We start from the raw sequence: 55,557 nt of genomic DNA, 5'->3' as shown, positions 1-55,557 counted from the left end.
CGCGGCGCACCGAGTCCAAGACCTCCGGCGACGCCGAGGTCCAGCGGACCATGATGCAACTCCTCTCGGAGATGGACGGCTTCGAGGCCCGCGGCGAGATCCGCATCATCGCCGCCACCAACCGCTACGACATGCTCGACCGCGCCATCCTCCGCCCCGGGCGCTTCGACCGCCTCATCGAAGTCCCCGAGCCCGACCGCGACGGCCGCGAGCAGATCCTCGGGATCCACACCCGCAACATGAACATCGCCGCGGACGTCGACTTCGCCGACCTGGCCGACGACACCGACGGCTACTCCGGCGCCGACATCGAGAGTCTCGCCACCGAAGCCGGCATGTTCGCCATCCGCAACGAGCGCGACGAGGTCCGCCACCAGGACTTCGCCGAGGCCCTCGAGAAGATCGAAGACGACGACTCGAGCGACGTGGTCTCGTCGGCGGGCTACTTCTATCAATAACGAACTTTTGCTCTGCGGGCGCGGCTTCGCCGCGCCCTCGGCAAAACTTCGATGAAAAGCACTCCTCACTCCGTTCCGAGCGCTTCGCGCTCTCCACATCGGTCGTCGGCCCGCTCGCTCACCCTACGGGTTCGCTCGCGGTGAAATCGGTGAATCGCCTGCCCTCCCCCGACTCGCGGAGCCCTCAGTTCTTCGGGCTCCGCTCGCGGCCACTGGGCGAGTCGTATCTCATCGGTTCCGGATCGCAACGCCTTACGCCGCTCGTCCCCGAGTACGGACATGAGCACGATTCGAGTCGTCTGGGGGACCGCGTCGGCGCCCACGGCGATGGCCTCCTACGACGCGGCCCTCGCGGAGGCCGGCATCGAGAACTACAACCTCGTCTCGGTTTCTTCTGTGATTCCCGCTGAAACCACCGTCGAGGCCGTCGGTACCGCGCCCGATCTCGGCCCCGCCGGCGAGCGCCTGACGGTCGTCGAGGCTCGAGCCACCACCGCCGGTCCCGGCCGCGTGAGCGCGGCGCTCGCGTGGACGCAGTCGGTCGACGACGGCCCGGGGTTGTTCTACGAGACGGCGGGCGAGATGGACAGCGAGACCGTCGAACGGCGGGTTCGCGAGGGACTGGCTGCGGGACAGGAACTGCGCGACTGGGAGTTCGGAGAGTCACAGGTCGCCGTCGAGAGCCGACAGGCCGAATCGGGGCTGTACACGACGGCGGTTGTTCTGGCCGTCTACGGCGACAGCGAGCCGATCCTCTCAGATTGACTGAAGGCGAACCCTTTTGAACCGCCGGCGCATTGCTACTGGCACACACTTCTCATGAACGGAAATACGCCGTACGCAGGGCTACCGGGCGAGACTGGCGCTGGGCAACGTGCAGCGGCGGACGTTCCTGACCTCTCGAGTGCGCAGAAGCGACTGCTCCACCGCGACGTCTCGCGGATCGCCGCCCGTACCCGCGAGTTCCTCCCGAACGAATACGTCGTCGACGCCGACGTCTCGAGCGGCATGACCGGCCCGGAGGTCACCGTCGCCGTCCGACCGCCCGTCGGCCACGCGGTCAGTGCCGGCTTCACGCCGGACCTCGAGGAGGCGGCGGCCGCCGAGGAGGTCATCACCGCCGACGAACGCGACGAGGTCGCTCGCGGGCTGGCCGCGAGTGCGGCCCTGCAGGTGAAACAGGCGATCAGCAACAACGTGCGGCCGACCGGAAAGTAGCCGAGTACCGCTCTCGGGCTCCTGTATTCGATCGTCTCGCCCCGACCGCTGGGATCGATACAGCTCCGTTTTAACGAGCCGACGATGCCCGTCCCGGAGTGGCGACGTCGGGGCGGAAGACGGTATCGTCAGTACAGTAGCTGCTCGAGCTGGTGTCGCCGCCGCTCGAGGTCGATCGCCGGCTCGACCGACGGATCGTCACCGAGCCGATCGAGTACCAAGAGCGGATCGCGGAGCGGTTCGTCGCGAGCGACGAACACAGCCCGATCGCGAGCGCGAGCGGGATCGCACGCTCGGGATTAGTGGGGAAGGCGTCGCCGACTCGGGAAAAGTCCGGGTCGTGATCCGCCGCCACCCCCTCGTCCGAAATCGTCTCGAGAGTCAGACAGTGCGAGCAGACGGAATAGACCGCGGCTTCCGATGGTGTGTATTCGCGATACTCGTCGGGGACGGAAAACTGAATCACGGGCGAACCGCACTGTGAACAGGCCATCGGGATCGAATCCGCGAGTCACCGTCCGATCGATTGACGAAGCGAGACAGCAGCTCCTCCTTATTGGGTGCTCGTCGGGGATTGCGCGGCGGTGTCCGGCTGAATCTCCTCGAGTTCCTCCTCCTTCGCTTCCGCTTCTTCGGCCTCGGCTTCCGCTTCGGCCTCTCGCTCTGCCTTCTCTTCGGCCTCCTTCTTCTCCTTGATCTTCTTCAGGCGGAACGTCTCCTCGCGTTCCTGCTCCTCGAGTTTCTGCTCGATGTACTCCTGATTGTCGTACAGTTCCGGCAGGAGCTTGAACTCGAGGGCGTTGACGCGTCGCTTGGTCGTCTCGATCTCCCGGAGCATCTTCTTCATCGCCGTTTCGACCTCGGCGGCGAGGATGATGCTCTCCAGCAGGTCCTCGTAGGCCTCGGCGGCTTCGTCGATGCGGGCGGAGGTGCCCATGATCCCGTAGCCGCGCTGATCGAGGCTCTTGGAGACCCGCGAGGACTCGATCTGGGGCACGACGACGCCCATGATGTTCTTGGACTCGGTGGTGATCTCGGGGTGTTCCTGCAGCGCCGCTGCGGCACCGCGAACCGCGACGTCGCCCTCCATCGCGCGGGCCATGTTGATCTTCTTCTGGGCGTCCTCGTAGTCCTGTGCGAGGTCGCCGCGGACGTCCTGGGCCTTGTCCAGGATGTCCATGAATTCCATGATCAGCCCGTCGCGTTTCTTCTCGAGCGTACCGTGCCCCCGCTCGGAGAGCTCGATGCGATCCTCGATCGCCATCAAGTTCTTGCGCGTGGGCTTGACGTCGTTGGCCATCTTGTGGGGGGCTAGCGCCCCCAGTCGGATAACTGTTTACAGTTTCTCCGCACCGCCGGGCCCGTTCCGAGGCGAATTGCCGCCTTCGGTCGAGGCGTCCCCCCTAGCCGAGGAACAGATCGATCATGTCGCCCGACGACTGGCCCTTGTAGAGCTCCGAGTAGCCGCAGTTCGTACAGCTGACGACGTGGAACCGGCGGTTCTGGATATCGAACATCTTCGAGAGCCCGCCCCCGGTCGTCGAAATCTCGTCGATCTCCGTCTCCGTGTGGTCGCACTTCGGACAGCCGCGATCGTCGCCTTTCATATTCCGGTGTTTCTGTTAGGAGACAAAAACTTTTGTGTCCTGCGACTCGAGTGATCGACGAGTCATGGCAGTCGCCGTTCTCGTCGTCGTACTGATCTCGCTCGGGATTCCGCTGGTCCTCTGGCTGGCGATCAGCCAGGAAACGTCCAACCCGACCGTGGTCGATCGCGCGGAGGCGGAACGAATCGCGAAAGAGCGCGGCGGCCGCGAAACGTCGCGCTCACCGACTGACGCTGACTGGACCCCCACCGGTGACGACCGCGCGGCGGACGGCCATCGCGATCACCGCGCGGAAACGGATTCGGAGGAGGGCGACTGGCCGACGAACTTCGATCGGGACGAGCGAGACGACGGGTGGGGAAATCGACGCACCTGACCCTCGAGCGGACTGGTGCCCGCTAATTCAGCCCTCCCCGACCATTCGATCCTCCTCGCCCCACTCCTCCTGGCGGAGCTCGTACTTCTGGACCTTCCCCGTCGCCGTCGTCGGCAGCTCCTCGACGAACTCGACCCGGTGGACGGTCTTGTACCCCGCGAGGTTCTCGCGGGTGAAGGCCTCGAGGTCGCCCTCCGTCACGCCGGGGTCCTCGGGGTCGCCGCTCGCAGGGACGACGAAGGCCTTCGGCGTCTCGCCCCACTCGTCGCTGGGCGACGGGATCACCGCCGCGTCGGAGACGTCGGGGTGGTCGAAGAGGGTGTCCTCGAGTTCGATGCTCGAGATGTTCTCGCCCCCGGAGATGATGATGTCCTTCTTCCGGTCCTGAATCGCGATCATCCCGTTCTCGTCGACGGTCGCCAGGTCGCCGGTGTGGTAGTAGCCCGCGACGCGGTCGTTGAAGGCCTCCTCGGTCGCCTCCGGTTTCCCCCAGTACTTCTCCATGATCTGGTTGCCCCGGACGACGACCTCTCCCAGCGTCTCGTCGTCCCGGGGAACGTCCTCGCCGTCCTCGTCGACGACGCGGATTTCGGTCCCGAGGTAGGCCAGCCCCTGGCGCTTCTTGATCCGGAACCGGTCGTCGCTGCCGTCCTCGAAGTGCCGGCGCGCGTCGGAGGTCGTGATCAGCGGCCCCGTCTCGGTCGCGCCGTAGACGTGTTTCAGGTACCAGCCGAACTGGTCCTCGACGGTTCGGATGGTGGCCTCAGGCGGCGCGCTGCCGGCGGTCGCGAGGCGGATGTCCGCGTCGCCGGTCGTCTCCGGCTCGTTTTCTTCGTAGTACTCGGTGAGCATGTTCAACACCGTCGGCGCGCCGCACATGTACGAGACGTCCTCCGAGCGCACGGTCTCGAAGATGTCCGCGGCGTCGACCCCGCGCGTACAGACGTGTGTCGCCCCGATTCCCGTCACCGCGAAGATGTGACCCCAGCCGTTCGCGTGGAACATCGGCAGCGTCCACAGGTAGACGTCGTCGTCGGTGATCTCCTGATGCCCGACGAGCAGGTACGCGTGGATCGTCTCGCAGCGGTGGGTTCGACAGACCCCCTTCGGATCGCCCGTCGTCCCCGAGGTGTAGTTGATCGTGATGATCTCGTCCTCGCTCATCTCGGGGCGGTCGTAGTCGGTGCCCGTCTCTTCGAGGACGCCGTCAAAATCCTCCCAGTCGCCCTCCACTGCGTCCGCGTCGTTCGTCACGAACGTCTCCGTCGGCACCTCGTCGCGGATTTCCTCGATCCTGTCGGCGAAGTCGTAGTCGGCGTAGATCGCGTCGACGCCCGCGTCCGACAGGATGTACTCGAAATCGTCGGGCGTGAGCCGGTAGTTCAGCGGCGTGTGGACCGCACCCAGCTGCATGATTCCGTAGGCCGCCTCGAGGTGATAGTGCGTGTTCGGATCGAGAACCGCCACGCGATCGCCCTTTTCGATCCCGCGTTCCTGCAGCGCCGCGGAGAACCGGTCGGCTCGCTCGCCGAGTTCGTCGTACGTGAATCGTTCCCCCGTCGTGGCCACGACCGCCTCGTCGTCGCCGTAGTGCGTTCGCGCCCGGTCGAGGAACTCCGGGACGAGCAGTGGTTTGTGCATACGTACCACGGTTCATCGGCGATCCATACGGTAGTTTCGATTGGTCGCACTCGCTGACAGTTCTCGGCGTGAATTCGGTAGTTGGAGACGGCACGCCGACGCGATACGAGAGACGGGCGCTGGCCGTTACTCCATCGAAGAAAAGCGCGGCGAACGAAACTGACCGGTCGGATCAGTCGTCGGCCGTGACTTCGGCGGCTTCGGACTCGTCCTCGCGGTAGTGCTCGGCGATGAGCTCCTCGTCGACGCGATTGAGCGCTTCTTTCGGCAGGTCCGACAGCAGGTCCCAGCCGATCTCGAGCGTCTCGTCGATCGAGCGGTTGGTGTCGTACCCCTGCTGGACGAACTCCTCCTCGAAGCGGTCGGCGAAGTCGAGGAACTTGTTGTCCCGCTCGGAGAGCGCCTCGCGACCGACGATGTTCACGAGGTCGCGCAGGTCCTCACCCTCCGCGTAGGCGGCGTACATCTGGTCGGAGACGTCGCCGTGGTCTTCGCGGGTCAGACCTTCGCCGATCCCGTCGTCCATCAGCCGGGAGAGGCTGGGGAGGACGTTGACCGGCGGCTCGATCCCCTGACTGTTGAGGTCCCGATCCATCATGATCTGGCCCTCGGTGATGTACCCGGTCAGGTCCGGAATCGGGTGCGTGTCGTCGTCGCCGGGCATCGTCAGGATCGGGATCTGCGTGACCGAGCCCTCCTTGCCCTCGATACGACCGGCACGCTCGTAGAGCTGTGCCAGGTCAGTGTACATGTACCCGGGGTAGCCACGCCGGCCCGGGACCTCCTCGCGTGCGGCACCGATCTCGCGCAGTGCCTCACAATAGTTGGTCATGTCCGTCAGGATGACGAGGACGTGGTAGTCCTTCTCGAAGGCCAGGTACTCGGCCGTGGTGAGCGCGAGTCGCGGCGTGACCTGCCGCTCGACTGCGGGGTCGTCCGCGAGGTTCATGAAGACGACCGAGCGCTCGAGCGCGCCCGTGCGTTCGAAGTCGTCCATGAACTCGTTCGCCTCCTCGGCCGTGATTCCCATCGCGCCGAAGATGACGGCGAACTCCGAGCCGTCGCCTTCCTCGTCTTCCTCCGGCACCGTCGCCTGACGGGCGATCTGGAGCGCGAGTTCGTTGTGGGGGAGCCCCGATCCGGAGAAGATCGGCAGCTTCTGGCCCCGGACCAGCGTGTTCATGCCGTCGATGGCGGAGACGCCGGTCTGGATGAACTCCTCGGGGTACTCCCGCGAGTAGGGGTTGATCGCTTTGCCGACGATATCCTGTCGGTCGTCGGGGACGATCTCCGGACCGCCGTCGATCGGGTTCCCGGAGCCGTCGAGCACCCGCCCGAGCAGATCCTCGGTGACGGGCATCTTCATCGTCTCGCCCAGGAAGCGAACGGAGGCGTTGCGGTCGATCCCGCCCGTGCCCTCGAACACCTGGATCGAGACGATCCCCTCGCTCGATTCCAGCACCTGACCGCGCAGCGTTCGCCCGTCCTCGGTCTCGATCTCGACGATCTCGTCGTACCCGACGGGTTCGTCGACCTCGGCGAACACCAGCGGACCGCTGATTTCCGTGATAGTCTGGTACTCTTTCATTGTTAGTACAGTGCGCGCAGTTGTTCCTTGAGGTCGTTCTCGATCTCGTCGATGAACTCCTCCCACTCCTCGGCCGTGCCCATCCGGTTGAGCTGCGGCGCGGCGTCGACGTCCTGGATCTCCTCGACCGGGACGCCGGCGTCGAGTGCGTCGAAGGCCTCGTCGTTGAACGTCTTGATCGCGCCGAGCATCCGGTAGGTCTTCTCGGGTTCGCAGTAGGTGTCGACGTCGTGGAGCGCGTTCTGCTGGAGCCAGGCCTCACGGATGTAGCGTGCGATCTCCATCGTGAGCTGCTGGTCCTCCGGCAGCGCGTCCTTCCCGACGAGCTGGACGATCTCCTGCAGTTCGTCCTCTTCGTCCAGTATGTCGACCGCCCACTGGCGGGTGTCCGCCCAGTCGCCGGCGACGTTGCTCTCCCACCACGGGTCGAGCTGGTCCTTGTACAGCGAGTAGGACTCGTTCCAGTTGATCGAGGGGAAGTGCCGACGCTCCGCGAGGTCGGCGTCCAGCGCCCAGAACGTCTTGACGATACGCAGCGTGTTCTGGGTGACCGGCTCGGAGAAGTCGCCGCCCGGCGGCGAGACCGCCCCGACGACCGAAATCGATCCTTCGCCGCCGTTCATCAGCTGGAACTTGCCGGCGCGCTCGTAGAACTCCGAGAGCGCGGCCGCCAGGTACGCGGGGTACCCCTCCTCGCCGGGCATCTCCTCGAGTCGGCTCGAGATCTCCCGCATGGCCTCGGCCCACCGCGAGGTGGAGTCGGCCATCAGCGCGACGTCGTAGCCCATGTCGCGGTAGTACTCCGCGATCGTGATTCCCGTGTAGATACAGGATTCGCGGGCCGCGACGGGCATATTCGACGTGTTGGCGATGAGGCAGGTCCGGGCCATCAGCGGGTTCCCGGTCTGCGGGTCCGGCAGTTCCGGGAAGTCCTCGATGACCTCGGTCATCTCGTTGCCGCGCTCGCCACAGCCGATGTAGACGACGATGTCCGCGTCGGACCACTTGGCGAGTTGCTGCTGGGTGACGGTCTTCCCGGAGCCGAACGGACCGGGAATCGCCGCCGTCCCGCCCTTCGCGAGCGGGAAGAGGCCGTCCTGCACGCGCTGGCCCGTCACCAGCGGCTCGGTCGGCGTCTCCTTGTCACCGGCGGGCCGGGCTTCGCGGACCGGCCACTCCTGGTGCATCTGGATCTCTTCGCCGTTGTCGAGTTCGACGACCGTCTCCTCGACGTTGAACTCGCCGTGCTCGATAGCGGTGACGTCGCCGCCCTCGTAGTCCGGCGGTACCATGACCTTGTGGTCGATGGTGACGGTCTCCTCGACGACCCCGACGACGTCGCCGGGCTCGACGGCGTCTCCTTCCTCGACTTCGGGGGTGAACTCCCACTCCTTCTCGAGGTCGATCCCCGGGGCGTCGACCCCGCGGTCGAGAAACGCCGTTCCCATCTTCTCCTCGAGGACGTCGAGCGGCCGCTGGACGCCGTCGTAGATGGAGTCCAGCATGCCGGGTCCGAGGTCGACGCTCAGGGGCTCGCCCGTGTTCTGGACGGGTTCGCCCGGGCCGACGCCGGAGGTTTCCTCGTACACCTGAATGGTGGTCAGGTTCCCTTCGATTTCGATGACCTCGCCCATCAGCCCTTCGTCGCCGACGTAGACGACGTCGTTCATCCGGGCGTCGAGGTCCGTGGCGGTCACGACGGGACCGCTCACGCTTTCGATTACACCGTCTTCGTCGACGGATTCGATGTCTTCTGCCTGGCTCATAGTTTAGCTGTCTTCGTCCTCGTCCATCAGGTCGATCCCGATCGCGCGTTTGATCTGGTCGCGCAGCCCGCCGCCACCGGTTCCGCTGCCGATCGTGACAACGACCGGCTCGACGCTCGTCTCGACTTCCTGACGCACGTTGCGCGACAGGTGCTCGAGATCCTCGTCGTGCATGACGACGATCCCGACGCCCTCGTCCTCGAGGGCTGCGGTTGCAGCGTCGTCCAGCCGGTCGTCTTTCTCGTCGTCCGGCACGTTCTCGAACCGGCGGACGCCGGCGAGGCGAAAGCCGGTGGTAAACTCCGGACTGCCGACGACTGCGATTTCCTGGCTCATAGGATCACCAGCTCCTCTTCGATCTCGTTCTCTGCGAGTCCGACCTCGCGACCGCGCGCGATGGCGCGGATGTTCTCGACCTCGCGCTCTTTTGCGAGGATGTACGAGAGGACGGCCGAGACCGAGGCCGGATAGATGCTCGAGAGCGTGTCGGCGTACTCGAGCAACGCAGCGTCTAGTGCGTGCTCGAACTGGATAAGGCTGTCAGCATCGCGCAGCCGACCGAGCGCACTCGAGAGTCGGTCGCCGTACCGCCTGCTGTCGGCGATGTGATCGACGAGCGCGTCGTAGTCGCCGACGAGCCGGTTGAGATCGGCAGCGTCGAACAGGACGCCGCCGTCGATGTAATAGGTCGCCGGATCGAGGTCGGCGCCGCTGCGTGCGAGCCGCAACGCGTTCCGGGCGTTCCGGAAGTCGATTTCGGCCTCGAGGAACTCGACGTACTTCGCCTCGGGGCCCTCCTGAGGCCGGCCGAGGTCCGCGAGCAGGTTCTCGTAGAACTCCCGGTCGAGCGCGTTCTCGAGGGGAACGAGCGCGCCGGTCTCCTCGAACTCCTCGTAGGCGACCGTCAGCGGCTCGTAGTAGCTCGTGTTGTACAGCATCTCGACGACATCCTCGATCGTGTCGGCCTCGAGCAGCCGGTCGATCGTCCGCTCCTCGAGTTCGCCGGCGCGGATGAGGTCGGTCTGGATGGCCTCGGGGTCGGTGTCGGTGTAGATCCCGCGGATGATCGTCTTCAGGTTCCAGACGTCGAACTTCCGCAGGTAGCGAGCGATCAGGTCGTAGAGTCGCCCCTGCGACCAGTCGAGCAGGTCGTCGAAGTGCTTCGCGAGGTTGCGGTTGAGCGCGTACTCGATGAGGTCGACGCCCGAAAACCGCGTGCCGAGCTCGTTGATCTCGCGTTCGTACTCCGTCTCCTCCATGAACCGCGCGATCTCGCTCGGCCCCATCCGGATCAGCTTGCGGTAGTCTTCGTCCGAGAACAGCGAGGCTCGGCGCGACCGCACGCGAGCGTTGACGTATTCCGGATTCGAGGCGCCTGCACTCATTGCTCGAAGAGTCGGTTGCTGATCGCCTGAAGGTTGTCCTCCCATACGTCCTCGAGCACCGAGTCGAACGTGTTGTTGACTCGGACGCGGGACTGGTCGCTCTCGACGACGACGCCGCCGAGACAGTCGACCTCGCCCGCGTACTCGTAGCCGTCATAGTCCTCGAGGATCGACTCGAGCAGCTCCTGATCGTCGCTTCGACCGTAGACGGAGACGTCGTCGCCCTCGTCGAACTCGCCGCTCGCGGCCTCGAGCAGGTCTCGAGTGAGTTCCTCGCGGGTGTCGCCTTCGAGGTCAGCGAGTTCGTCCTCGACGGCCTCGCGGACGTCCCCGAGCACGTCGCGGCGGGCCTCCAGGCGCTGTTGTTTCGCCTCCAGCTTCGCACTGGAGAGGCGCTGTTCGCGGAGCTGGTCGATTTCGCGCTCGACCTCGGCCTCCGCGTCGGCGAGGATCTCTTCGGCGTCGGCCTCGGCTGCCGATTCGATCTCCTCGGCGCGCGTCTCGCCCTCTGAGCGGATGTCCTCCGCACGCGCGTGGGCTTCTTCTCGAATGTCTTCTACGACTGTGTCCAAACTCATTGGTGAGAGAAAGGGGGTGTGGTTATCCGACGATGAAGACGACGACCAGAGCGAGGATCACGAGCGTCTCCGGAAGGACGGTCATGATCAGGCCCGGGACGAACATGTCGTCGTCCTCGGCGATCGCGCCGACGGCGGCTGCGCCGATACCACGTTCGGCGTATCCCGCTGCGAGCGCGGCGAGACCGACTGCGATTGCCGCGGCACCGGCGTCGTTGAGTGTAGGCGCTGCTTCGACTGTTCCGCCGTTCTGAAGTACGAGGTCTGCGAATTCAATCATTGTATTTGGTTAGTCCTCAGTGTGGTTTCGATCGGTTCCGAACGGTTCGTAGTTCTCCCCACCGCCTTCATAAAACTTGTTAAAGAATTCGACGTACTCGAGGCGCACAGCCTGTAAGCCGGCGCTTGTCACGCCAAGCACTAACACGACGATGTGCCCGACGACGAGAATAACAAGTCCTCCGAGCAGGGCCGCGGTACCGGAGTGCATGAGTCCGCCGAAGATGACTTCGGCTTCCCCACCGTACTCCGTGGCGACCCAGCTCGAATCGTGACTCCGAAGGAAGTGGAACGCGCCGTCTGGATCCTGGTACGCCCCGAAGAACAGCAGGTTGACGACGAAGGCCATCCCGGCCTTCGCGAGTAACACTGCGCCCATCCGGGTGTACGAGAAGACGTTGACGACGACGTCGAGCGATTCGACGAGTTCGACGGGATCGCTAATGCCGAGCATGACGAACCCGATCAGGAAGACGAGCAGTGGGGCCGTCAGCAGGAAGTCGATTCCCGGAATCGTGACGAGTCCCCACTCCGGGAACCCGGTGAAGCCGATCGGGAACGGCCCGTCGCTGGCGAACGTGGTGAACAGGAAGTCCGGCTTCGAGCCCTCCGCCTGGGCCGAGAAGATCCAGACCCAGATCCCGTTGATCATCAGGATCCACGACCCGCTGTGGAAGAGGGCGTCCTTGACACCGTGGCTGAGATTCTCGTAGAAGTCCAGGATGTATCCGATGTTGAGGTGGAATATCCCGGCCAGCACGCTGATCACCATCCAGCCCAGCGCGAACGCTTTAGCTCCGGGTTCGAGCCCCTTGTTGAGCGGGAGCAGGCTGGAGTCGAACACGCCGTGCCAGAGGAACTCTCCGAGCACGTGGAGTCCGAATATCTCGCCGTAGATGATCCCGAAGAGGATCGTGAACAGGCCCGCCCAGATCGCGACGCCGCCGAGACTGGTGACGCCCTCGCTGTCGAACTGCGTGGCCATGTACGCACCGATGGCCACGTATATGAGCCCGTATCCGGCGTCGCCGATCATGAACCCGAAGAACAGCGGGAACGTCAGGAACAGGAAGATCGTCGGATCCAGCTCGCTGTACTTCGGTCGGTTGACCGCCTGCACCAGCAACTCGAAGGGCTTGGTGATCGACGGATTGTCCTGAATCACCGGCGGCTCGTCGTCCATCGTCACCGTCGAGCCGCCGTCCGTGACGGCCTTCTGTTTCTGTTCGTCCGCATCCGCGGCCGCTTCGTCGTCCTCGTCGGCCGCCGCGGGCGCACCTTCCTGTACGTCTTCCGTGTGGGAGTGTGCCCCGTGGCGGTCGTAGTCCGCCCGCTCGAGCTCTTCGACCTCGACGCTGTCGCCGACGGCGTCGCGCAGCGTGGCGACGAGCCGGTCGTACTCGGCGGTCGGGATCCAGCCCTCCGCGACGAACGCGTGTTCGGTCGTCGCGAACTGCAGCGGCGCTTCCGCCTGCTGGACGTCGATCGTCAGCTCCTCTTCGACGCGCAGGAGGAAGCTCGCTTCCGCTCGCTTGATCTCCGCGAGTTCCGCGTCGATCTCGTCGATCTCGGACTCGAGTTCCTGCTGTCGGCTCTCGAGTTCGTCGACGTACGCCGCCGGGCTCTGTTCGGTGTCGGGCACCTCGTAGCGGGTGAACTCGACGCCGACCAGGGCGTCGTCGATCGGATCCTCGTCGGCGTCCTCGGCGGGCGCGGCCACGACGGCCACGACGTCGCCGCCGGTGAACGTCTCGAAGGCCCGAATATCGTCGGACGCGCCGACGGCCGCCTCGACCTCGTCGAGGGGCCCCTCACCGACGAGCACGTCGACCGTCTCGTACCCCGACAGCAGGTCGAGGTCGATACCGAGCTCCGCGAAGGGAGCCACGCGGTCGATCTTCTCGTTGACTTGCCGCAGTTCGTCGTTGATCTCCCCGCGGCGGTCGTCGAGGTCGTTGACCCGCGTTCGGATCTCCTCGAGCCGGTCTTCCCAGTCGTCCTCGAGCGTCCCCGGCTCGGCCTCGTCGGCCGACAGCTCGAGGGTGCTCTCGAGGGCGCGAACGGTCACCAGCTTCTCGGAGGCGCGATCGGCACCCGCCATCGGGTTGCCGTTGTCGAACCCCTCCCAGGAGCCGTCGTAGTCCGAGAGATGCACCAGACTGAGCTCGTGAACCGTCTCGATGACCGTGGGCATGACGCCCCTGGATCCGGTCACCGAGACCTTGCTCATTCGCTCAGGTCTGAGCATGGACGTCCTCCTGGAACAGTTCGACGACGTGGTCCGTCACGTCGCCGACCCGTTTCCGGGCGCGCTCGGCGAGTTCCTCGCGCTCCTGTTCGCCTGCTTCGAGGACCTGCTCGCATTCCGCGTCGATCTCCTCGCGAGCTTCCTCCAGGCGGCGCTCTTTCAGCTCCTGCGCCTCCTGTTCCGCTTCCGTGCGAATCTCCTCGGCACGTTCCCGGGCCTCGGCTATTCGCTCGTCGCGGTCGTTCTCTGCCAATGCGACGATCTCGTCGGCCTCGTCCTCCGCCGACTTAATTCGTTCGAGAACCTCTGGCCTCGGCATACTCTAAGCAATCGAACGTTTGCCAGAGCGCGTATATGGTAGTTGCGAAAGTGGCTCAGCGCGATTCGGTCCCGTGGGGCCGATAATAATCGATTACTCTCCGGTTTCTTCCGTCGGGAACAGCAGACATATGCCGATCGGACCGAAACTCCTCACTAATGGGACTTCTCGAGAACAAGGCCCGTGCCCGACTGTTCTACAAGTACCTCTCACGGGTCTACGATCAGGTGAATCCCTTCATCTGGACCGAGGACATGCGAACCGAGGCGCTCTCCCTGCTCGATATCGAGGACGACATGACGGTTCTCGACGTCGGCTGTGGCACCGGCTTCGCCACGGAGGGGCTCCTGGAGCACGTCGACGAAGTCTACGCCCTCGACCAGAGCGAACACCAGCTCGAACAGGCCTACGAGAAGTTCGGTAAACGCGCGCCGCCGGTCAATTTCCATCGCGGCGACGCCGAACGACTCCCGTTCGCGACGGACACGTTCGACGTCGTCTGGTCGTCGGGATCGATCGAATACTGGCCGAATCCGATCCTCGCGCTCCGCGAATTTCGCCGCGTTCTCAAACCCGGCGGGCAAGTACTCGTCGTCGGACCGAACTATCCCGACAACGTCGTCAGCCAGTTGGTAGCCGACTCGATCATGCTCTTCTACGATGAGTACGAGGCCGATCGGATGTTCAAAACCGCCGGCTTCGAGGATGTGAAACACGCGTTCATGGGCCCGTCGTACGACCCCGACGTCGCGATCACGACGATCGGGCGCGCACCGGAATAGGGTTGTTACGTCGCCGTCGTCTCGAGTTCGGCGATCCGTCGGCCGTCGACGACGAGCGTCACGGTAACCGAATCGCCAGCCTCGAGCGTCGGCGTATTCGTCTCGGCGACCGAAACGCCGGCTTCCTCTCCGGGAGTCCATTCCGACTCGGTTCTCGCGTTGAACGGCCCGTCCGGTGTGCCACGAAACCCGCTCGCACCCACGAACGGAACCGGGGGTTGAGCCGATAGCTCCGTCCCGTTTATCGCGATCGTCACGGACAGCGCCTCGACGTCGATCGGATCGCCCGCGACGTGCTCGAGCGCGATCGACGACCCGTCGGCGTCGGCCGACAGCTCGAAGGTCGCGTTCGGACCGGCGGACTCTGGCGACCACCCGCCGAGCCCGACGGCGACGACGGTCGCGAGACAGACGGTGAGCGCCAGCAGCAAGAGGACGCCGAGTATCGGACTGACGCCGCGTCGATCGCTCACCGCCGATATCCGCTGGTACCGGGAGGTTCGCTTTCCGTGCACGCTACACGGTGGCCTCGGCTTCCGGTATAAATCACGGCTCGGGGGCCCGCGGAACTCGCCGTTCGAATCGAACTGCTACCTGCGACGGACTGGTCCGGATCCGACGGTCACTGGTCGCCCGTTATCGTCGCGTTCACGCTCCCCGCTTCGGTCGACACTGTCAGGTCGTACGTTCCGACCGGTTGTGCGATCCACATGGTGCCGTCTTCGCCGGTCTCACCGAGTTCGACGCCGTCGACCGTAACGGTCGATCGGACGGGATCTCCGGTCTCCGGATCAGTGACTGTGATTTTGGCCGGCCCGTTCGCCGGCGTCTCGGTGACCGTCAGGTTGAGTTCGTCGCGGGGCCACGAGGTGGCGTCCATCGCGGGAAGGGACGACGCGGACAGCTGCTGCATTTCGCGGTAGACGTCTCCCGTTCCGCTGTCGAAGTAGAACTCGAGGCGACCGTGATCGTGTCCCATCTCCGCCCAGTAGTAGTCGGGGCTGTTGTCCTGGAAGTGGGGGCCGTATTCGCTCGCCCACGGGTAGAGCTCGGCCGTATGATCGTACGCTTCGCCGTTTTCGAAGCGGTCAGGTGCGGTCTCGTCGCGGTTATCGAACCGACTCGTTTCGACGACGTACTGACTCCCGTCCATGACCGCGACGCTGTATCCGGTCTCGGAGGTCGAGACGACGATATCGCGGTGGGTACTCGTCGGTCGTTCGGACAGTCGCTCGAGGGTCGTCCGAAGGGAGGTCTGGTGGTAGTCCAGGGCCTTGTGATCGGCACGCACCTCGCTCGCCGACAGCGAGTATCCCGGGACGCTGGCCGCCCGATCCTCCAGCGTCTCGAGGTCGCGGGACAGCATCGCCGCCTCGTTGTGATTTCGCACCAGCGTCTGGAGGAGCTCGGTCGACGAGCGGTCGCCGGCCGCGTGTGCGCTGACGGCCTCGCGCTCGCGTCGCTCGAGTTCGTCCGCTCGCTCCGCGAGGCGCTCGTAGGCCGTCTGGATCATCGCCGCTCGTTCCTCGGCGGTTGCACCGTCGAACTCGCTGTCGACGATGGTGTACTGATCGTGGTCGGCTCGAAGGTGATCGTCGGCGCTCGCGAGCGCCGTTCCGAGATTCGGTCCGTACTCGGTGTACTCGCTTCTGACGTCTCCGGTAAGCTGGAGCCTGTTGGTCGTATTGTCGACCGCCGTCGGCTCCGTTCCCGAGGCGGTGTCCTGGAGGAGGGCCGCCTCGGAGCCGTCGATACTCCCGTCGTCGGGACCTGCCCCGACGAGCGGTATCGCGGGCAGGGACAGGACGAGAAGTACCGCGAGGAGAGCGGGGGTCGCGTTAGTCATCGGGGTTCCGTACGGGCTCTTGATACAAAAACCGGTCGTCTGTCGACGGTGACCGGAGACCGATCGTAGCGACTCCCTTACGGCGAATGAGGGCTTTCAACGCCCCCAGTAACGTTTTATTTTCCGATGGAAAGTGTTTTTTCCCCCGGGAAACCACCCGTTGATACGCATGCGGATGTCCACTGCCGCCACACTCGCCCTCGCAGCCCTCCTCGCGACAACCACGATGGGGGCAGTGGCCGCTACGCCGTCGGCATCGGCCCCGGCGACTATCGAGCGGCCAGCCCCAGGACCCTCATCGCTCTCCACAGCCCCCGCGCAGTCTCAGTCCGTTTCGGCCTCGTCGACCGCACCACCGCCGCTCGACCGTCCCGACACCTGGCAGGTGATCAGGATTCGGATCACCGATACCGGGAACGCGGAATGGACGGTCGAGAGTCGGTTCCGCGTGACGGACGACGACGATGCCGAAACGTTCGACGAGTACGCCGATTCGGTCGTCTCGGGGCAACGAGACGCCGGGTACGATCCCCAGCTGTTCGAACGGTACGCGGCTCTCGCGTCCGAGTCGACCGGCCGCAATATGTCGATCGAGAACGCAGCGTGGGACGACCCCCGGATCGAGACCGTCGAGACCGACGCGGACCGATCAGTCGATGAAGAGCCGTATCGAGTCGGGATCATCTCCTACTCGTTTACGTGGACGAACTTCGCCACCGTCGACGGCGAGCGAATTCACGTCGGCGACGCCCTCCAAACGTCCGACGGGACGTTGTTCCGGACGTTGAGTAGCGGGCAGCGCCTGGTTATCGAACCCCCGTCGAACTACGGGTTCGTCGATGCGCCGACGAGCACGGAGAACGGCGCACTCGTCTGGGACGGTCCCCACGAATTCGGCGAGAACGGACTCCAGATCTCGATTCTCGAGGGTGCTGGCGGCCCCTTCTTCCTTCCCGGAGCCGGGTGGCTGATCGCGTCAGTTCTCGCCCTCGTGATCCTCCTCGGTGGGATCGCGTACCTGCTCACGCGTCGTGATATAGACGTCGGCGTTCCGATTCCGTCCGATCGGTTGTCGGTCCTCGAGAACGCGACGTTGCCCGGCCGTTCGAACAGTCCCGGAGACGGGCACGGGACCGCAACGGCCGACGGAAACGGCGGCTCCGACGCAGTCTCGACGGCCGAGTCGCCAGCGTCCGATGATCTCGGGCCGGGGACGAGCCTCGAGTTCGAGGAGTCCGTCGACGACGAGATCGACCCGGAGCTGTTGAGCGACGAGGAGCGCGTCCACCGCCTGCTCAAGCGAAACGGCGGGCGGATGAAACAGGCCTCGATCGTCTCGGAGACCGGCTGGTCGAACGCCAAGGTCTCACAGCTCCTCTCGAAGATGGACGACGACGACGAGATCGAGAAGCTCCGGATCGGCCGCGAGAACCTCATCACGCTGCCGGGCGTCGATCCGACCGAAGTGGAGTGACCGACGGCCGGTGTTCTCCTGCCCCTCTCAGTTCCTGCGGCGTCGGCGTCGGTTCAGAGGATCGTTGCGATCGCAAAACCGCCGCCGACGAGCGCCACGTATAGCTCGAGGACCGTCCGCGAGGAGGGGTAGACTTCGAACCGGCTCTCGAGTCGCCGGCGAACGACCGGAGTCGCCAGGACGCCCGCGAAGAGAAGAGTGAACCCGACGATCCAGCCCCCGACAGACAGGTTCCCGTTGACTATCCCGGACAGTACCAGGTAGCGACGCACCCGCGAGCAGCGTCACCGAACCGACGAGGGTGGCGAACACTCACAGTCCGGTGATCTCTCGATTGCCGTCCCGGACGATCTGCCAGGACCCTCGCTCGTCGATTTCCGCGGGATCGCTGGCCGCTTCGGTCGCTGACGGGTTCATCGAGCCACAGTCGTTACACGGCGGGTTCACTGCGTTCACCCTCCTCGAAAAATCTCGACGAAAAAACCCGCTCACTCACTGACTCGCGGCCGCGGGCCGCTCGTCTTCCCGCGACGCGTAGCGCCGCGCTTCCGTTCGCTCACGGGTCACTTCGTTCCCCGTCTGCTCGCGGGCCGACGGCCCGCTCGCATGGTCCGAGGGACGCTCTGCGTCCCTCGCTATTCGCATTCGCGGTTCTCACTCGCTTCGCTCGTTCCGAACCGCGCAGCGCTCGCGGTCCTTACGCTAGCGGCGTCCGCTCGACGACCTGCCACGTGGACCTTTTTCTCGTCGGGTTCGCGCTACTCACCCTCCTCGAAAAATCTCCACCAAAAAGCCGCTCACTCACTTCGTTCGCTCGCGGTCCTTACGCTAACGGCGTTCGCTCGACGACTTGGCCGTCGTACGTCGGGTACTGCTCGACGATTTCGCCGTCCTCGAGGTCGCCGTCCTCGATCATCTCCTCGAGGAGCCACCAGGCGACCTCGACGTGGTCGGTCTTGACGGTGTAGAACTCCTCGGGGACGCCGAGGGCGTCGAACTCCGCGGGATCGGCGTGGGTCTTGCCGTAGACGAGGGTTCCGTCGTCGGTGACGTCGTCGAACTCGCGGCGGATGTTCCGGGCCATCCGCTTCAGGCGGCGGCGGTGCTGGGCCGCGTCCTTGAACACGGAGGTACAGAAGTAGACCTTCTCGTGGTCGCCCATGACGTCGAGGATCTCCTCGCGGGAGCCGTCGACGGCGCTCATGTGGTCTTCCTTGAGTTCGTACCCCTGTTCCTGCATCCGGCGGTAGTTCCCGTCGCTCATCTCGAACTCGTTGACGTTGCAGAACTCCGCCGCGCCCTCGTCGAGGAACTCGAGGAACTCCTCCTCGGCGCGGATGCCGGGGATTTCGAAGGCGGGAGTTAGTCCTTCCTCGCGGGCGATGTGGAGGATCTCCTCCCACTCGGTGCCGTGGAGGTCGCCCCACTGTTCGTACGGCGGGTGGAAGCGAATCTCGTCGAGACCGGCCTCGGAGAGGCGGCGCATGTTCTCGCGGCCGCCGGTGATGCCGGTGTAGAGGTGCGTGTGGTGGTCCTCGCCGAACTCGTCTTTCAGGAGCTCGAGGTAGTGACAGGTCCGACCCAGCGCTTCCTGGGGCTCGCCGCCGGTGATGGACGTGCCGAGCGCCTCCATCCGGTGGGCCTCGGTGAGGACGTCCTCGTCGCTCTCGACGAGCCGTTCGTTGGCGTAGACGTCGGTGACGTTCTTGCGGTTCTCGCCGAGCGGGCAGTAAAAGCAGTCGCGCTGGTCGCAGTATCCGTAGACGAACAGCACCATCTTGCCACCTTTCGCGCACTGCTCACAGCCCTTCGAGATCATTCGAGGGAACGTACCCACCGGAGCCTCAAAAGCAGTCCGAAACTGACGCGGTCCATGTGTGGCGATCGCTGCCAACCGACTCGTAGCCACATATTATTATACTGTGGAGTTAGAACGTAGCGTATCCGATGGGATCGGGGATTCACGTCCTGTGCGTCGACGACGACCCGAGCGTCTGCGAACTGGAAGCGACAGTTCTCGAGCGAACGGACGAGGGCCTCGACGTGACGACCGCCGGCAGCGGTCGCGAGGGGCTGGCGGTTCTGGACGGCAGCGATATCGACTGCATCGTTAGCGACTACGACATGCCCGAGATGGACGGACTCGAGTTCCTCGATGTCGTTCGAGACCGCGATCCGGCGATCCCGTTTCTCCTGGTCACCGGCACGGACCCCTCGGAGATCGCACGGGAAGCCATCGAGGCCGGCGTCACGGACTACCTACAGAAGCGACGCGGGACGGTTCAGTACGAAATACTGGCACACCGGATCAGACAGGCCGTCGAGAAACGTCGCGCGGAACGCGCTCGAGCGGCGGCCGACCGTCGCCTCGAACGGTACCGGAAACTGGTCGAGAACGTCGCCGATCCGATGTATCTGCTCGACGAGACCGGCTCGATCGCGCTGGTCAACGACGCGCTGGTCGACCGTCTGGGCCGCGATCGCGACCGGCTGGTCGGATCGAACATCGAACGGTTCGTTACCGACGAGACGTTCGAGCGTGCGACCGCTGCGCTCAGGGAGTCGCTCGAGTCGGACCCGACCACCGCATCGAGCTTCGAGTCCGCGTTCGAGGTCGAGGACGGTGGCCGGAAGATCTGCGAGACGAGCGTCACGCCGCTGCTCACCGACGACGGCGAGCTCGACGGTTCGGTCGGCGTCGTTCGGGAGATTACCCGGCGCAAGGAGCGCGAACGCGAGCTCTCACAGTACGAAACGATCCTCGAGACGGCTCCTTTCGGCCTGTTCGTGCTCGACGCTGACGCCACTATCGTCTGGATGAACGAGGAGTACGCGTCCGAGTTCGAGGAAGAGAGAGACGACCTGCTCGGGCTCGAATTTCCGACACTCGTCGAGCGCGGGTACTATCAGGAGGCGGCGATCGACCGGTACATCGACGACGTCCGGGCGCTCCTCTCCTCGAACAACGACCGCGAGCTGGCGACGTACAACATTCAGTTTCGGTCCGCCGAGGGAGACGAGCGGATCTACGACGTTCACACCAAACTCCTTCCGCTCGAGGACGGCGAGTTCGCCGGGACGGTCCACGCGCTTCGCGACATTACGCAGCAACAGCACTACCGAGACGAACTCGAGCGGCAGAACGAGCGCTTGGAGGAGTTCGCCAGCCTCGTCAGTCACGACCTCCGGAACCCGCTGAACGTCGCACAGGGGCACCTCGACATGCTCGACGAGCAGGTCGACAGCCAACACGTCGACGAACTGCGGTGGTCGCTCTCGCGGATGGAGGAACTGGTCGACGGACTCCTCCGGCTGGCTCGTCAGGGGAAGACGATCGGCGATCGGGAGTGGGTCTCGCTCGCCTCGGTGGCCCGGGAAGCGTGGTCGACCGTCGACACCGGCGATGCCCGGCTCGAGGTCGATACCGACGTCAGAATCTACGCCGACGAGGCCCGAATCCGGGAACTGCTCGAGAACCTGTGCCGCAATGCCGTCGAACACGGTTCGACGGGTCCCGAGTCACGGACCGATTCGGACCCGGCCGGGCGAGACCCCGTCGACGCCGAAGGCGGCGAAACCGGTGCGTTGACCGTCACGATCGGCGCGGTCGACCGGGAGCAGGGATCGACCGGCGACCCGACACGCTCGAGGGGGTTTTACGTCGCTGATTCGGGCCTGGGACTGCCCGACGACCGGGAGTCGCTGTTCGAGTTCGGCTACACGACGTCGCCGGAGGGGACCGGCTTCGGGCTGGCGATCGTCGAACAGATCGCCGAGGCCCACGGCTGGGAGGTCAGTGCAGGCGAGAGCCGAGACGGCGGCGCGCGCTTCGAAATCCGCGGCGTGTCCGTCGACGCGGACGAGACTGACCTCGAGTAACCCTGCAATCCTCGGTTTCCGCGGCGATTCCGTCGCGTCGCCGGCCGACTCGATATCCCATCTCGGACTCGGGGCTTCGCCCGCATTCTTTCGACCCCAGAAGATGGAAATACCCCGCGCTCGAACGTCCGATCGATGCTGCTGGTCCTCTGTGTCGACCTCGACGACGATCTCGGTCGGAAGACCGGCTTTTCGACGCCGGTCATCGGTCGCGATCCCGTCGAGGAGGCGGCCGTCGCGCTCGCGACCGCGGACCCGGAGGACTCCGACGTCAACGTCATTTTTCAGGGGTTAAACATCTACGACGATCTCGACGAACGAGACGAAAGCGTCGAGGTCGCCGTCGTGACCGGCAACGACGAGGGCGACGTCAGCGCCAACCGGGAAGTCGGCGACGAGGTCGACACCGTCCTCGCGAGCCTCTCGACGGCGGAGGACGTCACGACGCTCGTCGTCACCGACGGCGCACAGGACGAGTCCGTCATTCCGATCATCCGCTCGCGCGTTCCCATCGACGGCGTCCGGCGGGTCGTCGTCCGACAGGCCCAGAACCTCGAGTCGATGTACTACACCATCAAGCAGGTGCTGGACGACCCCGAGACCCGAGGGACGGTCCTCATTCCGCTCGGCATCCTCCTGTTGATCTATCCGCTCGCGCTGATCGGGTCGGTGCTCAACATGCCCGGATTCGTCCTGGGGACGACGTCGGCGCTGCTCGGCTTCTATCTCATCTCGCGCGGGCTGGGGCTCGGCGATCGACTGGACGAGGCCGTCGAACGGGCCCGCCGGTCGCTGTACGCCGGTCGAACGACGCTACTCGCGTACGTCGTCGCCGCAGCCCTGTTCGTGCTCGGCGGCGTCAGCGGCGTCGAGACGCTCGAGACGGTCCAGCGAACGACCGCCGTCGAACTCGACGTGCCCGTGATGCTCGCTGCGCTCGTCTACGGTTCGATCCACTGGTTCGCCGCCGCGGGCCTCACCACCAGCCTCGGGCAGATCACCGACGAGTACATCGCCGGCTCGCTCGAGTGGCGGTACCTCAACGCGCCGTTCTACGTGCTGTCGATCGCCATCGTCCTCCACGCGGTGAGCGCGTTCTTCCTCGATTACGTCGAGATCGCCTATCTCGCTGCGGCGCTGACGGCGGGGACGCTGCTCGGGATCGTGAGTACGCTCACCTTCGCCGTCGCCGAGTCGCGCTTTTCGGATACGGACCGGGACGATGGATCGCGACAGGCCGGACGGGTCTGACCCGCCGCCTATCGCTCGCGCTCGACGACGAACTCCGCCAGCTCGAGCAGGTAGTCTCTCGCCTCCGGGTCCGCGACGTCGACCCGGTCTAAGGCGTCGATCGCGCGGTCGGCTTCCTGCCGGGCGGAGGCGTTGGCCTCCTCCGGCGTGAGATCGGTCACCTGCACGACCGACGGCCGCTCGAGGGCGGCATCGTTGCCGGTGGGTTTACCGAGCTCCTCGGGGTCGGCGACGGCGTCTAACACGTCGTCCCTGATCTGGAAGGCCACGCCGACCCGTTCGGCGTACTCGCCCAGCGCCTCGACGGTGACGGGGTCCGACTCGGCCGCGATCGCCCCGAGCTCGGCCGCGGCACGGAACAGCGCCCCGGTCTTGCGGCGTGCCAGCGTCATGTACTCCTCCTCGTTCGTGGGCTCGGCCGACAGCTCGGTCGCTTCGCCGATGCCGAGTTCGACCATCGCCTCGGCGACGACGCGGGTCGCGTTCGGATCGGCCGAAAAGAGGGCGAATGCCTCGCCGAGCAATCCGTCGCTGGTGATGATCGCCGGGCCGTGACCGAACTCGGCCCAGGCGCTGGTCGTCCCGCGTCGCAGCTCCGAGCGATCGATGATGTCGTCGACGACCAGCGACGCTGCGTGAACGAGCTCGATACCGACCCCGAACTCGACCGCGTCCTCGGCCCGGCCGCCGACCGTCTCGCAGGCCAACAGCGTTACCATCGGTCGGACGCGCTTCCCGCCCGAGAGCGCGACGTGGCGAACCTCCTCGCTGAGCGTCTCGGGTTCGACCCCATCGACGACCTCGACGAGACGCTCCTCGATCAGCGCCCGCCGGCGCTCCAGCAGTTCCATTGCAGGGGTTTAGGAGAGGGGCGAAAAGTACGTAACGGATCGACCGTCCTCGCACTCGAGTCAGTCACGATCGCTGGGAGAGAACGCGGGCGCCCAGAACGGTCACGATCGGGATGGCAGCGAAGACGGCGGCGAAGGCGAGCTGCCCGTCGAAGAACGCCATCGACGCGCCGATCGCACTGATGGCCACGAACGCGACCGTCACCAGCCCGAAGACGTCGTCTTTCACCATTCGCTTGAGGAGGCTCTCCTCGTCCGTCCGAACCTGCTCCCGGAGGTCGTCGATCTCCAGGTGGAGGGTCTTGAGGTCCGACTCGAGCTTCCCGTTGATTCCGTCGACCCGCGCCTCGATCTCGTCGACGGTCGATTCGACGTCCTCGACGGTCGCCTCGAGCTCGGTGTCCGACTCGACCGTCTCGACGGTCGTCGTGAGCCGTTCCAGCTGTTCTCGATTGGCGTCGACGTCCGTCCGGAGTTTCGCGACGGCGGGTTCCAGCGTCTCGACCGTCTCCTCGACGTCCGCGACCGTCTCTTCGCCGGTGGCTTCGACGTCCTCGACCGTCCCTTCCATAGCCTCGAGCCGCCGGCGAGTCCGAGCCAGCTCCGCCTGCAGCGTCGTCACCGACTCCGCGGTGGCGGCGTCTTCCTCGAGCGTCTCGAGGCTCTGACGGAGGTCGGCGATCATCTCCGCGAGACCCTCGACGCGGTCCGCATCCGCGGCGTCGTCGGGGACTTCGGTGACCCGAGTTTCGACCGCATCGATCCGCTCCCGTACTCCCTCGAACTCCTCGCGGATCGATCCGACCTCTTCCCGAAGCTCCCCTCTGACGGCACGGACGGTCTCGTCCGTCGACTCGACCGACCGTTCCAGTTCGGGGACCGTCTCGCGAACCTCCGCGAGCTCCGCGTCGAGGGTCGACAGCTCGCCGTCGATCTCCTCGAAGCGCGTCCGGACGCGATTCTCGAGGGCGTCGACGGCCTCGTCCGACGCCCCGCCGCCGTATTCGTCGAGCCGTTCGAGGCGGGCCGTAACCGCCGTTTCGAGGTTGTCGACCGTCTGGGTGATCATCGGAACGGCCTCCTCGAGCTCCCGGAGGCGGTCCGCGTCGGCCAGCCCCTCCGTCGCCGCTTGCAGATCCGACTCGTCGACTGCAGTCTCGGCGACCGCCTCGAGTTCCGCCGACAGCGATTCGACATCGCTCGCCAGCGACTCGAGATCGCGCTCGAGGTCGGCGGCCGTCGACGACTCCGACGCCTCGATCGACTCGACGGTCTCGGAGAGCGATCGGAGTTCGGTCTCGAGCTCCTGCACGGAGTCGTCGACCGTGTCGACCACGGCCGTGAGCGCGTTCAGCTGGGTGTCGACCGCCTCCCGTTTCGGCCGTTCGGAGACCTGCTCCTCGAGCCAGTCGAACTCCTCCGACAGCGCCTCGACGTCGGCCTCGAGGGCGTCGACGGCCGCCGCGTCGACGTCGGCCGCGTCGTCGCCCGTCTCCTCGAGCGCCGTTTCGAGGTCCTCGACCGAGCTATCGACGTCCTCGATGACGGCGGTGAGCGCGTCCAGCTGGGCGTCGACGTACTCCCGACTGGCTCGGTCGGCGAGTCGGTCCTCGAGCGATTCGAGCGTCTCCTCGGCGCTGGCGATTTCGGCCTCGAGATCGTCGACCCGGTCTCCGACTCGGTGATCCGCTTTGGCGTCCGAAACGGTTCCGCCGTCGGTCATCACCCGTCGTGAACCGGGTTCGCCTGCCGGGGAGCTATCGTCCGGCCGCGACCGGTCGCGTTCCACGATCCGGTCCGGCGAGACCCCAGCATCGACCGTCGTCGCGCGTGAGGATCGGACGACGACTCGCCGACTGCCGCGCTCCCCCCCGAATCCGATACGCATCGTCAGTTTCACATCGGTTCCAGTTCGCATTCTTCGCATAATTAATTCGAAGCTATTTGGATTTTACTGATCGTTTGTCAAGATATTAGAATGACGGCAGCGATCCGATCGTGTCCAAGCGGCATTCGCGATCCCGGTAGGGACGGCGATTTCTCACGCTGGCGCAAAAATATAGACACAACACGAGCGCCACAGGCGCTCGCGGTACCGCTACTTAGCCTTCGAACTCTTCGATCAGTTCCGGCACGACATCGAAGAGGTCGTCGACGATCGCGTAGTCCGCGATGTCCATGATCGGCGCGTTGGGGTCCGTGTTGATCGCGACGATCGTATCGGAGCCCTTCATGCCGGCGACGTGCTGGACTGCGCCGGAGATACCGATCGCGATGTAGACGTCCGGCGTCACGACCTTCCCGGACTGGCCGACCTGCCGGTTCTTCGGCAGCCAGCCGTTGTCGACGATCGGTCGCGAGGACGACAGCGTCGCGCCCAGCGCGTCCGCCAGATCGCGGATCAGGTCGAGGTTCTCTTCTTCTTCGATCCCGCGGCCGATCGAGACGAGGAGCTCGGCCTCGCTGATGTCGACGTCGCCGCCGCCGACTTCCTCGAAGCCGTTGACCGTCGAGCCGATCGCGTCCTCGTCGATCTCCGCGTCGAAGGCCTCGATCGCGGCGTCGCCGGTCCCTTCGGCAGCCGGCCACTCGGCACCGCGGATCGTAACGACCGCGTCGCCCTCGAGCTGGTTGGTCGTCTCGACCTTGCCGCCGTACATCTCGCGGGTCGCGACGAGCGTCTCGCCGTCGTTGTCGAGATCGATCGTGTCGGTGACGACGGGCAGGTCGAGCTGGTTGGCGATCGCGGGCGCGTAGTCGAGCCCGTTGACGCTGTTGGGCGTCAGCACGTACTGCGGGGCGAGTTCGTCGTAGAGCTGCGTGATCGCCTGCGTGTAGACGTCGTGGTTGAACTCCTCGCCGTGGGAGACGGTGTGGATCGCGTCGACGCCGTCGCGGTTGAGCTTCTCTGCGAAGTCGTCGACGGTGCCGCTGATAACCGCGAGGTGGAGGTCGCCGCCGGTCTCGTCGGCGAGCCGGCGACCGGCGGTGATGATCTCGTAGCTGACGTCGCGGAGTTCGCCGCGTCGGTGGTCCGCGACCGCGAGGACGTCCGTCATTGTGCCACCCCCTTGTCGCGGAGCAGTTCACCCAGCTCGGAGGCCGTCTCCTCGGCGCTGCCCTCCCAGAACGTCGCGTCGGTCTCGCTTTCGGGCTCGTACATGTCCGTCAGCTCGAGTTCGGTCTCGATCGTGCTCTCGTCGACGCCGATGTCGGCGAGCGCTTTGACGTCGAGCTCTTTCCGCTGGGCCTGCCGAATACCGCGCAGGCTGGCGTATCGGGGCTCGTTGATACCCGTCTGGATCGTCAGGACGGCCGGCAGCTCGATGTCCGTCAGCTCCTCGACGCCCCCCTCGAGCTCGCGTCGCACGGACGCGATCCCGTCGTCGAGATCGTGCTCGAGGTGATTGACGACGGCACCCCACTGGAAGCCGAGGTTCTCGGCCACGGAGACGCCGGTCGCGGCGAAGCTGTCGTCGCCGGCCTGGACGCCCGAGAGGACGAGATCTGGGTCCTCTTCCTCGACGACTGCGCTCAGGATCTCCGTCTTGGCGTTGACGTCGAGGAGGTCGACGTCCTCGAGCGCGTCGTCCCAGACGCGGACGGCGCGGTCGGCACCCTTCGCGAGCGCCTGCCGGATGGTCTGTTCGCACTCTTCCGGTCCAATGGTAACCGTCACGACCTCGTCGGCGATGCCGTCCTCTTGGAGCTGGACAGCCTCTTCGATCGCGTAGTCGTCCCACTCGTTGAGATCGGCCCCGAGGTACTGATCGGCTATGTCCGTTCCCTCGATTTCGAACTCGTCTTCGACGGTCGCCACCTCTTTGACCGTAACGAGAATTTTCATCATCTTACACTGCTACGTCCATACCGTAAACCTTTTCGAAACCGCCGGTCCCGCAGGAAGGGTTCAGTTACCACGATTTATAGATTCGCTCAGTCGTCTTATGTTCGGTGTCCCTGACATCGGTGTTTGCTACCAGCGTTTCGTCCGAACTCGGGACCCATCCCGAAGACGGAAACGGTTTAACGCCACCGCTGGTAGTGACGAGCATGGCAGACTGTCCACTCGCCGACGACTGCCCCGAATTCTCCGAACGGATTTCGGGAATGGGATGTCAACACTACGGTGACCGGGGTGGCAAGGAGTGGTGTAACCACTACGGCCAGCCGATCGAGGATCTCAAGACGCAGCCGGTCAAATCCGGCGAGGAACTCGTCATCGACGTCGTCGACATGCACGAAAGCGGGGCCGGCGTCGGCCGAACCGAAGACGGATTCATCGTGATGGTCGACGGCGTCCTTCCCGAGGCCCGTGCCCGAGTCGAGATAACGCGGGTTCACAGCAATCACGCACGCGCGGAGGAACTCGAAGTGCTGCCGATGGATCCGGACGACGAAGCGGAGGATGCCGACGGCGATGTGGACGGGGACGACGCCGCCGAGGGGACGCCCGATGCGCCCGACGACGACGGCGGCCCCAAGCGCGAGCGACTCGGCAGCCGAGATAACTTCTGGGGCTCGTAACGCGACGCTCTCGAGTGGACAGATCGCGCGGTGCGTTTTCGGGTAGCCCCGTCCTCGGGGTCGACGTTCTCCGGACCTTCCCTCTCTCCCGCCGTTTTGGCAACAAAGTGTAAATATCGCTTGCGTCTACTGTACGCTAATCGATGGGGAGTGGACCGAGCGCCGGGAGCCGATTTCTCGCAGTCGCCGCAGTGGCGTGTGCGATCTGTGGACTCGTACTGGCAGCGAGCGCGATGGGCCCGCTCGCCTCGGTCTCTCCGGCGAGCGACCTCTTCGGGGACGGATTCGGAGATCGAACCGGCGGGGAATCGACGGCACGGCCGATGCCAAGCGGCGGGAGCGGCGGCGGAGGGGGCGACGGCGGAGGGCCGGAGAAACCGTCGGGGGGATCGGGCCTCCTCGAGGATATCGACCCTGCGGAGATTCCGATTCCCGCCGGACTTCTCGAGGAACTGATGGCCCTCCTGGGCGGGAGCGGTGCCGGTGGATCCGGCGGAGCGCCGCCGAGCGACGGCGGTGAACCGTCTACTGCGGACGGGTCCAGTAGTCAGGGGGAGACGACCGACGACTCCGCGGAGTCCACCGACGACGGTGGCGAGGACGACTCCTCGACGACCGAGCAGTCCCTCGGCGAGACCGACGAGACGCAGGCCGCTCCCGATCAGAGCGACGGTGGCTCTGACGCCGCGGCCGACGGTAGCCAGCAAGACGGCGGAAGCGATGCGGACGAGCCGTCGCTTCCGGAATCCGTCCCCGGACTCTCCGATCGCGCCCTGATCGCCGGGTTCGCCGCGATCGCGCTGTCGATCGTCGGCTACGTGTTCTACACTCGCGACGATCCGATCGGGACGCTGCGCTCGATTCCCGGACGGATCGTCTCGGTCGCGCTGGCGGGAGTCGTGGCCTGCTCACAGGCCCTCGAGCGGGGGCTCGCCGCGCTTCGCGGCGTGACCTCGATCGCTGATCTGCCGGGGCTCGCGCTCGCGGCGATCGCGAACGCGATTCGATCCGCACGGGCGAGCGCTCGAGCCGCCGGCTCGTCGGTTTCGGCGTCCCTGTTCGGCGGGGCGGCGGACCGGACCGACGGCGACGCGACCGCGGATGAACACGTCCCCGCTCGCGAACGCATCCGGCAGGCCTTCGAGAGCGTGATCGAGGCCTCGCCGATGTATCGAGGTCGCGCCGCGACCGCGACCCCGACCGACGTCGCTCGAAGCGCCACGGACGCCGGCGTTCCCGACGAGCCGGTCGAGACGATCACCGAGTCCTTCCGGGACGTCGAGTACGGCGACCGCGACCCGGCGTCCTACCTCGAGCGAACGACGACGGCCCACGACCGATTGCGCGACGCGCTCGCTGCGGACGCCGACGGAGACCAGGACGAGTCAGGGACGGAACCGACCACGGAGGCGGGAAGCGATGAGTAGAGCCCCGTCGACGGGCGGGCTCGCCGTCGTCACGCTCCTCTCGGTGGCGCTGCTCGCCGTCGGCGGGATCCTATCGGTTCGGCCGGGACTGCTTCTCGAGGCGGCTCCCGCACTCGAGTCGCTGCTGGCGACGCTCGATCCCGGAACGGTCGTGCTGGCGGTGATCGGCCTGCTCGTCGCGGCCGCGGCGTCGCTCGGGGTTATCGGTCGGGTTCGGTTCTCGTCGAGGCCGCTCCCGCTGGTCGATCCGACGGCCGAATCCGAGGCTGCCACGGTCGACGAATCCACTGCCGACTATCCGGTCGCCGGTGCGTCGTTCGATCGCCAGCTCGAACTCGCGACGGCCTACGACGACCAGCCGCGGTCGACGCGCGAGGAGGCACGCCGGCGACTCGTCGACTCGCTCCGGCCGATCGCCGCAACCGCGTACGCGAACCGGGCTGGACTGACGGAAGCGGATGCGCTGGCCGCGGTCGAGGCCGGGACGTGGACCGACGACCCGAGAGCCGCCGCCTTCCTCGGGGGCGACGACGGGCCGTCGACCCCGCTGTGGCTCTGGCTGGTCGACCTCGTGAGCACCGCCGATCCGTTTCGCCGGAGTCTCGAGCGGACGATCGCGGAGATCGACCGGGTGCAGTCGACGCCGGCGGTCGAGACGGGATCGACGGAGACCGATCGAACGAGTCCCGGGACGGATTCGAATCCGGAGGCCACATCGTGACGGAAGTCACCCGTCAGGCCCGCTGGCACGGGGCGCTCGTGATCGCCCTGTTCGCCGCCGTGCTCGCGGTGGCGCTCGGGCGTCCGTCGCTGTTCTTCCTCGGCGTCGTCGCGCTGGGCTTCGTCCTCCTCGGACAGGTCAGCTCGGTACCCGACTGGGGGAGCCCTGACGACGACTCCGACGCAGACGACGGTGCCGAAGGCGATACGGATGTCGACGGCGGTTCCGGGGCGGATCTCCGCCTCGAGCGCAATCTCGAGGAATCGCGCGTGCGACCGGGCCGGTCGGTCACGGTGACGCTGTCGCTGACGAACGACGGGTCCGGGGTCGCCTCGGACGTACGCGTCGTCGACGAACCGCCGGCCGAGGTGCCGGTGACGAGCGGGTCGCCCGCGTTCGCGACCGCCGTTCGACCGGGCGAGACCGTCACGCACGAGTACGAACTCACGCCGCCGCGCGGCGAGTACGCGTTCGGGACGGCGACGGTGCGGCGCCGATCGCTGACGGCGACGGCCGTCACGACCGACGCGGTGACTCCCGGCGGCGATACCGGATTCACCTGCGAGACGCTGCTGGACTCGTTCCCGTTTCAGGACCGGACGATCCAGTTCGTCGGCCAGACGCCGACCGACGACGGCGGCAGCGGCGTCGAGTTCTTCGCGACCCGGGAGTACCGCCGCGGCGACCCGATGAACCGGATCGACTGGCACCGGTTCGCCCGGACGGGCGACCTGGCGACCGTCGAGTACCGCGAGGAGCGGGCGGTGACCATCGTGTTCGTGATCGACGACCGAGCCGACGCGCACCGCGAGTTGCCCGGCGGCGGCCCGAACTCCTCCGACCTCACGCTGTATGCCGCCTCGCGGGGCGTGGTCGCGTCGCTCGAGGACGGCAACCGAACCGGACTGGCGACGCTGTCGGGCGAGACCTGGATCGAACCGGGGGCCGGCGGCGACGTCCGAAGCCGCGTCGAGGAAGCCATCGGCGGCGGCGGATCGGGAGCGACCCCGGCGGGCGATCAGCCCGTCGCGGACGGCGGGTCGACGAGCGGCGGGGCGAGAGACGACGAATCGATGGGCAGCGGATCGCTTGCGGTCGACCTCGAGCGACGGCTGCCCCAGCGGGCGCAGGTCGTCCTCTGCACGCCGCTCTCCGACGCCGAATCGGTCGGCCTCGTCGAGACGCTGCGAACCAGCGGACGGGCGGTGACGGTCGTCTCTCCCGACGTGACGACCGGTATCGCGTCGTCGGCCTCGACCGGTCTTCGAATCGCCGGGCTCCAGCGGGCCAACCGGGTCGACGCCCTACGCGGGCTCGGCGCGACCGTCGTCGACTGGCAGCTCGAGGATCCGATCTCGGTCGATCTGGCGCGTGCGTTCCGCGGCGGTCCCGGCCGGTCCGGAGGTGGCTCCCTGTGACGAACGACGCGCTCACCGGAACCGGACATCGAGACGAGAACGGGGACTTCCACGGAGACGAGTCGGGAACGACGCGAACGAGATCGACGCGAACGGTGGCTCTCGAGACCGCGCGGTACACGCTCGAGTCGGCGGTCGGCGGCGTTCGACGGACGCTCCGTCGGCCGACGGCGAGCGATATCGCGATGCTCTGTTGCACGCTGGCGATCGGCGTCGCCGTCGGCACGACGCTCGTCGGCGGTCGGCTGGCTGCGCTGGCGATGGGCGCTGGGCTCGCGGCGGCGCTGACGACCGTCTTCCTCGCGAGCGAGCGCCCCCTCGTGCGGGGTCTCGGCGGCGTCGTCGCGGTGCCGGTCGCCGTCCTGGTCTCGTCGCCGCTGCTGCTCGCGGGCGTACTCGTGCTCACGTCCTCGAGCGTGGGGATGATCGCCGGCGGTTCCGTCTGGGCCCTCGTCGTCGCGTCCTTCGCCGCGGGGCTGGTCTCCTGGCAGCAATTCGGCCGTGGCGGCGTCCGTCGCGGGTCGACGGGAACGATGCTCGCGACGAGCGGTGTCGTCGCCGTCGTCGTCCTCCCGATCCTCCCGCGGGCGGATCTCCGCGACCGCGCCGTGGCAGCCGCCGCGGACGTTCTCGGCGTGATCCGGGACGTGGTGATCACGCCCGAGGGATCGATCGCGGTCGTCTCGTTTACGGGACTGGTGCTCGTCGCGGCCGTCCTCTCGAGTCGCGCGCTCGCGGCGGTACCTGCCGAACGCTTCGTGCCGCCGGATCGCCGCGACGCGCTGGCCGCGGCCGTCGACGGGCTCCGTCGGGGCTGTTCGCTCGCGATCCGCGCCGCGATCGTCCTGACCGTCGCCGCAGTCGCCGCCCCGCTGGTCGTCGAACAGTTCGGTACGCCGCCGGTGAGGCCCGCCGAACTGCGGGCGGTGGTGCCGGCCCCGGCCGGTGACGGGCTGGCGACGCTCGTTACGACTCCGGGGATTCGATCGGCGATGGTGGCCCTCGCGGCGCTCGCCCTCGGCCTCGCCTCCCTCGAGCGGCTTCGTGGGATTCTCGGCCGGGGACCGGCCGTGGTAGTGGCCCGATTGGTCGCGCCGATGGTCGGCGGCGGGCTGGTCGCGCTCGTCCTCGCGACGGCGCTCGCCGACCCGGCGGCCGAGGCGGACCTTCGGGGCGTCCTCCAGACGGCGCTCGCGGGGCGGGCCCCGCCGTCGGTCCTCGAGTTCCTCACCTCGGTCCCGCCGCTCGTGCTCGTTGCGGGCGTGCTCGTCCTCGCGCTGAGTTCGCTCTCGTCGCTCCTGTGGACCGTGACGACGCTGCGGGCGGTGCGGCTGCTTCCCGGGCGAGCGACCGGTGCCGCGCTCGCTGCGGGTGCGGTGTTCGCGTTAGCGGTCGGCCTCGCCATCGACGGCCGACTCGAGCCGGCGCTCTGGACGACGGCGGGGGCGTTCGTCCTGTGGGATATCGGCGAGTACGCCGACGGGATTCGGACGGAACTCGGCCGCGACGCGGCGACGATGCGGGCGGAACTCGTCCACGTCGGCGGGACGATACTCGCCGGCGGTGTCGTCGCGGGCGGGACCATCGGCCTTTACCGATGGAGCGCGGCCGCTCCGTCGGTCACACAGCCGGCACTCGCGGCCGTCTCCGTCGGAACGGGGCTATTCGCGGTCGTGCTCGTGGCCTGGACGCTTCGCGGGTAGCGGGCGAGACGGCCGATCGAGCGTCGAGCTCCGATTCGCGACGTTCCGCTTTACACAACGTTTTCTCGATTCCCGTGAGACGTGGGTGCATGGAGCGCATTTCGCTCTCGAACTCGGCGTTCGAGGGAGACAACAACGCTTACCTCTTCGCCGACGGGGCGGAGACGGTACTGATCGATACGGGCGACTGGATGGCGACGACCCGCGAGCAACTCGAGGCGGCCTTCGCTGACCGCGGCCTCGCGTTCGGGGACGTCGATCGGATCTTCCTCACTCACTGGCACCACGATCACTGCGGGCTGGCCGGCGAGATCCAGGCCGAAAGCGGGGCCGAGGTGTACGTCCACGCGGACGACGCGGCGCTCGTCGAGGGCGACGAGGACGCCTGGGAGGAGATGCACGACCGGCAGCAGCGGTACTTCGACGAGTGGGGGATGCCCGAGGACCGGCAGGCGGTGCTCCTCGAGCGGATGGCAGACGGCGAGACGACGGTCGAGACGCCGACCGTGACGACCTTCGAGGACGGCGACGTCTTCCCGGTCGCCGACACCGAGCTCGAGGTCGTCCACACGTCCGGCCACGCCGCGGGCCTCAGCATGTTCGAGGCGGATCTCGAGGGCGAACGGCAGGTGTTCTCCGGTGACGCGCTGCTCCCCGTCTACACGCCCAACGTCGGCGGCGCGGACGTCCGCGTCGAGCGCCCGCTCGAGAAGTACCTCCGCGCGCTACGGGGGATCGTCGACGCCGAGTACGACCGTGCGTGGCCGGGCCATCGCGACCCGATCGACGACCCCGCCGACCGCGCGCAGTACATCATCGACCACCACGGGGAGCGTTCGTGGCGCGTCCTCGACGCGCTCGATAGACTCGGTCCCTGCGACACCTGGACGGTCAGCGCCGATCTGTTCGGCGATCTCGAGGGTATCCACATCCTCCACGGCCCCGGCGAATCCTACGCGCATCTGGAACACCTCGAGCGAGCGGGGACCGTCGTCCGAGAGGGGCGCGAATATCGGCTCGCCGACGGCGTGAGCGACGAGCTCGCCGCGACCGACGGGGAGCGGTGGCCCCTCGAGTACTGATCGGTCGGGTCCTCAACAGGAGGGTCTCGGGGACTCGCGAGGGTCGGAGCGGCGATAGCCGGTCTCAGTTCCCCATCGATGGAACGGGGACGCCGTTCAGCGCGCCCTCGACGATCGAGCCCGGATCGACGTCGCGGACGTCGGCTTCCGTCGTCAACACGATTCTGTGATCGAGCACGGGATGGACGATCGCGTGAACGTCTTCCGGGGCGACGTAGTCGCGACCCGCGATCGTCGCCCGGGCGCGACTCGCCTCGAACAGCCGCTGGAGGCCCCGCGGCGAGATCCCGACCTCGACGCGCTCGTCCTCGCGGGTCGCTCGAGCGACGTCGACCAGATACTCCTGCATCGCCGGATCGACGGTGACTGACTCGGGAACGGTCTGGAGGTCCAGCACCGCGTCGCGATCGACGACGCTGCCGACCTCGGGGGTCCGGGCCCGTCGGTTCGCCCGACGACTGACCAATTCGAGTTCGCCGTCCCGATCCGGATACCCCATCGTCGTCTTGATCATGAAGCGGTCGACCTGGGCCTCGGGCAGCGGAAACGTCCCCTCCTGTTCGACCGGGTTCTGCGTCGCGATGACGAAGAAGGGCTCCGGCAGCTCGCGGGTCTCGCCGCCGATCGAGACCTGCTTTTCGCCCATCGCCTCGAGCAGGGCGGCCTGGGTCTTCGGCGGCGCGCGGTTGATCTCGTCGGCCAGCACGACGTTGGTGAAGATCGGCCCTTCCTCGAACTCGAACTCGCCGGCGTGCTCGTCGTAGACGTGCGTGCCGGTGATGTCGGCCGGGAGCAGATCGGGCGTGAACTGGATCCGCTTGAAGTCGAGGTCCAGCGCCGTGGCCAGCGATTGGGCCGTGAGCGTCTTGCCGGTCCCGGGGACGTCCTCGAGGAGGACGTGCCCGTCTCCGACGATCGCGGTGAGAATCGTCTCGAAGCGCTCTCGTTCACCGATGACTGCAGTCTGGATCTCTCTGAGCACGTCCCGAGAGGTCTCGGCGGCCGCAGACACGTTCATACACGGGGAGAGTCACCCGATCACTATATACAGTCCGGCCGATAGGTCGATTCCCGTGGGATCGAGTGCCCGGGGAACGACGGTTCCGGGACCGTGGAAGCTATGATCCCGCCGCCGACTAGGTACTCGTATGCACACGGGAGCCTGCGGTTTCGGAGGGGAAATCGCACCGTGATCGACGACGTCGAGGAGCTCCTCGAGGAGATCGGATTCGATCCCGAGACCAGCGTCCTGACGTACCGACAGGCACAGGTCCTCGCGTTGCGCGAACGCGAGGTGTCACAGGCCGACATCGCCGACGCGCTGGGAACCTCGCGGGCGAACGTCTCCTCGATCGAGTCCAGCGCCCGCGAAAACGTCTCGAAGGCGCGCGAGACGGTCGCGTTCGCGGAGGCGCTCCGGGCGCCGGTTCGGGTTCGCGTCCCGGACGGCACCGATCTCTACGACGTCCCGCAACTGGTGTACGCCGCCTGCGACGAGGCGGGTGTCAAAGTCGATCACACCGCGCCCGACCTGATGAAGGTCGTCAGCGACGCCGCCGGGTCGGCCGTCACCGGTCGGCAGGTGTCGACGCCGCTGATCGTCGGGGTGACGTCGGAGGGAATGGTTCGCGTTCGCCACCAGGACTGAGAGCGACACCGTTGCAGTTTCCGTGTATTCCGCGTAGCGGCGCAGCGGTCGGCGTCGCGCTCAGTGGCCCGCCGAGACGAAATGGAGGCCGACGATTCCGACGACGATGATCCCGATGAACACCAGCCGGGCGGTCGTGACCGCTTCGTCGAACAGCACGATCCCGAGCGCTGCCGTTCCGACCGCCCCGATCCCGGTCCAGACCGCGTAGGCCGTTCCGATGGGAATGTCTTCGACGGCCTGGCCCAACAGGAGCAGACTCACGACCATCGCGATGACCGTTCCCACGGTCGGCAACGGTTTCGAGAACCCCTCCGAGTACGCCAGCCCGATCGCCCACGCGATTTCGAACAGTCCCGCGACGAACAGGAGCGGCCACGACATGGTTGCTACCGCCTCTGCGCTCGCCGACCTATAACACACCGATCTCCGATCGCCGATCACCGCTCACAGTGAGGTCCGTCCGATTCCCCGACTGATTTGTACGCCCCCGCCGTCGACTCCGGTATGGACTTCGACCTCGACGGGAACAGCGCACTGGTAACGGCCTCCTCGAGCGGGCTCGGATTCGCGAGCGCTCGGGCGCTCGCCGAGGCGGGTGCGAACGTCGCGATCTGCGGTCGGGACGAGGACCGACTCGAGGACGCTCGCAGCGAACTCGCTGAAACGGCCACGGGCGACGTCATCGCCGTTCAGACGGACCTCACGGACCCCGCCGACGTCTCCCGCCTCGTGAGCGAGACGGTCGACGCCTTCGGCGGGATCGATCACCTCGTCACCTCCTCGGGCGGCCCGCCGAGCACGACCTTTCTGGAGACCGACGAACAGGACTGGTATCAGGCCTACGACCTGCTGGTGATGAGCGTCGTCTGGACCATCGAGGAGACCCACGAGCACCTCCTCGAGTCCGAGTACGGATCCATCACCTGCATCACGTCGCGAACGGTACGAGAGGTCGCGGACGGCCTGTTGCTCTCGAACTCGGTGCGGCGGGGCGTGATCGGGCTGGTCAAGACGGTCTCCCGCGAGTTCGCGCCGGAAATCCGGGCCAACGCGGTCCTGCCGGGGACGATCGAAACCCCGCGAATCGAGGAGCTGATCGAGGCCGGCGTCGAGCGCGGGACCTACGACGATTACGAGGACGGGCTCGTCGCACTGGCGAGCGAGATCCCGATGGAACGCATCGGCGAACCGCGGGAGCTCGGCGACGTCGTCGCGTTCCTCTCGAGTCCGCGGGCGAGCTTCGTCAACGGAACCGAAGTCCCGATCGACGGCGGACTGTTGCGGAGCTGAGGGACGTTGCCGGCCGTCGATCGGCTCGATCTCTCCCCGATCGGAGCGCCGGCATCCGATTTTCGAACCGTAACCCTCTCGAACGCCCTCCGGAGAGTGAGAGTGTGTACGGTCCGGTCCAGATCGCCGGCTATCTCGCGCTGGTGGTGACACCCGCCACACTGCTGTTCGGAGCCGTTCGAGTCCCGGCCGATCCGCCGACCGGACTCGTGAGCGTCACGTTCGGCGTCGGCATCGCGGGAACCGCCGTCGCCGCGACGGAGCCCCAGCGCCTCCGCGCGTTCGATGCGGGCGGCTTCGACCGGACGGACGCCGTCGACGCGCTCGCGGTCGCGGCTGCGGCGGTCATCACGTACTGGCTGAGCGTCTCGATCGGTCTCGGCCCGGTGCTGGCGTCCGCCCTCGTCGGCCTGTCCGTCGGGGTCGCGCTCCGACGGGTCGACGGCGCAGCCTACTGCGGCTCGTTCGTCGGGATGGCCTCGCCGGCGCTGGCCCCTTCGCTCGAGTGGGTCGCGCTGGCGGGACTGATCGCCGGCCTCGCGCTCGTCGCGACGGCCGAATCGTTCGGCGGCTTCGGCGGGAAATACGGCACGCTCGCGCTCTTCGGCTGTCTCGCGACGGTGGTCCTGACGGACGTCGAGTTCGGCGGCGGGGGCTCCCTCGAATGGCGCTTCGTGCCGGTGATCGTCGCGGTCGCCGTCGTCGCCGCGGTCGCGACCGTTCTGCTCCGCACTCGCGGTGGGGTGAGTTCGGTGGTCGCTTCCGCTGCGGTCGGCGTGGCCACCGGCGTCGCGTTTCCGCCGCTCGTCCCGGAACTGGGGCCGACGCTGGCCGCCGTCGCATTCTGTGCCTCGTTCGTCGGAATGTCGAGCGCGGAGCGGCTGGCGACCACGGGACAGGTCGCCGGTGCCGGCGTCCTCTGTGGCGTCGTCTATCTCGCGGTAGCGCCTGTGCTAGCCGGGGCCGGCGGGAAACTGGGGACGACCGCCTTCGTCTCCTGTCTCGCGCTGGTCGGGACGCGAAAGGTATCCACCGTCGTCCGCTCGAGGGTCCGTCGCGTCGCTTCGAACGGCTGACCGCCGGCATCCGTCGTGCTCGAGATCGCTGGCCGCTCGAGTGGGTGGACGTTTTTCATCTCTGCTGTCGAGTACGGCGAGTGGAAAACGAGCGTTCTGCGCCCCCGATCGCGACGGGGAATCGCCACGCCCTCCCCGGCCGACTCGCTCGGTCCTTCGGTCCCTCTCTCGTCCCTCGTGCGGCTTCGGGTCGCGGTTCGCCGTTTGGCTCACCGCGTCACAGCACGCGCCACCGGACGTCGGTTCGGTAACCGGAAACGGATCGCGGGGCGAGGGGTGCCGTCTCGACTCAGTCCGCCGAAATTTCGCAGGTCCCTTCGTAGGCCACGTCGCCGACGGATTCGATCTCCGGGTCCTCCCCGCAGACCGGACAGGCCGGGTTCGGCTGGACGGGGACCTCCTCGAAGCTCATGTCCATCGCGTCGTACATCAGCAGGCGGCCCTCGAGCAGTTCGCCCTTCCCGAGCAGGTACTTGACGACCTCGGTGGCCTGAATGCAGCCGACGGTACCGGGGAGGACGCCGAGCACGCCCGTGGTGGCACAGTCGGGGACGGTGCCGGGCTCGGGAGCTTCGGGAAAGACACACCGGTAACACGGGGGCGAGTCGTCGCCGCCGCGCTCGTTGGTGAAGGAGGTGATCTGGCCCTCGAAGCGGTAGATCGCGCCGTGGAACAGCGGCGTCTCGGTCAGGACGCAGTGGTCGTTGAGCAGGTATCGGGTCGCGAAGTTGTCGCTGGCGTCGAGGACGACGTCGTACGCCGCGACCAGTTCGTCGACCGTCTCGGGCGTCACGCGGACCTCGTGGGTCTCGACGTCGATGTCGGGGTTCAGCGCAGCGACGTAGTCGGCGGCGCTCTCGACTTTCGGCCGGCCCACGTCGGCGTCGCCGTGGACGATCTGGCGCTGGAGGTTCGACCGCTCGACGACGTCGTCGTCGACGATTCCCAGTCGACCGACTCCGGCGGCGGCGAGGTATTGGATCGCCGGCGAGCCGAGGCCGCCCGCACCGACGATCAGGACTGACCCCTCGAGCAGCCGTTGCTGGCCCTCGGGCCCGATCTCGTCCATGATGACGTGTCTCGAGTAGCGGTCGAGCTGGGTCGCATCGAGGCGCAGGTCGCTCATAGAGACACGTTGGCACGAGAGGGAGAAAAGTCCGCGGGTCGGGTCGCGACGATTCCGTGGTCGATGCGACGACGCGTGGTCTCGGAGAGGTGGCAGGACCTTCATCGACCCGACCATTTAATAGTGTGGTGTGCCTTCACACACCTATGGCAACCTCACCCACTGATGCCGGTGACGACGTCATGGACCAGTTCCTGTCCGATCGCGGTCACTCCGTCGAACGAGTAGGGTGGGAGCAGGAGTATAACAAGAAGCAGTGTCCGGAGTGTGGCGGCCTCCACGACACGTCAGCGACGTCCTGCACCGTCTGTGGGTGGCAACCAGCGCCGTAGTCGGTCGCGGCGGGGCCGAACGCTACCGGTTTTGTGTGGTCGACGATCACCGTTTGTCACGCGATTCAACGCTAGTCCCCGGCTGTAATGGCTATTTTATCAACGACGATCCGACACAATTATAACCTGTTCATCTGTATATTCGATTGACACTACTATGCCGGAATGTCAGAACTGTGGCGGGTTCGTTACGGAGGCGTACGCCCGAGTATTCACTCCCCGCGATGTCGACGATCCGCGCGTCTGTCCGGACTGTCAGGACAAAATTCGCGACGGTGCCGACGTCCGAGACGCCCGCTCTCCCCGGGATCCATAACTGCCGATTTCTGTCGAAGAAAACCCACGTCACTTATGGGTATCGCGCTCCTGTTCAGCTACAATGACTCCAACGGACACGACGGTTACCCGCCTGTTCGGTGGTCCGGGAAGCGGCAAGACGACCGCCCTTCTCGACCACGTCGAGGAAATCCTCGAGCAGGACGGCGTCACCTTTCGAGATATTCTCGTCGTCTCGTACACGCGAGCCGCAGCGCAGGAGGTTCGGGAACGCCTCGCCGACCGGCTCGACGAGAGTCCCCGTGCCCTGCAGGGAAACGTCTGTACGATGCACGCGAAGGCCTACGAGCTGCTCGATCTCTCCCGGAGCGACGTGATCGGCGAGTCCGATAAAGAGGAGTTCTGCGAGGAGTACGGGATCGAATACGAAGACGAGTATTCGGGCGCCGGCCGCCGTACTGCGCGGTCGACCACGATCGGGAACAAGGTCATCGCGACGAGCCAGTGGCTCCAGCGGACCAGCCGCGAGGTCGCCGACTGGTACGACGTCCCCTTCCAGTGGGACGAAGAGGAGGTCCGCCTCCCGCCCGAGATCGACCCCAACGCCCAGGAGGGCAACAAGTACACGCCGACCTGGCCCAGCGACGACGACCGGATCGACGTTCCCGAAGCGATCCGCGCCTGGCGCTCCTACAAGGGCGAACACGGCAAGATCGGCTTCGCAGACATGCTCGAGCGGGTCAAGCAGCGCTCGCTCCTGCCCAGCGTCGACTACCTGGTGATCGACGAGTTTCAGGACATCACCACGCTGCAGTACGACGTCTACGAGGAGTGGAAACCGCACATGGAACAGGTTCTGATCGCCGGCGACGACGACCAGGTCGTCTACTCGTGGCAAGGTGCGGACCCCGCGCTCCTGCTCGAGGAAGAAGTCGACGACGACATCATCCTCCCGAACTCCTACCGACTCCCCTCCAACGTCCTCAACGCGGTCAACAAGGAGATCCGTCACATCGATCAGCGCCAGGACAAGGACCTCAAGCCCCGGACCGAAGGCGGGGCCGTCGAGGCCCGCACGAACGGCTCGATGCTCGACGTGGTTCGGATGGTTCGCCGCACGCTCGTGGAAGGTGACGGCACGATCATGGTGCTGTTCCGGGCCCGCTACCAGATGTTCCAGTTCATCGACGAGTTCATCACCGAGGGCGTCCCCTTCACCTCGCTGACCGACCAGCGGATGTGGACCGACCGGCTCACCCAGTACGTCCGCGCGGTCGAGGCGATCGACGCGGGCGATGACGTCACCGGCCTACAGGCCCGCCGGCTCGCCGACATGCTCCAGGAATCGGCCTTCGGCACCAACGAGCGCGACGCCCTCTTCGACGAGATCGACGACCGGCAGGAGGAAGCCGGTATCGAGGATCTCGAGGACCTCATGATCCCCGCCGACGTCATCGAGGATCACGCCCCGTTCATGCCCGGCCCCGGCTCGGCGGCCGACATGCTCCGGAAGGTCACCAACTTCCAGAAGAAGAGCGTCCGATCGTACTTCGCGATCGGCGAGTATCAGGGCACGGCGACCGACCGCGTCCGCGTCGGCACGATCCACTCCGCGAAGGGTCGCGAGGCCGACCACGTCTTCGTCGGCACCGACCTCACCGAGAAGGTCGTCGAGCAGATGGTCGCCACCGTCGACGATCCCACGGACATCCCCAACTGCGAGGAGTTCACCAAGACCACCTCGCCGGTCCCCGTCCTGACCGACAACGAACGCCGCGTCTTCTACGTCGGCATGTCCCGCGCCCGCGAACGCCTCGTCCTGCTCGAGAACCTCGTCGACGGCGCGCCGACGCTCCCGATCGACGTCCTGCTGCAGAATCGGCTGACCGACTCGACGCTCGAGGAGCTGATCGAGCAGGCACAGGAGCCCATGGCCGACGCTGACACTGACGCAGACGAGGTCGAGGCCGAAGCCGAAGCGCCGTGACCGGTGGGAACGACCGCGGCGTCGCGGATGGGATTCGATCCGCAGACGGTTTCGAGTACGCTCCCGAGCGCCGCGATCACGCGGTCAGCGTCGTTTCAGCAGCACTCGCGGAGCGCGACGCCGCCGCGTTCGTTCACGTCGGGACCGACCGCGACCCGGGGATCCGCTATCTCCGTCCGGCACCGGCTACCGGGCGCACCGCGATCGCGTACCTCGGCGCAGAAGACGAGTGGGTCGTCCAGTCAGCGGCCGACGAGTCCCGCGGCGATCCCGCCGAGCGACTCGCGTCGACGCTCGCCGACCGCGGGCTCGAGGGACCGGTACTGACCCCGCCCCGAGTGCCACACGACGCCGCGCTCTACCTCGAGCACGCGGGGTTCGAGCTGGCGTCGACGGACGCCCTCGAGCGAGCGCGCACGACGAAGACGGCCGGCGAGCGAGCGGAGATCGCGGCCGCCCAGCGGGCGGCGAGTGCCGGGATCCGGCGAGCGGCGTCGGTTCTGGCCGACGCGACGGTCGTCGACGGGCGGCTCGCGGTCGCCGAGAACGACGGCGATCGCTCCGATCCCGAACCGCTGACGGCCGCTCGGTTGCGGACCGCTATCGACGACGCCATCGTCGGAGCGGGTGCGCTTCCGGCCGGGAACACTGCCGTCGATCCCGGTTCGAGCGACGGAACCGACCCGTCGCCGCTCCGACCCGGCGAGCCGATCGTCCTCGAGGCGGCCCCGCGCGGACCGGCCGGCTACCACGGCGGACTGGTTCGGACGCTGGTCGTCGACAGCGACGGCGGCCGAGAACGACGGGTCCACGTCGCCGTCACCCAATCGTTTCGGTCGGCGCGGTCGATGCTGACCGCCGGCACGGAATCGGTGACAGCCGTCGAAGCCGATCTCGAGGCGGAGGTTCGCTCGTTCGGGTTCGCCGAGGGCGACGCGATCGAAACCGACGTCGCCGGCGTCGGGCTCGAGCCCCGCGAGCGACCCGCCGAGGGCGGTGACGACGTTGGACCCGAAACCGTCGTCCGAATCGACGTCGCCGGGCAGGTCGGTGCGGACACCCGCATCCGGATCGCCGACGTGCTGGCGGTCACGGACGAGGGCGAGCGACCCGACTGGCTCGCGGCACCGTCGCAGTCGCTCGAGCCGTCGGCACTGCTCGAGTGATCGACGCCGCCGGACCTGCCGTCGGCTCGTGATCGCTCTTCGGACGGCGGTCACGTCTCGTATCGCCGACCGTCCGACGGCGAGACCGGTACACGGTTCGCGATCGGTGGCGCTACGACGCGTTCTCGAGCACGTCCGTCACCCAGACCCGGTTCGGATCCGCCGTCTCCTCCATCCAGTCGATCAGTCGCTTCCGCATCTCTCGCCGCACGTCCCCGTACGCGGGATGGTCGATCAGGTTTCGCAACTCCGACGGGTCCGCCTCGAGGTCGTACAGTTCGTCGATATCGGGGCCGTTGTAGACGTACTTGTACGCCGCCGTGCGGACCATCCGCTGACTGTAGAGACCGAACTCGTCGCCGTGGTACTGCGCGAACGTCGAGTCCGCCCATTCCGCGTCGGCCGGCGGGTCGCCGCCGTTCTCGAGGAGGGGAACCAGACTCCGAGAATCGAAACTGTCGGGTGGAGAGCCGTCCGCGAGCTCGAGAAACGTGGCCGCGAGATCGTGGAGATGAACGGGCGTCTCACAGGTCGAGCCGCCGTCAGTTACGCCCGGCCAGCGGATCTGCAGCGGAATTCGATAGGTGTCGTCGTACATCAGCGGGCCCTTGTTGAACTGGCGGTGGCCCCCGACGAAGTCGCCGTGGTCCGAGGCGTGGACCACGACCGTCTCGTCGGCGAGCCCCGTCTCTGCGAGCGTCTCGAGGATCCGCTCGAGCTGGTGGTCGATCAGCGTGAGGAACCCCCAGTACTTCGCGACGGCCTCGGCCCACAGCTCCCAGTCGAAGTCGGTGACGCCGCGGTAGGCGAGGTAGTTCTCCTGAACTTGCGGTTTCCCGTCGTAGGTCTCCGCGTAGCTCGCTGGCGGTTCGATCTCGTCTGGGTCGTACAGCGAGGCGTACGGATCCGGAACGACGTAGGGGTGGTGGGGGCCGTAGAAGTCCGTCCGGTGGAAGAAGGGGTCGTCCCGGTCGCCGGCCGCGTGGGCGTCGATCGCGTCGATGGTCCGTTCCGCGAGGAAGTAGGCGCGCGTGTCCGCGACGTCAACGGACGTCTTCGCGGCGACGAACGTTCCGTCGGAGCCGTCTCTGGGATCGTCGCCGGTGTAGATCTCGTCCTCGAGATCGGCCTCGCCGACGGGAGTGCCCCGCTCCTCGCGGTACTCGTGGAACGCCTCGTCGATGTCGTCGTGGTGTGTGTCGCTGCCCCCGAGATAGGAGAAGCCGAAGTCGGCGGGGCCCCGGTCGCGGCCGACGTGCCACTTCCCCGCGTAGGTGAGGTCGTATCCCGCGGCGACGAGTTCCTCCGAGAACGTCGGCAGGTCGTCGGGCAGGTTCGCCAGAATCGCGTCCGGCTCGTGGCAGTTGTTCAGCATCCCGTGGCCGTGGGGGAACCGGCCCGTCAGCAGCGAGGCGCGAGCGCTCGAGCAGATGCTGATCGGCGTGAACGCCCGTTCGAAGCGGACTCCCTCCCCGGAGAGTCGGTCCATCGTCGGAGTCTCGACCGGCGGCCCCTCGGGTGCGCTACAGTCGTATCGCTCCTGATCGGTGAGCACGAACAGGACGTTCGGGCGGGTGTCGGCGTCGGCCATCGGGCGAGGTACACCCCCGCCGCAGTTAAGGGTGGGACCTGCAGTCGGCGACGCTGCCGAACGGCGACAAATAAGCCAGCGGTGTGTGAACCGGATTCTTCATTAGAACCGCGTTCGACGGACCACGCGTGCCGAGCGCGTACTGTGGTGAGTGTGGGTGGCAGTACCGAGCCGAGGACGGCGAGACGGGTGACTGCAGTCGAGCGATGATCGATCACTTCGTCGAGACGGGTCACTCGCCGGTCGAGCGCTGCGACGCGGCGGACCGATTGTCGAACGACGAGGGAGTCGAGACCGCGATCGAACCGACCGAACGCGGGCCAGACCCGTCGAAAAAGCGGTAATCCGACCGTTTCTCCCCCGTCAGCCGAGGAGGTAGCGCAGCCACGGTCGCTGCCGGACGAACTCCGTCCCTTCGAGATAGGCGTCGACGCCGAGGATCCGGCCCGCGGCGAAGACGCCGACGATCACGAACATGAGGAGTCCCAGCAGGTCCCCGTTGACGTACCCGTGCGCCCAGTCGGCGTTGCCCAGGTAGAACAACGTCATCAGGACGCCGCCGAAGAAGGCGGCGAGGCGCACGAGTGCCCCCAGGACGAGCCCCAGTCCGATCAGGAATTCACCGAGTGGGATCATGACGTTGGTGACCTCGAGCAGCCAGGGCGTCCCGGCGACGACCTCGAAGAGGCCGGCGATGGGCGAGGAGGCGTTCTGCAGGTAGCCGGCCGCGTCGAACGGCTCCCCCGCGACGAACGCGAACTTGGTCCACCCCGAGTGGAGGAACCAGTACCCGACGAGCAGCCGCACCGCCACCAGCACGTAGCCGGCGACCGAATCGGCGTACTCGAACTCTTCCCGCCTGCCGAGCCACTGTATCGTGGCCTCGTTAGTGGACATTGGTCGTCACCTCACGTCTGAGGATTGGCACTCTCAGGCGTTAAGACACCCTCTAATTCCTGTATGTCGGGAATCGGATCCAGTCGACCCACGCGATAGAGGGTGTTTAAAAGGTACAGGCGAACGGGTTCGCCTACGCGAGGTCGTCGAACGTCGGCCGCTCGAGATCGCCCGGGAAGTCGTCGACCGGAACCTGCGTCTGGTCGCCCGATTCCATGTCCTTGATGGTCACCTCGTCGTTCGCGAGGTCCTGTTCGCCGACGATGACGACCGTTTCGGCGTTGATCGAGTCCGCGTAATCGAGTTGCGCGCCGAAGGAACGCCCCGCGATGTCGGTCTCGACGACGTGGCCCTGCTCGCGTAGTTCGCGGACGATCCGGGCCGCCTCCGGTCGCGTGTCGCCGATCTGGAGGACGTAGTAGTCGGTCTGGACCTCCTCGTCGGGCCAGACGCCCGCCCGCTGCAACAGGAGCGACAGCGTCGCGTGACCCGGCGCGACGCCGACCGCCGGCGTCGGCTGGCCGCCGAACCCTTCGATCAGATCGTCGTAGCGGCCGCCGCCGAAGATCGAGCGGGAGACCTCGCCCGCCGAGTCGAAGCACTCGAAGACGACGCCCGTGTAGTAATCCAGCCCGCGGGCCGTCTCGAGCGAGACGGTACAGTACTCGCGGGCACCGAAGTCCTCGGCGGCGGCGAGCACGTTCCGGAGGTTCTCGACGGCCGCCGTCACGCGATCGGTGTCGGCGAACGCCTCCACTTCGTCGAGATCACCGTCGGCGATGAGGTCGTCGAACTCGGCGGCCTGGTCGGCGGTCAGCCCCGCCTCGATCAGCAGGTCGTGGTACTCCGCCCGCGAGATCTTGTCGGACTTGTCGACCGCGCGGATCGCCGCCTCGGTGTCGACGTCGGTGTCGTAGCTCTCGAGGACGCCCCCGAGGATGTCCCGGTGGGAGACCCGGAACTCGAAGTGCTCGCCGGTGAGCCCGAGGCCTGTGAGGGCGTCGGCCGCCCACGCGAGGATCTCGGCGTCGGCTTCGGGTTCCGAGGAGCCGAAGATGTCGACGTTGGTCTGGTAGAACTCGCGGTAGCGTCCCTGCTGGACCTGCTCGTAGCGCCAGAACGGCCGCGTCGAGACCCACTTGATCGGCTTCGAGAGCTCCTGTTGCTTGGCGACGACCATCCGGGCGACCGTCGGCGTCAGTTCGGGCGTCAACGTGACGTGTCGCCCGCTCTTGTCCTCGAACGAGTAGAGTTCGTCGACGATCTCGTCGCCGCTCTTGTCGGTCCACATTTCGGCGCGCTCGACGGCCGGCGTCCCGATCTCGCGGAAGCCGTATTCGCGGGCGGTTCCCTCCAGAACGTCGATGGTCGCCCGCCTGGCGGCCATCTCGCCGGGATAGAAGTCACGAAAGCCCTTGATTCGGTCGTACATGCAACGTCGTTCGGCGACGGCGAACTTCTATCCTTCCGTTCGGAGGCGACCGGCGCGACCGCTCGCGGCCAGTGCACGTTTGGTTCAGCGCTCACGATCGTTAGTTCGATAGTCCCGCCCCTGAGACCGTCCCGTAAGTTGATACGCATCTGTCTCGGAGGTCGACTGTGCAACGCGTGGCCGACGACGATTGGGTCGCGGAGGTCGGCGAGCAACTGCCGATTTCGCCGCTCTCGGCGCTCGGGCTGTTCCTCGCCGCGATCATCGGCATCCGACTCGCCCTCGAGCACGTCTCGACCCGAGCGCTGCTCGAGAGCGTCTTTCCGCTCCTGGCCGCGACGGCGGTCGTCTTCGCCGATCGGTGGCTGGTCGCTCGAGACGTTTCGACGAGGGACCGGCTCACCGTCTTCGGCTACGGACTCGGCGGTTTCCTCGCGGCGTTTCTCGTGACGGCGCTCCACCTCTACGTCCTGTATCTCGAGGGAACCGGTGCGAGAGCCCCCCTGTACCTGCTTCTGATGGGTGGCACCGTCGGCGTCGGCGCGGGCACCGTCGCCGGCATTTACGAGATCCAACAGCGGGCCGCCGTTCGCGAGGCGGAGCGCCAGAGCGCGCGCTTAGAGGAGTTCGCGAGCGTCGTGAGTCACGATCTTAGAAACCCGCTCAGCGTCGCCCAGGGGCGGCTCCGGGCGTCGTTCACGAGCGGCGATCCGGAGCACTTGCAGGAGGTCGATGCAGCCCTGCGCCGGATGGACGAACTGATCGAGGAGACGCTGTCGGTGGCTCGCAGCGGAACGCAGATCGAGGACCCACACGACGTGCCGTTGGTCGAACTCGCGAGCGAGGCCTGGACCGTCGCGGAGACGGGCGAGGCCACCTACGAGACGGTCGGGAACCGAACGCTCCGGGTCGACCCGCTCCGAGCGAAACAGCTCTTCGAGAACCTCTACCGAAACGCCGTGGAGCACGGCCGCGAGGACGTTCACATCCGCGTCGGCCCGTGTGACGGCGGCTTCTTCGTCGCGGACGACGGCCCCGGGATCCCCGAAGACGAGCGGAAAGAGGTCCTCGAGCAGGGGTACTCGACGTCCGAGGACGGATCGGGGCTCGGCCTCGCGATCGTTCGCGCCATCGCCGACGCCCACGGCTGGCAGGTCACGATCGTCGAGAGCGAAGACGGCGGGGCGCGGTTCGAATTCACCAGCGGCGGCTGAGCGTGCGGTCGGCCAGCCACTGAGCGGCTCGGACGACCCTCATCGGACGTCCGTCACGTACGTCTGGTGGTGATCGGGGAAACACTCCGCGATCGCCTCGGGACCGTCTTCGGCGGCGATGATCGACCGTAGCTCCGCCTCGTAATCGGCTCTGTCGATCTCCTCGCTCGGCCCGACGGTCACGTCCAACCGCGCCTCGACGAGCGCATCGACGGCCGAGCGGCCGAAGCCCGACAGCGGCGCGATGTAGTCGACGTCGTGGCGATCTTCGAGGCTCTGAGCCTGGGCCCGCGAGACCGTCGGGACGCGGTCGTCGCGGCGCGTCCCGTCGGCGATCGCGTCGAACGATCGGTCCGCGAGCTGCTCCAGCGCGTGCGTGTGGACCAGTTGAATGCCGTTGCGCGGAAACCCGTCCTCGCGAATCCGGTCGGCGGCCTCGCGGGCGACGTCGGGGTCGCACTCGAGCCGTTCGAAGTCGAAGCCGGCGGCGTCGGCCGTTTCCCGGGCGTGTTTCCAGTCGTCACTGACGCCGAAGTGCGCCGTCAGGAGCGTCACGTCGTAAAAATCCTCGAGCAAGAGCGCGGCGAGCGTCGAGTCCTTCCCGCCGCTGTAGAGCAGTCCGAGCTCCATCACCGGCGCTGAATGTCGAAGCTCTGGGAGTCGGGTTTCAGCTCCTTGAGGAGCTGTTTCATCTTGTCGTCGTCGATCTTCCCCTGAATGCGGCCGCTCCGGGCGAGACTGACGACCTGTCGCTCGACCTGCTCGCCGAACTGGGGCTTGCTCATCTTGACGGTGTTGAGCCGCTTGCGGGCCTCGTCGGTCAGGTGCTGTCGGAGGACGGCCTTCTTCTGGGCCTCGGCCTGCTGCTGGGCCGCTTCCTGCCCGCCCTCGCCCTGGGACTCGGCGCGGTCCTGTAGCTGTTCCATTTTTTTCTGTCGGAGCTCCTCGAGTTTTTCGTCGTCCGGTGAACCACTCATCGTTACCTCCCACTTGTCCGGCTGGCGGGAAAATGATTACGGACGACGGTAGCGATGGCTCTGCCCGGTGAAACCGACGCGAAAACGAGTTGCGTACTTACGCGTAGCGCTCGAGTTCCGGACGGTCGAGTTCTTCGAGGACGTCGCCAGCGGTCTCGTCGAGGAGGCTCCGTCCGTCGGCGGTGATCCGGCGACCCTCGCCTTCCGCGGTCTCGACGAGGTCCTCTTCCTCGAGCTGCTGGAGGATGGTTCGGATCAGGTTCTTCGAGCCGTCGACGCGCTTGTCGGGTGCGACGCGGTAGCGGTTGGAGCCGCCCTTCGCACCGCCGTACTCCGTCGAGAGTCGTTCGACGCCGACGGGACCGCGGTCGGCGACCTTGCGCAGGAGACTCGCGGCGCGAGTGGCCCAGAAGTCCTCCTGTTCGGGCGGCAGTTCCTTGTCGACGCCGCTCTTGGCGAACTTGCCCCACTCCGGTTCCTCGAGTCGATCCGCGAGATCGTCGGCGAGCGCCTCGATGAGGTCGTCCGCCGGAACGTCGTACATCGTAGCCATTGGCGTGTGATTCCCGTCGGCGGCATTTAAGACCATCGTATCTCGGCGCTCCGGGAGCGGCCCGGACCGTTTTTCGCCCTCGAGTCGAAACGGGGTGTATGGACGAACGCGCCGCCCTGGGACTCCTCTCTGACGAGCTCGAGGGGGCCGGCGACGACGCAGCCGTCGTCGACGGACTCGTCGTCACGACGGACATGCTCCACGAACGGACCGACTTTCCGGACGGCACGACCCGGTACACGGCCGGCTGGCGCGCCGTCGGCGCGTCCCTCTCGGACGTGGCCGCGATGGGGGCCCCGGCGACGGCCGCGGTCGCCGCCTACGCCGCGCCGACTTTCGACCGCGACGAACTGCTCGCGTTCGTCCGCGGCGCGCGCGACGTCTGTGATCGTGTCGACGCAGAGTACGTCGGCGGCGATCTGGACGGCCACGACGAGTTCACCGTGTCGACGACCGCGATCGGTCGGACTGACGACCCCGTTCTCCGGAGCGGAGCCCGTCCCGGTGACGTCGTCTGCGTTACCGGGACGCTCGGACGGAGCGCCGCTGCACTCCGCCTGTTCGAGCGCGGGCGCGTCGACCGCGCGAACGATCTCTTCCAGTTCGAACCGCGGATCGCCGCCGGTCGGACGCTCGCCGCCCGCGCGAGCGCGATGATGGACTCGAGCGACGGACTGGCCCGCTCGCTCCACCAGCTCGCCGAGGCCGGCGACTGCGGGTTCGCGATCGAGTCGGGGCGGATTCCGATCGACGACGGCCTCCGCGACGTCAGCGACGGCGACGACGCGCTCGAGTTGGCGACGACCTTCGGCGAGGACTTCGAACTCGTCGCGACGCTTCCGGAAGCGGCGGTGCCGGCGCTTCGAGAGGCGACTGACGCGTCCCTGTCGGTGATCGGATCGGTTCGAGAGCGCGCCGACGGAATCACGATGGACGGCGAGACGCTCGCGGATCGCGGCTACACGCACGGGGACTGACTGCGGTCCGGATACGCACGGAGATCGACTACGGTCCGGTGACCACGACCGGAATCGGCATGAAACAGAGCAATCCCAGGCCGAAGGTGACGACTCCCAGAACGGACCGCCCGAGATCCAGTCGGTCGTCTCGGACCGGCGTTGCGGGCCCCATCGACGCGAACAGCGTCGTCAGAAACCCCCAGATGACCCAGACGCCGACCGTGTTCAGGTTGTACTCCTGGAAATAGTAGAGGTAGCCGGCGAGGGCAAACAGCGCGCCCGGCACGAGCGCCGCGATCGTCTCCTGGAAGTCACCGACCATCGCCCGGAGGATGTGGCCGCCGTCGAGTTGGCCGACCGGAATCAGGTTGAGGAAGGTGACGAACATGCCGACCCACGCGCCGACGACGACCGGATTCACGCTCGTCGCGGGATCGTCCCGGTACAGCGGCCGATCGAACCCGGCCGCGAGCAACTCGAGTAGCGGGGGATAGCCCAGTTCGATCCGTATGGCGTTCGGATCCTGGACTACCGCCTGTGAGACGGTTACGGGCGGGAGGTGGAGCCCGATCACGGTCACGACGACGGTCGCGACGAGGCCGGCCAGCGGTCCGGCGACGCCGATATCGAACAGCGCCTTGCGGTCGGGCATCCGGCCTTTCATCTTGATGACCGCGCCCATCGTCCCGATGAGCGTCGGGACCGGGATGAAGTAGGGGAGCGAGGCGTCGACCTGGTGGTATCGACTCATCACGTAGTGGCCCATCTCGTGGACGCCGAGCACGCCGAGGATCGCGACGGTGAACGGCCAGGCCCGCCAGATCGCCGTCGGGTCAGTGAACGGGTCGATCTGGTACCACATCGCGCCGGCGAAGAGCGTCGAACACACCGTCGCGACCAAGAGTACGAGGTTCGTCCACGGGATCCCGTCGACGCCGACGGCCGTCGGCTCGGCGACGAGGACGTACTCGCCGTGTCGCCGCTCGAGGGTCGCGTCGTACCCGCGGGTTCGGAACTCGGGCCAGAGTTCCTGCATCACTCCCTCCGGATTCGTCAACGGATCACCGTAGTACACCAGCCGGTCGTCTTCCCGGTGAACCTCGTAGACCGCGAACACCGACTCGATACGATCGATCGGCGGCCCGTCCTCGAGCGAGCGTCCGCCGCGTCTCGGTGCGCCGAACCCGGACCGATCGACATCGTCCATCACCAGTGATTCACGATCGCACGGTATAAAACGACTGTCGTCGGCAGGGCCGACCGTTTCTCGGGACGGACGGGGGCGTCAGCGCTGGGACGTCTCAGAGTGGATCGTGCCGGCGTTCGTACCGCGCGGCACGGGAGCGGAAGCGGGGATGCTCGTCGGGGCGGCTCGCGTTCGTACTCGCAGGGGGGTCAGGCGGGGGCGACGCGCCACGTGGTCGCGCTCGTGTACGACCACTTCTCGATCTCGAGGTCGCTGACCGAGTCCGAGAGCTTGGCCATCAGCGCGCCGATCTCTTTGGGGGACATGCCGACGTCGTCGGCGATGAACTTCCCTTTGAAGTACAGCTCGCCGTCTTCGGCACGTTCGCGCAGGTAGCGTTTCAGGCGGAGTTCCTTGCTTTCCGTGGAGGTTTGGGCTGTCGTGCTCATCGACAGCTACCCCTTGTTGGGGATATCTGTTATAAACGGAGGATGGTTGGCCGCATTTCGATTGTCTTCAGCAATCCGGCTGGTAATAGACGTTTTACTCTCGATTATAAAATAATTAACAGCGTATTCAGAGGACTCGAGATGTTTTAAAACAGCTGCTAACGTATTATCTCCGTTTCAATATTGATCTCGAATACAATCTCATCTTTCCGGACCGGTCCGCTATTTCAGCGGGGCCGTTGAACGAACGGAACGATCAGGACCGCTCGTGGACCCAGAATTCGTCCTCGATCGTTACCTCCTTTTTGAACAGCGGAACTTCGTCTTTCAGCCGGTTGATTCCGTCTTCGACGGTCCGAAACGCCTCTTCTCGGTGGCCCGCGAGCACGACGACGAAGACGATGTCCTCGCCGTCCTCGACGATCCCCGTTCGATGGTAGAGCTCGACGTCGAAGACCCCGTCTCGCGCCTCGAGATCGGTTTCCAGTGCCGTCATCCGCTCGTCGGCGACGCCCTCGTACTTCTCGAACTCGAGGTACTGGGTGCGTTCGTCGTCCGCGCTGTCTTTGGCACGGACTCGCCCGGTAAACGTCGCGATCGCGCCCGCCCGATCGGCTCGCGGCGATCGTTTGACGCGAGCGACCAGCGACTCGAGGCTCTCGTGGGGTTCGGTCGACTCGAGGGCCGTCACGAGGTCGTCGAGTTCGAGATCGGCAGGTCCGCGGACGGCGGCGATGATCGTCTCGTCGCCGTCGTGCTCGGTCGCAGCGGCCGAGCCCACGGCGATCGAGGGGTACTGAAGCGTCGGAACGCCCACGACGACCGCGTACTCGCAGTCGGTCGCCAGACTATCGAGCGCGTCACCGACGGACATCCCCGTTCCCGAAGCGGTCCAGTCGCCGTCCACGCCGAGGTCGTACGTGACGTCGCCGCCGAGCGTCGTCGACTCGCGCGCGTGCGTCCCGTCCGCGATCGTCGCGTCGTACCTGACGACGCCGACGCGCCCCCGCTCGGCGAGCCGATCGACGACCCGATCGACGACGGACTCGAGCGCGTCGCCGTCGGCCCCCTCTTCCCGAACACCGAGTACGTGCATAGTCGACGTATGGTCGGGTCGGACTTTGTAGCTGTCGCCCGAAAGCCCCGCGCTGAGCGGTCGCGACCGCTCAGCGCGCTCCGTTCAGTTCCACTCAGTACCGCACGCTTTCAGTCCCACCCGGGGCCGGTGGCCCGGGATTTTGACCGTGCACGGTGCACGTTCGATATGTCCGTTCGAATCGGCTTCACGGGCGACGTGATGCTCGGACGACTCGTCGACGACCGCCAGCGAAGTCGGCCGGCCGACGCCGTCTGGGGGACCGTTCGCGAGCGGTTACGGGGTCTCGACGGACTGGTGATCAACCTCGAGTGCGTGCTCTCGACGCGCGGGCGAGAGTGGCAGCGGACCCACCGGCCGTTTCATTTTCGGGCCGACCCGGACTGGGCGATCCCGGCGCTCGAGGCGGCCGGCGTCGATATCTGTTCACTGGCGAACAACCACGTCCTCGACTACGAGGAGGTAGCGCTACGGGACACGATCGACGCGCTCGCGGAAGCCGGAATCGCCCACGCGGGTGCCGGTGAAACGATCGACGAGGCGCTCGAACCGGCGGTTCTGACGATCGACGGCTCCGGTACGGACGGCGCGGAACAGCACGCGGACGGTGACGACGGACTCGACGTGGCGGTCGTCTCGTTCACCGACAACACGCCGGAGTACGCCGCCGACGAGGCGTCGCCGGGAACGGCTCGGATCGAAATCGACGAGTCGCGACGCGACTCGCGCAGTCGGACGCGGTCCGACGACGTCGACGACTCCGAGACGAGACGGCGCGTGAGGGACGCGCTCGAGCGCGCACGCGAGACGAACCCGGACCTGCTGGTCGCTTCGCTGCACTGGGGGCCGAACATGGTCACGGAGCCCCCCGAGTCGTTTCGGGCGTTCGGCCGCTGGCTGGTCGAGGAGGGCGTCGACGTCGTCCACGGCCACAGCGCTCACGTCTTTCAGGGGATCGAGGTCCACGAGGGGAGTCCGATCGTCTACGACGCGGGCGACTTCGTCGACGACTACCGGGTCGATCCGGAACTACGGAACGACCGGAGCTTCCTGTTCGTCCTCGCCGTGACGTCCGAGGGCCGACCGCCCGAACTCCGATTGCATCCGACCGAGATCGACGCCTGTACGGTGTCCGAGGCGAGCCCGGACGCGGCCGCGTGGTCCCGCGAGCGAATGCGCGAGCTGTCCGAACCGTTCGGCACCGAGTTCGATCGGGACGGCGACGCGCTCGTCCTCCCTCTCGAGCAGTGAGCTGAGACGGATTCGGTGGCCCGTCTCGAGGGGTGTGTCACCACGCCCTCCGGGCAGTTGACAACCCTTAAGATAGCAACTCCGCTACACCGGGGTAGTATGAAAGTGGTCGTCTCTATCGGCGGGAGCGTCCTCGTCCCCGAGCCGGGCGCGGATCGGGTGGCCGAGCACGCTGGCGTCATCGAAGACCTCATCTCGGAGGGCTGTCGGATCGGTGCCGTCGTCGGGGGCGGCGGCGTCGCCCGCGAGTACATCTCGGCCGCTCGAGACCTCGGGGCGAACGAAATCGAACTCGATCAGCTCGGGATCGACGTCACGCGACTCAACGCTCGCCTGCTCATCGCCGCGCTGAGCGAGGAGTCCGTGACCGCACCCGCGCTCGATTACGAGGAGGCCAGCGAGGCGCTCCGCCGGGACGACATCTGTGTCATGGGCGGCGTCGCGCCGGCCCAGACCACCGACGCCGTCGGGGCCGCGCTCGCGGAGTACATCGACGCGGACCTGCTCGTCTACGCCACCAGCGTTCCCGGCGTCTACAGCGCCGATCCCAACGAGGACGACGACGCGACCAAGTACGACCACCTCTCCGCCGCGGATCTGGTCGACGCAATCGCCGGTCTCGAG

59 protein-coding genes and 1 pseudogene (2 of these 60 only partly in view) are annotated in these 55,557 nt (G+C 66.6%); 26 read left to right on the top strand and 34 right to left on the bottom strand.

The features are described from left to right. From pan2 to NDI89_RS04770, 3 genes are all read left to right on the top strand, one after another. Positions 1-458, top strand: partial view of a proteasome-activating nucleotidase Pan2 gene (gene pan2 / locus NDI89_RS04780; RefSeq protein ID WP_277520361.1) — the end only. Its footprint begins 775 nt before the window's first position; 458 of the gene's 1,233 nt are visible here — the last part of the coding sequence; the start codon falls outside the window, past its left edge; its stop codon occupies positions 456-458. Between the two features lie 279 nt (positions 459-737). Further along, on the top strand, positions 738-1,223 hold the full coding sequence (locus NDI89_RS04775) for a pyruvoyl-dependent arginine decarboxylase (RefSeq protein WP_277520360.1): 486 nt from the start codon (positions 738-740) through the stop codon (positions 1,221-1,223). Positions 1,224-1,277: 54 nt separating this feature from the next. Beyond that, on the top strand, positions 1,278-1,676 hold the full coding sequence (locus NDI89_RS04770) for a DUF5811 family protein (protein WP_138243671.1): 399 nt from the start codon (positions 1,278-1,280) through the stop codon (positions 1,674-1,676). Between the two features lie 128 nt (positions 1,677-1,804). On the opposite strand, the pseudogene NDI89_RS04765 reads toward NDI89_RS04770, so the two are convergent. The 3 genes and pseudogenes from NDI89_RS04765 to NDI89_RS04755 form a co-directional block, all read right to left on the bottom strand. Beyond that, a pseudogene (locus tag NDI89_RS04765) lies at positions 1,805-2,169 on the bottom strand (DUF6276 family protein). 60 nt (positions 2,170-2,229) lie between these two features. Further along, entirely contained in the window at positions 2,230-2,976 is a 747-nt protein-coding gene (locus NDI89_RS04760; protein WP_277520359.1) for a V-type ATP synthase subunit D, read from the bottom strand. A 103-nt stretch (positions 2,977-3,079) separates the two neighbouring features. Further along, complete coding sequence (locus NDI89_RS04755; RefSeq protein ID WP_277520358.1) at positions 3,080-3,283, bottom strand: zinc ribbon domain-containing protein; 204 nt, start codon at positions 3,281-3,283, stop codon at positions 3,080-3,082. 64 nt (positions 3,284-3,347) lie between these two features. Between NDI89_RS04755 and NDI89_RS04750 the strand changes: the two genes are divergently transcribed. Further along, positions 3,348-3,659: a DUF8143 family protein gene (locus tag NDI89_RS04750; RefSeq protein ID WP_277520357.1), complete on the top strand. Its 312-nt coding sequence runs from the start codon at positions 3,348-3,350 to the stop codon at positions 3,657-3,659. 27 nt (positions 3,660-3,686) lie between these two features. Here NDI89_RS04750 and NDI89_RS04745 read toward each other — a convergent pair whose 3' ends face one another. The 9 genes from NDI89_RS04745 to ahaH all read right to left on the bottom strand — a co-directional run bounded on the left by NDI89_RS04745 (position 3,687) and on the right by ahaH (position 13,463). After that, positions 3,687-5,300, bottom strand: coding sequence for a long-chain-fatty-acid--CoA ligase (locus NDI89_RS04745; RefSeq protein WP_277520356.1), 1,614 nt, complete (start codon positions 5,298-5,300; stop codon positions 3,687-3,689). Between the two features lie 172 nt (positions 5,301-5,472). After that, positions 5,473-6,888 (bottom strand): ATP synthase subunit B, encoded by a 1,416-nt coding sequence (locus NDI89_RS04740; protein ID WP_277520355.1) that lies wholly within the window; start codon positions 6,886-6,888, stop codon positions 5,473-5,475. Positions 6,889-6,890: 2 nt separating this feature from the next. Continuing rightward, on the bottom strand, positions 6,891-8,654 hold the full coding sequence (locus tag NDI89_RS04735; protein ID WP_277520354.1) for an ATP synthase subunit A: 1,764 nt from the start codon (positions 8,652-8,654) through the stop codon (positions 6,891-6,893). A gap of 3 nt (positions 8,655-8,657) precedes the next feature. Next, a complete protein-coding gene (locus tag NDI89_RS04730) occupies positions 8,658-8,990 on the bottom strand; it encodes a V-type ATP synthase subunit F (RefSeq protein ID WP_226004457.1) in 333 nt (110 codons plus the stop codon). Continuing rightward, positions 8,987-10,039 carry a V-type ATP synthase subunit C gene (locus tag NDI89_RS04725; protein ID WP_277520353.1) on the bottom strand — a complete coding sequence of 351 codons (1,053 nt, stop codon included), beginning with the start codon at positions 10,037-10,039 and terminating at the stop codon, positions 8,987-8,989. Before NDI89_RS04725 ends, NDI89_RS04730 begins: the two co-directional genes overlap by 4 nt. Beyond that, complete coding sequence (locus NDI89_RS04720) at positions 10,036-10,617, bottom strand: V-type ATP synthase subunit E (RefSeq protein ID WP_277520352.1); 582 nt, start codon at positions 10,615-10,617, stop codon at positions 10,036-10,038. Before NDI89_RS04720 ends, NDI89_RS04725 begins: the two co-directional genes overlap by 4 nt. A 22-nt stretch (positions 10,618-10,639) precedes the next feature. Then, a complete protein-coding gene (locus tag NDI89_RS04715) occupies positions 10,640-10,897 on the bottom strand; it encodes a hypothetical protein (RefSeq protein ID WP_277520351.1) in 258 nt (85 codons plus the stop codon). Between the two features lie 9 nt (positions 10,898-10,906). Next, on the bottom strand, positions 10,907-13,144 hold the full coding sequence (locus NDI89_RS04710; RefSeq protein WP_277520350.1) for a V-type ATP synthase subunit I: 2,238 nt from the start codon (positions 13,142-13,144) through the stop codon (positions 10,907-10,909). Further along, positions 13,131-13,463 carry an ATP synthase archaeal subunit H gene (ahaH, locus tag NDI89_RS04705; protein ID WP_226004452.1) on the bottom strand — a complete coding sequence of 111 codons (333 nt, stop codon included), beginning with the start codon at positions 13,461-13,463 and terminating at the stop codon, positions 13,131-13,133. The genes NDI89_RS04710 and ahaH overlap by 14 nt, the downstream gene beginning before the upstream one ends. A gap of 158 nt (positions 13,464-13,621) precedes the next feature. On the opposite strand from ahaH, the gene NDI89_RS04700 reads away from it, so the two are divergent. Beyond that, a complete protein-coding gene (locus NDI89_RS04700) occupies positions 13,622-14,245 on the top strand; it encodes a methyltransferase domain-containing protein (protein WP_277520349.1) in 624 nt (207 codons plus the stop codon). Positions 14,246-14,250: 5 nt separating this feature from the next. Here the strand turns inward: NDI89_RS04700 and NDI89_RS04695 are convergent, their stop codons facing one another. Both NDI89_RS04695 and NDI89_RS04690 read right to left on the bottom strand, forming a co-directional pair. Beyond that, on the bottom strand, positions 14,251-14,718 hold the full coding sequence (locus NDI89_RS04695; RefSeq protein WP_277520348.1) for a type IV pilin domain-containing protein: 468 nt from the start codon (positions 14,716-14,718) through the stop codon (positions 14,251-14,253). A 149-nt stretch (positions 14,719-14,867) separates the two neighbouring features. Next, a complete protein-coding gene (locus tag NDI89_RS04690) occupies positions 14,868-16,091 on the bottom strand; it encodes a DUF7096 domain-containing protein (protein ID WP_277520347.1) in 1,224 nt (407 codons plus the stop codon). Between the two features lie 169 nt (positions 16,092-16,260). On the opposite strand from NDI89_RS04690, the gene NDI89_RS04685 reads away from it, so the two are divergent. Beyond that, on the top strand, positions 16,261-17,565 hold the full coding sequence (locus NDI89_RS04685; protein ID WP_277520346.1) for a helix-turn-helix transcriptional regulator: 1,305 nt from the start codon (positions 16,261-16,263) through the stop codon (positions 17,563-17,565). A gap of 53 nt (positions 17,566-17,618) precedes the next feature. Here NDI89_RS04685 and NDI89_RS04680 read toward each other — a convergent pair whose 3' ends face one another. From NDI89_RS04680 to NDI89_RS04665, 4 genes are all read right to left on the bottom strand, one after another. Next, on the bottom strand, positions 17,619-17,837 hold the full coding sequence (locus NDI89_RS04680) for a hypothetical protein (RefSeq protein ID WP_277520345.1): 219 nt from the start codon (positions 17,835-17,837) through the stop codon (positions 17,619-17,621). Positions 17,838-17,877: 40 nt separating this feature from the next. Further along, the gene (locus NDI89_RS04675) at positions 17,878-18,021 is read right to left on the bottom strand and encodes a hypothetical protein (RefSeq protein WP_277520344.1); all 144 of its coding nucleotides are present in this window, start codon (positions 18,019-18,021) and stop codon (positions 17,878-17,880) included. A 36-nt stretch (positions 18,022-18,057) separates the two neighbouring features. Continuing rightward, positions 18,058-18,210, bottom strand: coding sequence for a hypothetical protein (locus NDI89_RS04670; protein ID WP_277520343.1), 153 nt, complete (start codon positions 18,208-18,210; stop codon positions 18,058-18,060). 178 nt (positions 18,211-18,388) lie between these two features. Further along, on the bottom strand, positions 18,389-19,384 hold the full coding sequence (locus tag NDI89_RS04665) for a radical SAM protein (protein WP_277520342.1): 996 nt from the start codon (positions 19,382-19,384) through the stop codon (positions 18,389-18,391). Between the two features lie 128 nt (positions 19,385-19,512). Between NDI89_RS04665 and NDI89_RS04660 the strand changes: the two genes are divergently transcribed. Continuing rightward, positions 19,513-21,444 (top strand): PAS domain S-box protein, encoded by a 1,932-nt coding sequence (locus tag NDI89_RS04660; protein WP_277520341.1) that lies wholly within the window; start codon positions 19,513-19,515, stop codon positions 21,442-21,444. A gap of 135 nt (positions 21,445-21,579) precedes the next feature. Next, on the top strand, positions 21,580-22,695 hold the full coding sequence (locus tag NDI89_RS04655; RefSeq protein ID WP_277520340.1) for a DUF373 family protein: 1,116 nt from the start codon (positions 21,580-21,582) through the stop codon (positions 22,693-22,695). Between the two features lie 8 nt (positions 22,696-22,703). On the opposite strand, the gene NDI89_RS04650 is transcribed toward NDI89_RS04655, so the two are convergent. The 4 genes from NDI89_RS04650 to NDI89_RS04635 form a co-directional block, all read right to left on the bottom strand. After that, positions 22,704-23,546 (bottom strand): polyprenyl synthetase family protein, encoded by an 843-nt coding sequence (locus NDI89_RS04650; RefSeq protein WP_277520339.1) that lies wholly within the window; start codon positions 23,544-23,546, stop codon positions 22,704-22,706. 64 nt (positions 23,547-23,610) lie between these two features. Then, a complete protein-coding gene (locus tag NDI89_RS04645; protein WP_277520338.1) occupies positions 23,611-25,464 on the bottom strand; it encodes a hypothetical protein in 1,854 nt (617 codons plus the stop codon). Between the two features lie 184 nt (positions 25,465-25,648). Further along, a complete protein-coding gene (locus NDI89_RS04640; RefSeq protein ID WP_277520337.1) occupies positions 25,649-26,605 on the bottom strand; it encodes an electron transfer flavoprotein subunit alpha/FixB family protein in 957 nt (318 codons plus the stop codon). Beyond that, positions 26,602-27,393, bottom strand: coding sequence for an electron transfer flavoprotein subunit beta/FixA family protein (locus NDI89_RS04635; protein ID WP_277520336.1), 792 nt, complete (start codon positions 27,391-27,393; stop codon positions 26,602-26,604). The genes NDI89_RS04640 and NDI89_RS04635 overlap by 4 nt, the downstream gene beginning before the upstream one ends. A 206-nt stretch (positions 27,394-27,599) precedes the next feature. Between NDI89_RS04635 and NDI89_RS04630 the strand changes: the two genes are divergently transcribed. The 6 genes from NDI89_RS04630 (at position 27,600) to NDI89_RS04605 (ending at position 34,424) form a co-directional block, all read left to right on the top strand. Next, positions 27,600-28,073: a TRAM domain-containing protein gene (locus NDI89_RS04630; RefSeq protein WP_277520335.1), complete on the top strand. Its 474-nt coding sequence runs from the start codon at positions 27,600-27,602 to the stop codon at positions 28,071-28,073. Positions 28,074-28,216: 143 nt separating this feature from the next. Then, positions 28,217-29,500: a hypothetical protein gene (locus tag NDI89_RS04625; protein WP_277520334.1), complete on the top strand. Its 1,284-nt coding sequence runs from the start codon at positions 28,217-28,219 to the stop codon at positions 29,498-29,500. Continuing rightward, positions 29,493-30,221, top strand: a complete 729-nt coding sequence (locus NDI89_RS04620) for a DUF7269 family protein (RefSeq protein ID WP_277520333.1) — start codon at positions 29,493-29,495, stop codon at positions 30,219-30,221. The genes NDI89_RS04625 and NDI89_RS04620 overlap by 8 nt, the downstream gene beginning before the upstream one ends. Continuing rightward, positions 30,218-31,639 carry a DUF58 domain-containing protein gene (locus NDI89_RS04615; protein WP_277520332.1) on the top strand — a complete coding sequence of 474 codons (1,422 nt, stop codon included), beginning with the start codon at positions 30,218-30,220 and terminating at the stop codon, positions 31,637-31,639. Before NDI89_RS04620 ends, NDI89_RS04615 begins: the two co-directional genes overlap by 4 nt. Continuing rightward, on the top strand, positions 31,636-33,342 hold the full coding sequence (locus tag NDI89_RS04610) for a DUF7519 family protein (protein ID WP_277520331.1): 1,707 nt from the start codon (positions 31,636-31,638) through the stop codon (positions 33,340-33,342). The genes NDI89_RS04615 and NDI89_RS04610 overlap by 4 nt, the downstream gene beginning before the upstream one ends. An 89-nt stretch (positions 33,343-33,431) precedes the next feature. After that, on the top strand, positions 33,432-34,424 hold the full coding sequence (locus NDI89_RS04605; RefSeq protein ID WP_277520330.1) for an MBL fold metallo-hydrolase: 993 nt from the start codon (positions 33,432-33,434) through the stop codon (positions 34,422-34,424). 64 nt (positions 34,425-34,488) lie between these two features. Here NDI89_RS04605 and NDI89_RS04600 read toward each other — a convergent pair whose 3' ends face one another. Next, on the bottom strand, positions 34,489-35,442 hold the full coding sequence (locus NDI89_RS04600) for an AAA family ATPase (protein ID WP_277520329.1): 954 nt from the start codon (positions 35,440-35,442) through the stop codon (positions 34,489-34,491). A 171-nt stretch (positions 35,443-35,613) separates the two neighbouring features. On the opposite strand from NDI89_RS04600, the gene NDI89_RS04595 reads away from it, so the two are divergent. Continuing rightward, positions 35,614-36,072: a Tfx family DNA-binding protein gene (locus NDI89_RS04595; RefSeq protein ID WP_277520328.1), complete on the top strand. Its 459-nt coding sequence runs from the start codon at positions 35,614-35,616 to the stop codon at positions 36,070-36,072. A gap of 60 nt (positions 36,073-36,132) precedes the next feature. Here the strand turns inward: NDI89_RS04595 and NDI89_RS04590 are convergent, their stop codons facing one another. Continuing rightward, positions 36,133-36,456, bottom strand: a complete 324-nt coding sequence (locus NDI89_RS04590) for a DMT family transporter (RefSeq protein ID WP_277520327.1) — start codon at positions 36,454-36,456, stop codon at positions 36,133-36,135. Positions 36,457-36,579: 123 nt separating this feature from the next. On the opposite strand from NDI89_RS04590, the gene NDI89_RS04585 reads away from it, so the two are divergent. Together NDI89_RS04585 and NDI89_RS04580 are read left to right on the top strand one after the other, a co-directional pair. Then, the gene (locus NDI89_RS04585) at positions 36,580-37,365 is read left to right on the top strand and encodes an SDR family oxidoreductase (protein WP_277520326.1); all 786 of its coding nucleotides are present in this window, start codon (positions 36,580-36,582) and stop codon (positions 37,363-37,365) included. A gap of 104 nt (positions 37,366-37,469) precedes the next feature. Then, positions 37,470-38,441, top strand: a complete 972-nt coding sequence (locus NDI89_RS04580) for a hypothetical protein (protein WP_277520325.1) — start codon at positions 37,470-37,472, stop codon at positions 38,439-38,441. Positions 38,442-38,730: 289 nt separating this feature from the next. On the opposite strand, the gene ubaA is transcribed toward NDI89_RS04580, so the two are convergent. Beyond that, the gene (gene ubaA, locus NDI89_RS04575) at positions 38,731-39,567 is read right to left on the bottom strand and encodes an SAMP-activating enzyme E1 (protein ID WP_277520324.1); all 837 of its coding nucleotides are present in this window, start codon (positions 39,565-39,567) and stop codon (positions 38,731-38,733) included. A gap of 146 nt (positions 39,568-39,713) precedes the next feature. Here ubaA and NDI89_RS04570 point away from each other — a divergent pair, with 146 nt between their 5' ends. The 4 genes from NDI89_RS04570 (at position 39,714) to NDI89_RS04560 (ending at position 43,328) form a co-directional block, all read left to right on the top strand. Then, a complete protein-coding gene (locus tag NDI89_RS04570) occupies positions 39,714-39,899 on the top strand; it encodes an HVO_0416 family zinc finger protein (RefSeq protein ID WP_226004427.1) in 186 nt (61 codons plus the stop codon). A 157-nt stretch (positions 39,900-40,056) separates the two neighbouring features. Continuing rightward, positions 40,057-40,215, top strand: a complete 159-nt coding sequence (locus NDI89_RS24045) for a DUF7563 family protein (RefSeq protein ID WP_425498567.1) — start codon at positions 40,057-40,059, stop codon at positions 40,213-40,215. A gap of 63 nt (positions 40,216-40,278) precedes the next feature. After that, a complete protein-coding gene (locus NDI89_RS04565; protein WP_277520323.1) occupies positions 40,279-42,162 on the top strand; it encodes a UvrD-helicase domain-containing protein in 1,884 nt (627 codons plus the stop codon). Beyond that, positions 42,159-43,328 (top strand): M24 family metallopeptidase, encoded by a 1,170-nt coding sequence (locus NDI89_RS04560; protein WP_425607746.1) that lies wholly within the window; start codon positions 42,159-42,161, stop codon positions 43,326-43,328. The genes NDI89_RS04565 and NDI89_RS04560 overlap by 4 nt, the downstream gene beginning before the upstream one ends. A gap of 112 nt (positions 43,329-43,440) precedes the next feature. On the opposite strand, the gene NDI89_RS04555 is transcribed toward NDI89_RS04560, so the two are convergent. Beyond that, on the bottom strand, positions 43,441-44,919 hold the full coding sequence (locus NDI89_RS04555; RefSeq protein ID WP_277520322.1) for a sulfatase family protein: 1,479 nt from the start codon (positions 44,917-44,919) through the stop codon (positions 43,441-43,443). Positions 44,920-45,047: 128 nt separating this feature from the next. On the opposite strand from NDI89_RS04555, the gene NDI89_RS04550 reads away from it, so the two are divergent. Next, positions 45,048-45,263, top strand: coding sequence for a hypothetical protein (locus NDI89_RS04550; protein ID WP_277520321.1), 216 nt, complete (start codon positions 45,048-45,050; stop codon positions 45,261-45,263). 19 nt (positions 45,264-45,282) lie between these two features. Here the strand turns inward: NDI89_RS04550 and NDI89_RS04545 are convergent, their stop codons facing one another. Beyond that, positions 45,283-45,816: a DoxX family protein gene (locus NDI89_RS04545; protein WP_277520320.1), complete on the bottom strand. Its 534-nt coding sequence runs from the start codon at positions 45,814-45,816 to the stop codon at positions 45,283-45,285. A 133-nt stretch (positions 45,817-45,949) separates the two neighbouring features. Further along, on the bottom strand, positions 45,950-47,248 hold the full coding sequence (gene hisS / locus NDI89_RS04540) for a histidine--tRNA ligase (RefSeq protein ID WP_277520319.1): 1,299 nt from the start codon (positions 47,246-47,248) through the stop codon (positions 45,950-45,952). A 167-nt stretch (positions 47,249-47,415) separates the two neighbouring features. Between hisS and NDI89_RS04535 the strand changes: the two genes are divergently transcribed. Continuing rightward, on the top strand, positions 47,416-48,462 hold the full coding sequence (locus NDI89_RS04535) for a sensor histidine kinase (RefSeq protein ID WP_277520318.1): 1,047 nt from the start codon (positions 47,416-47,418) through the stop codon (positions 48,460-48,462). 39 nt (positions 48,463-48,501) lie between these two features. On the opposite strand, the gene NDI89_RS04530 is transcribed toward NDI89_RS04535, so the two are convergent. The 3 genes from NDI89_RS04530 to NDI89_RS04520 form a co-directional block, all read right to left on the bottom strand. Then, positions 48,502-49,092 carry a DUF7411 family protein gene (locus NDI89_RS04530; RefSeq protein WP_277520317.1) on the bottom strand — a complete coding sequence of 197 codons (591 nt, stop codon included), beginning with the start codon at positions 49,090-49,092 and terminating at the stop codon, positions 48,502-48,504. Then, positions 49,092-49,439, bottom strand: coding sequence for a DNA-binding protein (locus NDI89_RS04525; RefSeq protein ID WP_226004418.1), 348 nt, complete (start codon positions 49,437-49,439; stop codon positions 49,092-49,094). Before NDI89_RS04525 ends, NDI89_RS04530 begins: the two co-directional genes overlap by 1 nt. 97 nt (positions 49,440-49,536) lie before the next feature. After that, positions 49,537-49,992, bottom strand: coding sequence for a 30S ribosomal protein S19e (locus NDI89_RS04520; protein WP_226004417.1), 456 nt, complete (start codon positions 49,990-49,992; stop codon positions 49,537-49,539). A gap of 98 nt (positions 49,993-50,090) precedes the next feature. Here NDI89_RS04520 and thiL point away from each other — a divergent pair, with 98 nt between their 5' ends. Next, positions 50,091-50,969, top strand: coding sequence for a thiamine-phosphate kinase (gene thiL, locus NDI89_RS04515; RefSeq protein ID WP_277520316.1), 879 nt, complete (start codon positions 50,091-50,093; stop codon positions 50,967-50,969). Between the two features lie 28 nt (positions 50,970-50,997). On the opposite strand, the gene NDI89_RS04510 is transcribed toward thiL, so the two are convergent. From NDI89_RS04510 to NDI89_RS04500, 3 genes are all read right to left on the bottom strand, one after another. Continuing rightward, positions 50,998-52,158, bottom strand: coding sequence for a site-2 protease family protein (locus NDI89_RS04510; RefSeq protein ID WP_277520315.1), 1,161 nt, complete (start codon positions 52,156-52,158; stop codon positions 50,998-51,000). Between the two features lie 188 nt (positions 52,159-52,346). Further along, positions 52,347-52,592, bottom strand: a complete 246-nt coding sequence (locus tag NDI89_RS04505) for a DUF7123 family protein (RefSeq protein ID WP_277520505.1) — start codon at positions 52,590-52,592, stop codon at positions 52,347-52,349. A 250-nt stretch (positions 52,593-52,842) separates the two neighbouring features. Next, positions 52,843-53,682 (bottom strand): molybdopterin synthase, encoded by an 840-nt coding sequence (locus NDI89_RS04500; protein ID WP_277520314.1) that lies wholly within the window; start codon positions 53,680-53,682, stop codon positions 52,843-52,845. Between the two features lie 168 nt (positions 53,683-53,850). Here NDI89_RS04500 and NDI89_RS04495 point away from each other — a divergent pair, with 168 nt between their 5' ends. Continuing rightward, on the top strand, positions 53,851-54,933 hold the full coding sequence (locus tag NDI89_RS04495) for a CapA family protein (protein ID WP_277520313.1): 1,083 nt from the start codon (positions 53,851-53,853) through the stop codon (positions 54,931-54,933). A 99-nt stretch (positions 54,934-55,032) separates the two neighbouring features. Further along, positions 55,033-55,557: the 5' portion of a UMP kinase gene (gene pyrH, locus NDI89_RS04490; RefSeq protein ID WP_277520312.1), read on the top strand. Its footprint extends 201 nt past the window's final position; the window shows 525 of its 726 coding nt (coding positions 1-525); the start codon lies at positions 55,033-55,035; its stop codon lies beyond the right edge, outside the window.

The organism is Natrinema salsiterrestre (genome assembly GCF_029502005.1).
Classification (GTDB): domain Archaea; phylum Halobacteriota; class Halobacteria; order Halobacteriales; family Natrialbaceae; genus Natrinema; species Natrinema salsiterrestre.
Note: the sequence above shows the minus strand (reverse complement) of the source record. Positions and strands in the feature narration are given on the sequence as shown.

Coding starts and splice junctions, on each gene's coding strand:
- NDI89_RS04525 (WP_226004418.1), bottom strand. CDS start 49,439: ATGAGTGGTTCACCGGACGACGAAAAACTCGAGGAGCTCCGACAGAAA.
- NDI89_RS04725 (WP_277520353.1), bottom strand. CDS start 10,039: ATGAGTGCAGGCGCCTCGAATCCGGAATACGTCAACGCTCGCGTGCGG.
- NDI89_RS04565 (WP_277520323.1), top strand. CDS start 40,279: ATGACTCCAACGGACACGACGGTTACCCGCCTGTTCGGTGGTCCGGGA.
- NDI89_RS04660 (WP_277520341.1), top strand. CDS start 19,513: ATGGGATCGGGGATTCACGTCCTGTGCGTCGACGACGACCCGAGCGTC.
- ubaA (WP_277520324.1), bottom strand. CDS start 39,567: ATGAGCGACCTGCGCCTCGATGCGACCCAGCTCGACCGCTACTCGAGA.
- NDI89_RS24045 (WP_425498567.1), top strand. CDS start 40,057: ATGCCGGAATGTCAGAACTGTGGCGGGTTCGTTACGGAGGCGTACGCC.
- NDI89_RS04625 (WP_277520334.1), top strand. CDS start 28,217: ATGGGGAGTGGACCGAGCGCCGGGAGCCGATTTCTCGCAGTCGCCGCA.
- NDI89_RS04690 (WP_277520347.1), bottom strand. CDS start 16,091: ATGACTAACGCGACCCCCGCTCTCCTCGCGGTACTTCTCGTCCTGTCC.
- NDI89_RS04585 (WP_277520326.1), top strand. CDS start 36,580: ATGGACTTCGACCTCGACGGGAACAGCGCACTGGTAACGGCCTCCTCG.
- NDI89_RS04770 (WP_138243671.1), top strand. CDS start 1,278: ATGAACGGAAATACGCCGTACGCAGGGCTACCGGGCGAGACTGGCGCT.
- NDI89_RS04745 (WP_277520356.1), bottom strand. CDS start 5,300: ATGCACAAACCACTGCTCGTCCCGGAGTTCCTCGACCGGGCGCGAACG.
- NDI89_RS04720 (WP_277520352.1), bottom strand. CDS start 10,617: ATGAGTTTGGACACAGTCGTAGAAGACATTCGAGAAGAAGCCCACGCG.
- NDI89_RS04640 (WP_277520337.1), bottom strand. CDS start 26,605: ATGACGGACGTCCTCGCGGTCGCGGACCACCGACGCGGCGAACTCCGC.
- NDI89_RS04715 (WP_277520351.1), bottom strand. CDS start 10,897: ATGATTGAATTCGCAGACCTCGTACTTCAGAACGGCGGAACAGTCGAA.
- NDI89_RS04590 (WP_277520327.1), bottom strand. CDS start 36,456: ATGTCGTGGCCGCTCCTGTTCGTCGCGGGACTGTTCGAAATCGCGTGG.
- NDI89_RS04630 (WP_277520335.1), top strand. CDS start 27,600: ATGGCAGACTGTCCACTCGCCGACGACTGCCCCGAATTCTCCGAACGG.
- NDI89_RS04755 (WP_277520358.1), bottom strand. CDS start 3,283: ATGAAAGGCGACGATCGCGGCTGTCCGAAGTGCGACCACACGGAGACG.
- NDI89_RS04655 (WP_277520340.1), top strand. CDS start 21,580: ATGCTGCTGGTCCTCTGTGTCGACCTCGACGACGATCTCGGTCGGAAG.
- NDI89_RS04530 (WP_277520317.1), bottom strand. CDS start 49,092: ATGGAGCTCGGACTGCTCTACAGCGGCGGGAAGGACTCGACGCTCGCC.
- hisS (WP_277520319.1), bottom strand. CDS start 47,248: ATGTACGACCGAATCAAGGGCTTTCGTGACTTCTATCCCGGCGAGATG.
- NDI89_RS04555 (WP_277520322.1), bottom strand. CDS start 44,919: ATGGCCGACGCCGACACCCGCCCGAACGTCCTGTTCGTGCTCACCGAT.
- thiL (WP_277520316.1), top strand. CDS start 50,091: ATGGACGAACGCGCCGCCCTGGGACTCCTCTCTGACGAGCTCGAGGGG.
- NDI89_RS04665 (WP_277520342.1), bottom strand. CDS start 19,384: ATGATCTCGAAGGGCTGTGAGCAGTGCGCGAAAGGTGGCAAGATGGTG.
- NDI89_RS04750 (WP_277520357.1), top strand. CDS start 3,348: ATGGCAGTCGCCGTTCTCGTCGTCGTACTGATCTCGCTCGGGATTCCG.
- NDI89_RS04710 (WP_277520350.1), bottom strand. CDS start 13,144: ATGCTCAGACCTGAGCGAATGAGCAAGGTCTCGGTGACCGGATCCAGG.
- NDI89_RS04635 (WP_277520336.1), bottom strand. CDS start 27,393: ATGAAAATTCTCGTTACGGTCAAAGAGGTGGCGACCGTCGAAGACGAG.
- NDI89_RS04510 (WP_277520315.1), bottom strand. CDS start 52,158: ATGGACGATGTCGATCGGTCCGGGTTCGGCGCACCGAGACGCGGCGGA.
- NDI89_RS04500 (WP_277520314.1), bottom strand. CDS start 53,682: ATGCACGTACTCGGTGTTCGGGAAGAGGGGGCCGACGGCGACGCGCTC.
- NDI89_RS04645 (WP_277520338.1), bottom strand. CDS start 25,464: ATGCGAACTGGAACCGATGTGAAACTGACGATGCGTATCGGATTCGGG.
- NDI89_RS04650 (WP_277520339.1), bottom strand. CDS start 23,546: ATGGAACTGCTGGAGCGCCGGCGGGCGCTGATCGAGGAGCGTCTCGTC.
- NDI89_RS04685 (WP_277520346.1), top strand. CDS start 16,261: ATGCGGATGTCCACTGCCGCCACACTCGCCCTCGCAGCCCTCCTCGCG.
- NDI89_RS04620 (WP_277520333.1), top strand. CDS start 29,493: ATGAGTAGAGCCCCGTCGACGGGCGGGCTCGCCGTCGTCACGCTCCTC.
- NDI89_RS04545 (WP_277520320.1), bottom strand. CDS start 45,816: ATGTCCACTAACGAGGCCACGATACAGTGGCTCGGCAGGCGGGAAGAG.
- NDI89_RS04520 (WP_226004417.1), bottom strand. CDS start 49,992: ATGGCTACGATGTACGACGTTCCGGCGGACGACCTCATCGAGGCGCTC.
- NDI89_RS04730 (WP_226004457.1), bottom strand. CDS start 8,990: ATGAGCCAGGAAATCGCAGTCGTCGGCAGTCCGGAGTTTACCACCGGC.
- NDI89_RS04735 (WP_277520354.1), bottom strand. CDS start 8,654: ATGAGCCAGGCAGAAGACATCGAATCCGTCGACGAAGACGGTGTAATC.
- NDI89_RS04775 (WP_277520360.1), top strand. CDS start 738: ATGAGCACGATTCGAGTCGTCTGGGGGACCGCGTCGGCGCCCACGGCG.
- NDI89_RS04605 (WP_277520330.1), top strand. CDS start 33,432: ATGGAGCGCATTTCGCTCTCGAACTCGGCGTTCGAGGGAGACAACAAC.
- NDI89_RS04740 (WP_277520355.1), bottom strand. CDS start 6,888: ATGAAAGAGTACCAGACTATCACGGAAATCAGCGGTCCGCTGGTGTTC.
- NDI89_RS04495 (WP_277520313.1), top strand. CDS start 53,851: ATGTCCGTTCGAATCGGCTTCACGGGCGACGTGATGCTCGGACGACTC.
- NDI89_RS04600 (WP_277520329.1), bottom strand. CDS start 35,442: ATGAACGTGTCTGCGGCCGCCGAGACCTCTCGGGACGTGCTCAGAGAG.
- NDI89_RS04700 (WP_277520349.1), top strand. CDS start 13,622: ATGGGACTTCTCGAGAACAAGGCCCGTGCCCGACTGTTCTACAAGTAC.
- NDI89_RS04760 (WP_277520359.1), bottom strand. CDS start 2,976: ATGGCCAACGACGTCAAGCCCACGCGCAAGAACTTGATGGCGATCGAG.
- ahaH (WP_226004452.1), bottom strand. CDS start 13,463: ATGCCGAGGCCAGAGGTTCTCGAACGAATTAAGTCGGCGGAGGACGAG.
- NDI89_RS04670 (WP_277520343.1), bottom strand. CDS start 18,210: ATGCGAATAGCGAGGGACGCAGAGCGTCCCTCGGACCATGCGAGCGGG.
- NDI89_RS04570 (WP_226004427.1), top strand. CDS start 39,714: ATGGCAACCTCACCCACTGATGCCGGTGACGACGTCATGGACCAGTTC.